Source organism: Duganella sp. Dugasp56, assembly GCF_047304105.1.
GTDB lineage: Bacteria > Pseudomonadota > Gammaproteobacteria > Burkholderiales > Burkholderiaceae_D > Rugamonas > Rugamonas hordei.
Map to the genome: position 1 here is coordinate 1 of NZ_JBGLYQ010000040.1, position 56828 is coordinate 56828.

Consider the following 56828-nt stretch of genomic DNA (forward strand, 5'->3'; position numbering starts at 1 on the left):
GGGGGGGGGGGGGGCGCCCCCCCCCAAAAACCCCCCCCCGGGGGGGGGGGGGGCCCCCCCCCGGGGGGGGGGGGGGGGGCCCCCCCCCGGCGCGCTGGCGGCCGCCAGCTTTTCCATCAACGGCGTCGATATCGGCGCCATCGGCGGCGTTACGGCCGCCGCGCGCGCGGCCAGTGCCGCCGCCGCCATCAGCAACGAGGCCGGCACCAGCGGCGTCACCGCCAGCGCCGTGGGCGGCACGCTGACGCTGAGCGCCGCCGATGGCCGCGATATCGTCATCGCCGAAGCGAACGCCGGCAGCGCCGGTTCGCTTGGGCTGGCGCTGGGCAACCACAAAGGCACGGTGACGGTGACCGAGGCACCCCGTCCCGGAGGACATGCGATGAGCATCGCCGGCGCCAACCCGGCGGCGGCGGGGCTCAGCGCGGGGGCGCAGGCATCGGTCGTGATCGGCCCGCCCGATCTGGAGGAAGTGAGCGCGTACACGTCCGGCGAGCCGCCGCTGGACCTGTCCACTTTCAGCGGCGCCACCGATGCGCTGACCTATATCGACGGCAAGATCGACGACATCGGCAGCATCCGCGCGCTGCTGGGCGCCGCCAGCAACCGGCTGTCGGCGGCCGCCGGCAATGCCGACAACGGCGCCGTCAACCTGGAAGCGGCGCGTTCGCGCATCCGCGACACCGACTACGCCAGCGAAACCGCGCAACTGACGCGCGCCAGCATCCTGCGCCAGGCCGGCGCCTCGATGGTGGCCCAGGCCAACGCGCAGCCGCGCAGCGCCTTGCTGCTGCTGCGCTGACCTTTAGCGTCAGGCCAGCCCCGGCGCCGACAGGTGGCCGATCCGGTAGCGCTGTTCATGCGGCAATGGCGGAAGTGCCGGCTCGCCGCGCCACAGCACCATCCGCACGATGCTCCAGCCGGCCGGCTCGAAGCCGATCACCACCGCCAGCGCGCCGCATTCGAGCGCATGCCTCGCATGGCCTTCCTCGCGCAGGCGCAGCGCCGCCAGGTCGCTGTAGGGCGCGATGGCCTCGACGCTGCGGGTGGCATGACGCGCCTGCCGCAGCTCGCCGCCGACGCTGGCGTGCCACGGCGTCCAGGTCTGCACCGAAGGCCAGCCGAACGCCTGCGCCACGCCGGCGAAGCCGGGGCCGTTGAGGAAGCCGTGCATGGATTCCTCGTCCCGCCACAGGTAAAACGGCGCGTAGCGGTTCTCCGCTGCGTCGACATGCCCGGCGCGGTCTGAATATAAGTAGGCCTTGAACACCAGGCCCGGCAAGTTGTCCAGCAACGGCCCCTTGGTGGCGATGCGTTCGCGCACGATGCCCATGTCGTAGTCGGCCGGCAGCGTGAAGCCATATTGCATGGCGATCATCGCTGCGCTCCCAGCAGCGAGGCGGCCGGCATGCCGCCGCTGAACGACCAGTCCTCGCCGCCGGTGCTGCTGACGACCACCATCACGTCCACCGGCCGCAGGCCGGGCGCGTCGGCCAGCAGTTCGACCAGCCGCCGGTAGAACGCCTGCTTGAGCTCCACCGTGCGCGGCTTGCCGATGGTGATCGCGATCAGCACGAAATCGTCGGAGCGCGGCCCGCCTTCGCTTTCGTAGTCGCGGTCGAAAACCAGTTCGTGCGGTTCATGCTGGTGGATGACGTGGAAGCGGTCCTTGGCGGGCACGTTGAAGGCCTCGACCATCGCCCGGTGCAGGCTGGCCGACAGCGCGGCCAGGTATTCGGGGGATTTCCCCTTCAGCAGTGAAATGCGGCTCATCGGCATGATGCGCTCCTGTTTGTGTGATTGACAGGCTCACGATACAGGTCTATTTTGATCCTGAAAATCAGGAATATTTTGACAGATGGTTCGATAAAACGGGATTGTCATGCGACGGATTACTTTCGACCTGGACGTGCTGCGCACTTTTGTCACCGGCGTCGACCTGGGCAGTTTTGCCAGGGCGGCCGACCGGCTGGGGCGTTCCACCTCGGCCGTCAGCGCGCAGCTGAAGAAGCTGGAGGAACAGGTGGGCATGCCGGTGCTGCGCAAGGAGGGACGCGGCATGGTGGTGACGCCGGCCGGCGAGTCGCTGCTGGGCTATGCGCGCCGGCTGCTGGAGCTGAACGACGAGGCGGCGACGGCCGTGCGCGGCGCCGAACTGGCGGGCAGCGTGCGGCTGGGCATGCAGGAGGACTTCGGCGAGCATCTGCTGACGGAGGTGCTGGGCCGCTTCGCCCGCGTGCATCCCAAGCTGCGCATCGAAGCCAGCGTGGCGCGCAACGCCGACCTGCTGGCGCTGCTGGCCGGCGGCCGGCTGGACCTGGCGCTGGCCTGGGACCACGCCGGCACATCGCTGTCGCAACTGCAGCCGCGCCAGACGCGGGAGGTGGCGCGCGTGCCGCTGCGCTGGATCGTGGCCAGGGACGGCGTGGCGCCGTCGCTGGCCGGCGGCGAGCCGCTGCCGCTGGTGGTGTTCGATTCCCCGTGCCTGATGCGCTCGGCCGCGATGGAGGCGCTGGACCGGGCCGGCATCGCGTGGCGGATCGCCTTCACCAGCCCCAGCCTGGGCGGCGTGTGGGCGGCGGTGGCGGCGGGGCTGGGCGTCACCGTGCGCACCGGCGTCGCCCTGCCGCCGTCGCTGCGCATGCTGGAGCAGGGCGGGTTGCCGCCGCTGCCGGTGATCGGCCTGCACCTGCACCGGGGCGAGGCGGAACTCAACGCGCCGGCGCAGCGCCTGCATGACATCGTGCTGCAAGCCCTGGCGACGCACACGGCGGGAGATATATAATTTGCAACGTGGGCGCAGCATCCGACTCCGCCACATACAGGACTACCACCATGTTGAAACGCTTGATGTTCTCGTTGTATCTCGGCGCGCTGGCCGCGCCTGCATGGTCGCAAACCGCTGAAACTGCGCCGGCCGCGCCGGTGGCGGAGGCCGCCGAAGCGGTGCCGGAACAAATCCTCGTCACCGGCCAGCGCCCCGGCCCGGGCCTGTGGAAAATATCGAAGGACGACCATGTGCTGTGGGTGTTCGGCAGCTACTCGCCGCTGCCGAAAAACATGGAATGGCGCTCGCGCCAGGTGGAATCCATCCTGGCCGGCTCGCAGGAATATCTGAAGCAGCCGATGGCCGGCGCGCACGTCGGATTCTTTCGTTCGCTGACGCTGCTGCCCTTCGTCGTCGGCTTGAAGGACAATCCGGACGGCGCGAAACTGAAGGACGTGCTGCCGGCCGATGTCTATGCGCGCTGGCAGCGGCTCAAGGACAAGTACATCGGCAAGGACAACGGCATCGAGAGCGAGCGTCCGATTTTCGTGGCCGACGAGTTGTACAGCAAAGGACTGGCGCATGCCGGACTGTCGTCGGGCGGCGAGGTGTACGCGGCGATCGACAAGATCGTCAAGAAGAACAACATCAAATCGACGTCGCCAGGCGTGGAGCTGGAAATCGACAGCCCGGTCAAGGCGCTGCGCGACTTCAAGAAATCCACCATGGACGACGTGGCATGTTTCTCGACCACGCTGGAGCGGCTGGAGACCGATCTTGACGCCATGCGCGTGCGCGCCAACGCCTGGGCGGTGGGCGATATCGAAGCGATACAAAAGCTCAGTTACGCCGACCGCGAGAGCGCATGCAAGGCCGCGCTGACCAACAGCGACTTCCTCAAGAGCCAGCCGGGTTTCAAGGACATGGATGCGCGCCTGCGTGAAGTATGGGTCACGGCGGCGGAGAAATCGCTGGCCGCCAACGCATCGACGTTCGCGGTGCTGCGCCTGAAAGACATCCTCGACCCGCAAGGCTATATCGCAGCCTTGCAGGCCAAGGGGTACAAGGTGGAGGCGCCGCAGTAAGGGGCGACCGCCTGTCTTTTGTCCAGTGACTATTGGATAGATTGTTTGGCCTGCAATCAAGTACACTTGCCTCGAAGAAAAATTGCTTCATATAAAATTTTAACTCCGGGGTAAAAATGAAAAGAAATACACTGAGCGCGCTGGCGATTGGCGCGGCAATGATCTCGGCGCTGGCAGGCTGCGCAACTGAAAGCTCGCAGGCGCTGGCTGTGCCGACCGTGGCGAGCGCCGCCCGTCCCTACGCCGGCGCCCGCACCTTGGTCGCCGTCGGCAAGTTCGATAACCGCTCCAGCTTCATGCGCGGCATTTTCTCCGACGGCGTCGACCGTCTGGGCAGCCAAGCCAAGACCATCCTGATCTCGCACATGCAGCAGACCAACCGCTTCAATGTGCTGGACCGCGACAACCTGTCTGAGACCAAGCAGGAAGCCGACTTCAAAAAGCAAAGCCAGAGCATCAAGGGTGCCGATTTCATCATCACCGGCGACGTGACCGAGTTCGGCCGCAAGGAAGTGGGTGACCACCAACTGTTCGGCATCATGGGGCGCGGTAAGACCCAGGTCGCTTACGCCAAGGTCACGCTGAACGTGGTCAACATCGCCACTTCGGAAGTGGTGTATTCCAGCCAGGGCGCGGGCGAGTACAGCCTGTCCAACCGCGAAGTGCTGGGCTTTGGCGGCACCGCCAGCTATGACGCCACGCTGAACGGCAAGGTGCTGGACCTGGCCGTGCGCGAAGCGGTCGACCACCTGGTGGCCGGCGTCGAAGCCGGCGCGATGCATACCCGCACTCAATAAGGCGCCCCATGAAACAGACAATGATCAAGCGCGCCGGCATGGTGCTGGCGCTGGCCGCCGGCGTAGCGTTGACTGGGTGCGCGAGCGCGCCCAAGACTATGTATGGCTGGGAAGGCTATCAGCCGCAGGTATACCAGCATCTGAAAGGCGAAAGCCCGGACCAGCAGATCGCCGCGATGGAGCTGGCGCTGCAGAACATCAGCTCCAAGGGACAGACCGCGCCACCGGGCTTCCATGCGCACCTCGGCATGCTGTACTCGATCGCCGGCAAGCCGGACCAGGTCGTCGCTCAGTTCGAGGACGAGAAAAAATTATTCCCGGAGTCGGCGGTCTATATGGATTTCCTGCTGGCGAAAACCAAGAAGAGTGTGAACTGATATGCTGAACCGAATCCTGAAACTGGTCGCCGTGATGGCGCCCGCCGCCCTGATCGTCGGTTGCGCGACGCCGAAGGCGCCATATGACTATACCGCCTTCAAGGCGGCCAGGCCGCGTTCGATTTTGGTGCTGCCGCCGCTGAACAATTCGCCGGACGTCAACGCTGCCAACAGCGTCTATGCGCAAGTCACCTATCCGCTGGCCGAAGCCGGTTACTATGTGTTGCCGGTGGCGTTGGTCGGCGAGACCTTCAAGCAGAACGGTTTGACCAGCGCGAGCGACATGCATGCGGTCGATACGGCGAAGCTGAAAGAGATCTTTGGCGCCGACGCCGCGATGTACGTCACCATCACCAACTACGGCGCCAGCTACACGGTGCTCAACAGCGTGGTGGTGGTGTCGGCCAATGCCAAGCTGGTGGATCTGAAGACCGGCGCGGTGCTGTGGACCGGCACCGCCAGCGCCTCCAACAACGAGGGCGGCAACAACGGCGGCGGTGGCTTGATCGGCGCGCTGGTGGCAGCTGCCGTCAAACAGATCATCAACAGCACCACCGATGCTTCACATCCGGTGGCCGGCGTGACCAGCGCCCGCCTGCTGTCGGGCGGCCTTGCCAACGGCATGTTGTACGGCCCCCGTTCGGAAAAGTACCAGCAACAGTAATGACTTCCCGGCGCACTACTTCCTGATACGCGCCCCGGCCAGCTGCGCCACGCCGGCCAGCGTGGTCTGGGCGGCGTTCAGGCCGAGCAGGAAATCCTTGTCCGAGTAGGTCGCGTACACGTCCGACGGCTGGTGCCAGTTGGGATCCCAGCCGGCGCCGATCTGCTGGCCGCGCTCATTCTCGCGCAGCGAAATCGACGGCACCAGGTCCATGAACGGCGTCGAATCGGTGTTCGTCATGTGGAAGCCGACGGCGGCCGGATAGTTGGTCGCGTACTTGTCGTTGGCGGCGCGGAAGGCCCACGCCAGTTTGGCCGAAGCCTCCGCCTGTTTCGACACCGACTGGTATTCGATGTTGACGTCGGCCTCGCGGCGCTGCTCGGGCGGCGACACGTACACCGCCTGGCCTTTCGCGTCGAGCACCGGCTTGCCGGCGGCGTCCAGTTTCGGGATCGGCATGCCGTGGTCCCACATCATCATGTCGTGCTGGATCATGCCCAGCCACTTCGGCTCCGGATACTTGCCCGAGCCCTTGGGCGACTCGATGCCCTGCAAGTCCTTGCGCTGCATGGCGTAGGCGGTGGCGCCGTTCAGGCCCGTTTCCTCGTTGTTCCACAAGGCGAAGCGGATCGAGCGGTCCGTCTCGACGCCGGGCGCGCTGAAGATGCGCGCCAGCTCCATCACCAGCGCGGTGCCGGAGCCGTCGTCGTTGGCTGCCTCGCCGAAACCGATGCCGTCCATGTGGGCGCTGACGATGTACATCTCTTCCGGATGCGTGGCGCCGACCTTGGTGCAGTAGACGTTCTCGCGCTGCGAGGTGCCGACCGGAGTCTGCTCGGCGTTCAGCGCGCGCAGCTTTTCATCCGGCTGCAGCATCGGATCGGTGTTCACGCCGGTGGGGATGCGGTTGCCGAACAGCGTGCTGCCGCCTTGGCCCGGCGGGCCGCCGGCGCCGCCGCTCGGTATGCCGGGTGCGCGCTTGGCCGGCGGCGCGTCCGGCGCCGGCTGCGTGTATTGGTACTGCAGCCGTTCGGTGTTGGTGCAGCCGTAGGACTTGAGCTGCGCCTCGATCCAGTCCAGTGCCTGGCGATTGCGTTCGGTGCCTTGTCGGCGGTCGCCGAAACGGGTCAGGCTTTTGATGGTGGCCTTGTATTTTTCCAGGTCCAGCTGGCCGACCAGCGTGGAGATCGGATCGGCCGCGGGATCGGCGGCGGCTGGCGCCTGCGCCTGGGCCAGAGGGATGGCCAGCGCTAGCGCCGCCATCAGGGCTGCTGATTTCATGTAACGTCCTTTCGACATGTCAGGCAAACCAAGAATATAAATGATTTGCCGCCTGCCGGGACGAAACAATACGTCAGGCCATCGCCAGACGCGCTACCTTGGACGCGCGCTTGGCCGGCCGGCCGGTTGCCTGGCTGGCCGCGCGCGGCGCTTGCTGCGCATCGCCGGCGAGCTTGAACACGCTGACCAGTTGTGCCAGCGAACCCGCCTGGTCCTGCAGCGATTCGGCGGCGGCCGCCGCTTCCTCCACCAGGGCGGCGTTTTGCTGGGTCACGGTGTCCATTTCGCTGATGGCCTGATTGATCTGTTCGATGCCGGAGTCTTGCTCCTGCGTGGCGGAGGCGATCTCGGCCATGATGTCGGTCACGCGCTTGACGCTGGCGACGATCTCGTCCATCGTGCTGCCGGCCTGGTTCACCAGCTGGCTGCCCAGCTCCACCTTCTCGACCGAGGCGCCGATCAGCGTCTTGATTTCCTTGGCTGCCGTGGCCGAGCGCTGCGCCAGGTTGCGCACTTCAGATGCCACCACGGCAAAGCCGCGGCCCTGCTCGCCGGCCCGCGCAGCTTCGACGGCGGCGTTCAGCGCCAGGATGTTGGTCTGGAAGGCGATGCCGTCGATCACGCCGATGATGTCGACGATCTTCCTGGCCGATTCGTTGATCGAGCCCATGGTGTCGATCACCTGGGCTACGACCGCGCCGCCCTTGACCGCCACGTCCGACGCGGAGACGGCCAGCTTGTTGGCGTGGCGCGCGTTGTTGCCGTTTTCGCGGACGGTGGCGGTGATTTCCTCCATCGACGAGGCGGTTTCCTCCAGCGAGCTGGCCTGCTGTTCGGTGCGCGCCGACAGATCGTGGTTGCCGGTGGCGATCTGGGTCGACGCGGTGGCGATGGTCTCGGTGCCGGAGCGTACCTGGCCGACGATGTTTTTCAGGCTCTCGTTCATTTCCTTCAAGGCAGTGAGCAACTGACCGGTTTCGTCCGTGGCGCAGGCGTCGAAGTGGGTGCTCAGGTCGCCGGAGGCGACGGTTTGAGCTACCTGCACCGCGCGGCGCAAGGGGAGGACGATGGAACGCGTCAGCAGGTAGCCGATGGCGGCGGCCAGCAGCGCCGCCGCCACGGCCAGCACGATCATCAGCATGTTGGCGTTGTCGGCCATATCGCTGGCCTCTGCCGCGAACTGTTCCATGCCCTTGACCTGGGTGTCGGCGAACGCTTCGATCGCAGCCAGGTAGACCGTCTGCGGTGGAAGGACTTCCTTGATCAGATAGTCGCGGCCGGCGTCAGCCTGTTTTCCCTTGATCAAGCCGATCATATGGTGTTCGCGTTCCGTGAACGTGGCGCGCGCCGCCATCAGCGCCTGCAGCGCCGCCTTGCCCTTTTCCGTATGGATGATGAGCTGGAGCTTGTCGAGCGCCCCCGCGATGATCGGTGCCGAGTCGCTGATCTTGGCCAGTTCGCGGGCGGAGACCTGGTCGTCGTTGGCGATCAGCGCGGTGCGCAGCGCGCGGGCCTGGCGGTTGACTTCGTTTTCGATAGTATGCGCGAGCGCGACCTTGGCATAGCGGTCATGGACGATGATGTCGGTGTTCGTGTCGATTGCCCGGATGCGGCTGATGCCGATTGCGGCCAACGCGGTCATCAGCACAATGATGACGGCAAAGCCTACGCTCAACCGGATGCCGATCTTGAGGTTTTTTATTGCGTTCATTTTTTTTACCCGTGATATAGATTGCCAATGAAATTGCCAATGTTTGCTACATCATTGCTGGAATCATTGGGGTCCAGCGGGGATCGGGCCGGAAGAGACGGTCAGTAGCCCCGGGGAGCGGGGGCCACTGAGACGATGAGACAAGTGTAGGACGGTAATTGCTCAACAGCAAGGGGAATTCTAACGAATAATCACGGCTGTTGTTTCTTGTATGCGCCGGCGGCTGGTGTCGTCAGCTGCTGGATCGCGGCCGACACGTAGACCAGCGGCGCGTTCCAGTTGATGGCGATTTCATTGCTGGCGTAGGAGCACACATTGTCCAGCCAGGCCTTGGCCGGCATCGCCGAAGGATAGGGCTGCCGGCAGTCCTTCTTGTCTTGCTGGCCGGGCTGGGGGCCGCCGACTATCATGCCGGGCACCGGCGCCGCAATGCCGTCCGCTTCGGAGGGACGATGGTGCGGATGCAGTGGCGACTTGATGCCGTAACCGGTGACGAAGGAAGTGTCGATGGGATTGCGCCCCAGCACATAGTCCAGGCTGGACTGGGCCGCCTGCAGGTACTCGCGCCTGCCGTTCAGCTGGTAGCCTTGCAGCAGCATCATCGCCTGGTTCAGCGCCACGGCATTGCTGCCCCAGACGAAGTCGCCGGTTTGCATGGCGACGCCGTAGGCCGATCCCTTCCACGCCGCCAGCAGCTTGCCGGCGAGCGCGTCGATCCGGCCGGCGATCAGGGCCTGGTCTGCCGCCGCGCTCAGTTGCTTGCGGTGCCGCGCCAGCGACATCCAGGCCAGGCCGTGTACATCGCCCCACGACGGCACGGTCGCTTCCAGCTTCGTCGCCTGCATCGCCTTGTAGTAGTCGTCGTTGCGGGTGGCGATATACAACTCGGCCGCGGCCCAGGCGAATTCGTCGCTCACGTCCTGGTCGGGATATTCGCCGGTGGCGATATCCTTGGGCTGCAGGTACAGCGCCTTGGGATGGGCCTGCGCCCACTGCCATGCCGCCTGCGAGGCCGCCAGCATCCGCGCCGGCATGCCGTGCAGCTGCTTGTCGTACGGAGCGAGCACCCGACTCGCGGTGGCCATGACGGCGGCGAAATCAAGCGTGGCGGCGGTGGTCTTTTGCACCACGTAGCGCGCCTGCGTGGCCTGGTCCGGCATGACCGCGATGCCGTCGAAGGCCTTGTTGGTCAGCTTGTGATACACGCCGCCGTCGTTGGGATCCTGCATCGACAGCATCCATTCCAGGTTCCACAGCGCCTCATTGAGCAGGTCGGGAATGCCGTTGCCGCTTTCCGGGATGTTCAGCTGCTGTGCCTTGAAGAACTCGGGAAAGTCTTCATAGGCCGCCAGCAGCGTGTAGGTGGTGATGCCGGAGTTGACGATGTATTTGTTGTAGTCGCCGGCGTCGTACCAGCCCTTGGGACTGGAAATGACCGTGCCCGCGGGACGGGCGGCCGACGCGGCGGAATCGTGAACGAGAACCTGGGTATCGGGATGCCCGGCGGCCCGGGCAAAGACGCCGGCGTGCCGTTCAGGCAGGGCGGTGCCGGCGCGGTTGAGATAGTAGTATTTGATCGCCGCGGCGTTGAGCGCCTGGTAGGCATCCGCCGCCACCGTGAACGGCGCCGAATCCGGCAGGCCGGCGACCCGCAACTGATAGCGCCCCGGCTGAACCAGGCCGGAGAAGTCGGCCTGCCTGACGGTCTCGCCGGATGGCGCCCACAGCGCGGCCGGTCCCAGCTCCCCGGCCATCACTTCGGCACCGCTGCCCGCCTCGACGATGGCGAACTTTTGAGCCGCCACGTTCGGCACGACGGCCAGCTTGTACGAAGCGGGCAGGAAACCGAGCTGGTTCAGTTTGATTTGTACGTCGGCAGGCGCAGCGCATGCCAGCGGCGCAGCCAGTGTGGCGATGGACAAGCCCAGCGCGCGTTGAAAGAGGGGAAGTCTCACTATATTCCTTCGCATGTCGAGAAAAGGGTGTTTGAAAACGTTTTCTCGACACCTTCGGCCAGGCCATGCGAAAAGTCAAATACTTTCCGCTGACAGCCTCAGGCTCGGCGGGTTTGCGGCGGCAGCTTGAACACTTCCAGTGCCTTGGCCACTGCCTGCGCCTGCACGTCGAGCACGCCGGTGGCGGCCGATGCCTCATCGACCATCTGCGCGTTCTGGCGGGTCACCTCGTCCAGCTGCATGATGGCGTCCTGGACCTGGTTGACGCCGCTGCTCTGCTCGCGCGTCGAGCCGCTGATGTCGCCCATGATGGAGGCGACCCGGCCGATGGCCGCGATCACCGCATCCATGTCCTGGCCGGCGGTGCCGGCGACGCCGGCGCCGATCTCGATCTTGCCGGCCGAGACGTCGATCAAGGCCTTGATCTCCTTGGCCGCCGCCGCGCTGCGCTGAGCCAGGTTGCGCACTTCGGTGGCCACCACGGCGAAGCCGCGCCCCTGTTCGCCGGCGCGCGCCGCTTCGACGGCCGCGTTGAGCGCCAGGATATTGGTCTGGAAGGCGATGCCGTCGATCAGGCTGATGATGTCGACGATCTGGCGCGAGGAGCTGCTGATGTCGTTCATGGCAGCCACCACCTGCGCCACCGCGACGCCGGTGCGTTCGGCCAGCGCGGTTGCCTCGCTTGCCACGCCGCTGGCGGTGTTGACGTTGTCGGCGGTCTGGCTGACCATGCCGGTGATCTGGCCCATGTGCGCCGAGGTCTGCTCCAGGTTGGACGCCTGCGCCTCGGTGCGCGCCGACAGGTCGACGTTGGCCGCGCGCACCAGCGTGGTGGTGCTGCGGGTCAGCGTGAAATTGCTGCGGATGTCGACCAGGATGGAGGCCAGGTTCAGGTTCAGCTGGCGCACGAACGCTTGCAGCTGGCCCAGCTCGTCGTGGCGGTCGACCGCCATGCGCGTGGTCAGGTCGCCGCCGGCCAGGATGCGGGCGGCGTTGATGCTGGCCTGGATCGGAGCGACCACGGCAAGGTGCAGGTTGCGCCAGCCGTACAGGGCCAGCGCCACCATCAGCACCGCCTGCACATGCAGGGCCGTGTCGGAATAGGGCAGCAGCGCGTGCGCGGCCATGGACAGCGCCAGCAGCGCCATGCCGCCGAAGCATGCGGCCAGGCGTTGCGCCAGCGTGATGTCGCGCAGCGCGTTGGCCAGCCTGCGCCAGCCGCGCGCGGCGGCGGCGCCGCGCACGATGCGGATGCCGTCCGGATTGCCGCCCTTGACGCTGCGGTAAAGCTGCTCGGCTTCCTGGATCTGTTCGCGCTTGGGCTTGGTGCACACCGACATGATGCCGGTGGTCTTGCCCTTTTCAATCACCGGCGTGGCGTTCGCGATGCACCAGAAGTAGCCGCCGTCCTTGCGGGCGTACTTGACCAGGCCGCGCCACGGCTCGCCCGACAGCACGGTGCGCCACATGTCGGCGTCCACCTCGGGCGGCATGTCGGAGTGGTACAGCGATTTTTGCAACTGCCCGCGCAGCTCCTCGTCGGCGTAGCCGCCGGCGTCGATGAAGGTGGAGTTGGCGTAGGTCAGGCGGCCCTGGAGGTCACTGGTGGTGACGATGGGCTTGCCGTCTTCAAGAATGGTTTCCTGGCCGGTCGCGTGAGATGTGCTGCGCATGGACGATCCTGTGCATGGGGTTGACTAAGGTGGTCAGCATACTAACAGACTTAAGTGGCAACTAATTTCTGGTTAGTATTATTTTTGCATGGATGCAACGCGGGTAAGTGTGCTTCCGCACAGATATATCCGGCCCAAGCGGGGAACCTCATGCTCATTTGAAGCGCAACGCAAGAAATGACAGGGCGTAAATATGAGCGACGCGGCACAACCGGTGAGCGAAGATGACGGCCCGCTTTCGCCCTGGTGGATACGCACGATACTGATCGTCATGGTGCTGGGCTTTGCCGGGCTGATCACGGTCACGACGCTGTCTTACCAGAATGCCCCGCCTGTCCCGACGCAGGTGGTGGACGCGCGCGGCGTCGCCGTGTTCAGCGGTGACGATATCAGCAGCGGCCAGGCGGTATTTCTCAAGTATGGCTTGATGGCCAATGGCAGCATCTGGGGCCATGGCGCCTATCTCGGGCCGGATTATTCGGCCGCGGCGCTGCATCGCATGGGCGAGCAAACTGTGGAGGCCATCGCGCAACAACGCTATCGGCAATTTTTCGCCGCGTTGCCGCGTTCGCAGCAAGCCGCGGTGCAGGGCGAAGCCACCGTGTCGCTCAAAACCAATCGCTATGACGCGGCCACCGCGACGTTGCATTTTACCGATCCGCAGGCTGCAACCTATCGTGAACAGGTGGACTTCTGGACCGCGTATTTCCGCGAGCCGTCGCGCAATGGCGGACTCAAGGCCAATCTCATCACCGATCCTGCCGAGCTGCGCCAATTTACGGCCTTCGTCATGTGGACGGCCTGGGCCTCGGTGGCCGAGCGTCCCGGCAAAGACTATTCCTATACCAACAATTTTCCCTATGATCCCGGTGTCGGCAATTTGCCCACGTCCAGTGCGTTGTTGTGGAGCGCCTCAAGCCTGATGGTTTTCCTCGCGGGGATCGCGACCGTGTTGCTGGCGTTCGGGAAGTTCGACTACCTCGGCTGGATCACGCGCGGCCATCATGTGCATCCGCAACTGGTGGCGGGACAATCCAGCCGGGGTCAAAACGCGCTGGTGAAATTCTTTGTTGTCGTCGCGCTGTTGTTCCTGGCGCAGTCGCTGGTGGGAGGCGCCGTGGCGCATTACCGCGCGGATCCCGGCAGCTTCTACGGTTTTCAGCTGGAACGCATATTTCCGAGCAACCTGGTGCGCACCTGGCATTTGCAGATGGCGATCTTCTGGATTGCCACCGCCTATGTGGCGGCAGCCTTGTTCCTCGGCCGTTCGCTGCGCGCCGACGAGCCGCGCTGGTTGGCCGGCTGCATACACGCGCTGTTCGCCGCCTTTGCATTGGTGATCGGCGGCAGCCTGCTCGGCGAGTGGCTGGGCATTTCACAACTGCTCGGCCGCTGGTGGTTTTGGTTTGGCAACCAGGGCTGGGAATACCTGGAGCTCGGCCGCTTTTGGCAGTACCTGCTGGTCGCCGGCTTGTTCGGCTGGTTTGGCTTGCTGTGGACACTGGTGCGGCCGCGCGCGCTGGCCCGGCCGGCGGTCGGACCCATCGTCCGGATGTTCCTGATCGCCGCGCTGGCCATTCCGGTCTTTTATGTTCCGGCGTTGTTTTTCGGCGCCAAGACCAACTTTACCGTGGTCGATACCTGGCGTTTCTGGATCATCCATTTGTGGGTGGAGGGCTTTTTTGAGTTCTTCGCCACGACGGTCGTGGCGCTGACCTTCTATCAACTCGGCCTGACACGCCGCAATGTCGCGCTGCGGGTCATCTATCTCGACGCGATCCTGTATTTCCTCGGCGGACTGATGGGCACCGGCCACCATTGGTATTTCAGCGGACAAACCAACGTCAATATGGCCCTGTCGGCGCTGTTCTCGGTGCTCGAGGTGGTGCCCCTGACCCTGCTGACCCTCGATGCCTGGGACTTCGTGCGCACGACGCGCGGCGACTGCGACGTGTGCGGCAAGGCGATCGCCATACCGCACAAGTGGACATTCTATTTCCTGATGGCGGTGGGTTTCTGGAATTTTGTCGGCGCCGGCATTTTCGGTTTTCTGATCAACCTGCCGATCGTCAGCTACTACGAGGTCGGCACCCAGTTGACGCCGAACCACGGCCACGCCGCCATGATGGGCGTATTCGGCATGCTGGCGATCGCGCTAATGGTGTTCGTGCTGCGCCAGACCAGTGACGACACGCGCTGGGCCGGCATCGAGAAATACATCAGGATCGCCTTCTGGGGCACCAACGTAGGCCTGGCGCTGATGGTGGTCATGAGCTTGTTCCCCAGCGGTGTGCTGCAGGTCTGGGATGTGCTGCAGCACGGATACTGGCATGCTCGCAGCCTTGACTACATCGGCAGCGAGCGGTCGCGCCTGATCGAATGGCTGCGCCTGCCCGGCGATCTGGTGTTCATCCTGTTTGGCGCGCTACCGCTGGTGATCGCGTCGATCAAAGGCTACCTGGGCATGCGCGCTGCGGAGAGGGAGCATGCCGTGCGGCGCTGACGGCTGAAATCGGCGCTCGCAGCGTTGTCAATTGCATGCAAAGCCGCGTAGAATGCGTGGCACGCGGGTGTAGCTCAATGGTAGAGCAGAAGCTTCCCAAGCCCCGCCGCCTCGTTAAAACCCACTGTTCATGCGGGTTTCAGACGCATGAATATGCGATCACACCAAAATCCCACCTTAATCAACAAGTTATCAGCCATCACATTTTCGACCCCACATCTAGTCGAAAAAGCTGACGATACAGTGTGATGGCTGTTTGAAATAAGAGCTGATTTAAAATGTCTGTTCTGGCCCCTTTCCGGATTTCGAGCTTGTTAGCCGATTTGCATAGAAATTAACATTAATCAGTTCACTCATTGTCATTTTTCCATTTTTCCGCCTTAAGCGCCAAAATATAAAGACCAACATCAAGAACGAAGGTGATAGCTGCTGCCAATAGGAACCAAACATAGTTGTTAATAGAGTAGGAAATTGATTTTTTTGCCTCTTCCAGCTGTGCTGCCGGAATAAATGTCATTGAAGTAGCTGAGGTAACACTGCCGCCAATCGAAAATCCAATACCTACAAAAAGTAATCCTACAGCAACCCATTTCAATACGGGTTTCACCAGTTCATCATATGCTTTTGGTTGCTTATATATCGCCGTAACGAGTGCACATATAACAGCAAAAATACCACTCGCAATTAATTTCAAGTCTACAGAATCCATTTAGTTATTTTCATAAAATATTACATTTGAACCTATTGCGTATTATGCTTAGTGCTGCCTCTATTGGATCAGATCTGGTCTTTCCTAGGTGAACGAAAATTACTACTGAAGATTAGAGGAATCTTAGTTGTCTCAGATGGAATTTCGCTAAATCCAATAATCTGGTTTGATCAATTGCATATTGTGCGCGGCAAGAGTTCGGTTAATCACGCCAATTACTGCTCCTCTTACTGCATTATATTCGTTCGCACGGCTGGTATCGAGATTTCCATTTTTATCATCGATTATCGCGAGTTTGCGCAGGTCTTTTACCTCTTTGAGGAGTTGAGTTCGTAGTTTCTTATTTTCTCCCAAGGGCAGTAGACTGAGTGGATATGTAGCACCGATTAAGTCTCGGCTAATCCTATCTCGCAACATTCCGGTCTGAAGAAATAGTACAGTATCTCCTAGCGCCTCAATGAAGCTGATGCAACTAACTTCTCTAGAAAAATCATCGGTAAACGCCGGGCGATCAAACCCATCAAGCAGCGCAGAAAAGTCTTTTTCCTGCTCGTCTACGCCAAAAGCCTTAGCGTATTCTTTATAGCTGTCCTGCACCAACTGATTGGAGCGATTGAGCTTATCATTGAAGTGACTCCAACTCCAGTAAGAGATTTTGAAAGGGTATACCTTGGATTTGTTCAAAGTTGTGACCGCCTTATGGATAGCGGTATCTTCCTTCAGCGTTGTCGCAATCACGAAAGTGTTCAGTGGTGGATTAAATGCAAGTGCATCATTAGCTTCTGATTTGATCAGTGCTTCGGTGAGTTGCTTATCTGACTGCATTTGCTTGCATTGTACACCCAAGTGCAATTCTCCTGGCATTTCGCCGTACACATCAACACCGTTTTGACGCTGCCCTTGTCGCCCATATTCACGGACGGTAGAGATATCACACATGTGTTCAACAAGACGCAACGTTAGAATTTGGAAGTCTTGCCAATTCGCTGGCGGCGGAAAATTGAGAATCATTAGAGTCGTGGTTGGGTTAGATTATCGATCCACATCGCGGATGTATCCGCGATGCCATTAAATGTTTTGTTAAACTCGATCAATGAGTAATGCGGTGGTGTATTATTAATTTGCAATTGTGATAATTATGAAACTCAGGGATTCTTCCTAGGGAAACGCTGATCTAATCGATTTTTCAGCCCAATACGCATTGCAAGTCCTTGATTTATCACGGAGAGGAGTTTCAGAAAACGAATAAATCAGCACTTCCCTAGATCTTTAGGTAAGCGGCCCCTTAAGCAAAGCGCCTGGTGTTGGCCAATTACTGCAAGTCCTTACCGAAGATATCCGAAAACTATCCGTGAATCTTCGTGACCAGCGTGCTCCACAGCGGCTCAGTAGATTGACTAGTTGGACACCGCCTCACGCTCATTTTGCGCTAGGCTTTGCCAATGCGATTGCTTTCTTTGCATCGCCTAGCAGCGATCGAATCTGATCGATATCTGAAAGTTTTAGGAATGCTTGCGTCTTTCCAATGCGACCACTGGAGACCGCAAAACTTATTTCACCGGCACGACCAGAAAACACGACAAATGACAAGTCTCCCTTGGTCTTATAGTGTGCCTCAAAATTACCAAACGTCGTAACGCCACGATCAATTTTGCTAATGTAGTCTAGGCCGCGCATAAGTGAGTCAATTTCGTCTTCGTCAATGAATGAAGTGCTCTCTCGTTCAAGACGCCCGGATTCCTTTACTTCGAATGCTACTCCATACTGCGCAGATTTGGGATTGCTAGCATCGCGGAATTCGCGCACATCGATAGAAACCCGCCCCATCCCGTTGACGGTACCAAGTGAGGTATATCCTTTAACGAGAACAATACCAGTACGCGCAGAAAATGCTTCTAGTTTAGTGGTGGGTGGTGTTTTCGCCCCATCGACCTGTTCTTGAGCAAAGCTAATCAATGGAAAGATTAATAGAGTAGCGAGAAGAATTTTTTTCATAATGCCCGAAGATTGGTTAAACGCCGTATCTAAATAATTCAATACCTTGTAGTGGCGAGCTGTCGACAAGCCGCTTTGGGTCGAACTCAGCCTGATGCTGGCAAGAATACCATCTTGCTGAGATGAAAAATACGCACATTCTCACATCGGCGCTCGTGTGAGGCATATTGAGGTTGCGTTGTCCGTTTGCGTTTTTCCATGGATGGTTCCCGTATTGCAATCAACGTGGAATCGACATGGATCTCTATCAGCAGAACTACCGCAAGTTGCTTCAACTTCTCCCCGACTTGCATGATATGAAAGGGCCCGCCAAGCTCACAGCGCTCGGCCACAACGATGTCAATATCGATGTGATCGAACGGCACAAGCGCCGCTTGGTTCTGCGCATGAGCCACTATCTCGAACGCCTGCACGGTGCTGCGATACCTGACCCGGACATGACCATTGAGGTGTACTTGATGGCTGAAACGGTCGGGGTATTGACGTACACCGATTGCTTCGGTTCGAGGAAAGTGTTTTGCCCAGAACTGATGGCGTTCAGCCCGCTGGCAAAGGCGGAACTGAACCATTTCCTCGACCAGTGGCTGACGAAGATGATTGCCGACGGACGCCTCCCGTCGAAGCCTGAACTGGCGGAAAAGGCCAATTAGCTCGGCCTTGTTGTGGCGCGGCCCTGTCCATGCGGGACTAGTGACTATTTTCTCCATAGGAGCGCGCTCTTCTGTTCTGTTATTGTTCTGGTATTACAAGCCAGGATGCGAAAATGGGGAAAAGCATAAGGATCTACCTGCCGAACGAAACGGTAGCCGGCATTCGCCATGCCGAAATAGCAAATTGGACTGGACAGGCGCTTGCCTGCCCGCGTTCGCTTTTCAGCGAATTGCGCGAGTGGCCGGAGGTCCAGCGCCCTGGCGTTTATATCCTGTTCGGGGTGAATGATGAGACCGGGGCCGAAATCGCATATATCGGCGAAGCTGAAGTGCTCGCTGATCGATTGCACAGCCACCTGTCTGGGAAGGAGTTCTGGTCGGAGTTGGTGAGTTTCAGCAGCAAGGACGAAAACCTTACAAAGGCTCACGTGCGCTATTTGGAGGCACGGCTGGTGTCGATGGCAGGTGAAGCAAAACGCTATCAACTTGAAAACAACGTGGCACCGGCACTTCCGTCTTTACCTAGAGCGGATCGAGATGCAATGGAGGAGTTCTTAGCTTTTGCCAAGACCCTATTGGGGGTATTGGGACATCGCCTGCTGGACCCCCTTGTCGTTCGTGAAAACGCCATGGATCCGCGAATTGCTGCCTTGGTCAAGAACCTTCCTACGCCTGCAGCCAAGGTTCTTGAGCCGTCTTCTGTTTTTCATCTTCGGGTAAGCGGTCTACACGCCCGAGCTGTCTGGACCGATGAGGGTATGGTCGTCTTTGAAGGATCAGATGCAGCCCTAACACCTGCATCGAGTCTTACGGGTGGGGCTATCGCATTGAGACAGACGCTGATTGCATCTGGAGTACTCGCAAACTCAAACGAGAAGATGATCTTCAAACGGGACCATATGTTCAAGACCGCATCGCAAGCGGCCGGAATAGTCACGGGATACTCGATCAACGGACGCGACAACTGGAAGCTCGATGATGGCATGACCTTTAAGCAGTATTTTGAAAGCGGCCTTGACCTTGCCTAGCGATTGTCTCGTCCGAAGATCTTTTGATCAACCCAGCTTCGCCTTGATCAATTGGTAGTAGGTGCTGGCACCGGCAGCGCTCAGCTTGGCTTCGGCGACGAACTGTTCGACGATCTGCTTGCGGGTTACGTCCTGTTGCTTGGACATGCGCAAGTAGATGGCGGAGGCAATTTCCATCTTCGTCGGTGCTTTCGGTTTCTTCTCGGCTTTGACCGCAGAAGAAACGCCAGCATCGCTCTTTCCTTCATTCGCTGTCGTATCCGCCGTCGGCGTCGATGAAATCGGCGTAGAGGCGTTTTTAATCGGTCCAGCTCCGCTTGGCGATGCAGGTGCAACAGCTTGCGGCGTGGTCGTCGCGGCGGCAGGTGCTGCCGATTTCTGATCGGTCGTTGCCTTGGGCAGTTCGGTTGCAGTAGTCTTAGCGTTCATGATGTAGGCTCGCTTGGTTAAGGAGCCTTTACCATCAACAGGTTTCGAAAACTAGGCAACAGCTAGTTTGAAGGTCAAGGCCAGGCCACTTCATGGTGTTGACCATCGCCGCTCCAAAGCGATTTTTCGGTGAGCAACCACCACAGTTCCCATCACATCCGCGAGGGTATCCGTTTAAGACCCGCATGAATCCAGGGTTTCTAGAGCTACGTCAGAAGCTTTGAGAGCTGGAAAGCTGAAGCCGAAAGGATTTATTAGTTTCGAAACCGGCGGTCCTATCGATTGCGCTTTATCTAGTGGCGCGGCGTATGGGCGCAACCACGATAGTGCTTCGACAACGTCGCTTCGATTCTATCGATTTGCACTTGGAGCGCTGGCATATCCAGCAGAGCTTGGGTGTATCGGCGCCGACATAAAATATCAAGAAAACAACGCTCCCAAATAAAACCAGCTCCGCTTGGTAGGAGTAGGGCTATACAATGGTATTGTAATCACAACATACCCATCAATCCCCGCGAACGATGATCCTTTATGGTGACAATATGCAAGTAGCCCATGCAGCCTTGACCATCCCTTTCCTCATTTTCATTACATCGGTAACTCACGCCGAAAATCTCAAACCTTTGATTAATGAACCTTCCAGAAAAGAACTTTTTTCTGAGCTCATAAGGAAAAAGGCTGAGAAAATCGAAACCACCGATACTGTTGAATTCAAATTACGAAGTGACTTCTATTTTCCCAAAGATGCCCTGTATGACGAGACAGCTGACGCTGGCGGTACGGAAAAAAAAGCCCGCACCGATTCAATATTCGGCATAGACCTCTCTCACTACACACCATCAAACTTTCCGATCGCGTCATTAAGTAAAAAACAAATACGATTCACCTATTTGAAGGCGACACAAGGCACTGGCTACATGGACGGGAAATTCACCATGTTTTGGAAGGAACTCGATAAGCTGCCAAAAGGACAGCAGATTCATAGGGGAGCCTATCACTTCCTTAGTGCAGAGAAAGATGCTAAGGCACAAGCTTCGACCTTTGTGGAGTTCTTGTCCCAGAACGGTGGCCTCAAGCCAACAGATATGCCTCCGGTGATGGATCTTGAGTGGGACAAGGCAAGTATGAAGGCCAAGGATCGCTGGCAAAACAAAACAGCAGACCAGATTGTCGCTGCGGCCAAAGCATGGCTGGAGGAAGTCGAAAAACAAACTGGTCGAAGGCCAATGATCTACACATCGCTGGTCTGGTGGCGCGAACGTGTCGGCTCAGATCGGCTAGCTGAGTTCAGTGCATATCCATTATGGATTGCCGATTATTCGGCATCTTCCCGAGCAGTGGAAACCCTTAATGTGCCGAAAAAAATGCCGTGGGCACTCTGGCAGTACACTGAAAACGCCAGAATGACAGCGGGGTTTGAAGGGGGATTTGATGCAAATATCTTCAAGGGTAAGGAAGCCGATTTTTATAGCAAACTTAACTTGCAGCGCTTTGAGCCATGATCAAACATATAGCCATCAGCCTTTGGCTGCTTTACGGTTCTGTGGAAGCAGCAACTTGTCCCAACGGTGCCGAGGTAGACACACTGGCGCGCTGCAAATACTTTGAACAATACACCAAGCCAACTATTGAACATGATTTAAGAATCACTGAGCGGCTTGGAGTCAAAGATGCTAAAAGCATACGTTCAATTGCCTTGATTGTTGGGATTGATACCTATAGTAATTTCCCTCCGGAGAGAAAAAATCTAGCGCCTGCTAAAGCCGATGTCGACAACTTACGTGAGTTCTTTAAGTCCGATCAAAAATTCGACGAAGTCATTGTTCTTCGCAATCAAGACGCAACGACAGAAAATATCGAATATTTCCTTGGACAATATTTACCACAGCTCGGTCTTGAAATGATAAAAAAGACGCGCCTTGTATTCGCATACTCCGGACACGGTGTAGACAGCAGCAATGCAAGAAAAGCGGTTTTTTTACTTTCAAACGCCAAAAATCCTGACGACCTTGCCAATAGTTATCGCATGAATGATTTGCGAGACCGCCTAAGTACCCTATCCATCAACTATTTTCATGTCCTAGCCCTCATCAATGCCTGTTATGGTGGCCATCTATTTGACAATGGACAAGGCAACGGTGGTGGAAGCATGAATACAACGGAACAACCCGGCGCCTATGCGATGACCGCGTCCTCGGACCTTCATACATCGGCGTCTCTAGGTCGTAAAGGCGACGGCAGTATTTTTTTTGACAACCTTATAGCTGGTATCAAGAGCGGTGCCGCCGATCGTGAATATTTGCGCATTATGGACGCAGACGGAAAACTGCAGCAGCAGGGTGGCATTGTGCGTTTGGGAGCACTTAATAGCTACCTAGATACCGAATATGAAATTCTTAATCGACGAAACAATATACACCTCGATAAAACTTGGATTGGTCCAATTCAAGATAGTCATGCGCGGGGCGGATTCTTTTTCCTATCACCCATTAGCGTAAAGCAAGGTGCTCAAGCAATACATGTATCGCCGGGGCCTCGGAGCAGCGTACCTGGTCGCCCGGACCTCAAGATCTTTTCTGCAAAAGAAGACTATCCAATCCGCGGCATTGATGTGAGTGTCCATGAAGGTCAAATTGATTGGAAGACCGTTAAGAAAAAGAACGAACTGAGATTCGCTTACATGAGGTCCAGCAGTTGGGCAGGCGAAGATATGTCGTTCAGCAAACACTGGAGTGAAGCTAAGCTAGCTGGGCTGGACAGGGGGGCCATCCATACATTTGATTACTGCCTTACGCCTCTGCAACAGGAGGAATTGGTAGCGCGCATCGTTCCCAAGGACGCATCCTCGCTCCCGATTGCATTAGTTTTGACCGAAGCGCCCGCTTCATTTAACAAACGTGAGCACGCCTGCTACTCAAAATATAGCAAAGCGCAGCTCCAAGCCTCCATTTTAGATCTTACGGCGCGGCTACATAAACGCTATGAAAAAATCCCTTTGATTTACGGCACTAGGTCATTTCTTAACGCAATATTGGACGAGCGATTTAATCGCTACATGATCTGGCTTGCAGTCTATAGAAAATCCACAGCCCCAACCGACGCCGACCTCGGTCTACGCGGCAACAATCCCTGGACCATTTGGCAACACACGGCCTCGCTCACCGTAAAGGGGATCGGCGATAATGTCGACAGCAACGTGTTCTTTGGCGGGGAGCGCGAATATCAGCGCTTCAAACTAGGTACCAACAACGAGGGGCTAGAGGCCGCTCACTGGTGATTGGTTGACACAAGCATCGATGTTCATTTACCCCTTTCGCCACATCCTCTCGAACTCTCGGGCCACCAAGTATTTTAAACGCCCCCCGAAGGGTGGCGTTTTCATTTCTTGTTGGCCGCGTTAGCCTTCTTAATCTCCTCGTTATGGGCTTCAACGCCCTTCCGGCAGGTTTCTGCCCGACCCATCAACTTCGCATAGTTCGCGCCGCACAGCTCAAGATTCTTGCGATCCTCCTGAGCGACAAGAATTAAATCCGTATAGGTTGCGTCGGCTTTTATCGTTGCTCGCGGTTGGCACGTCGAGGGAAAACCAGCCGGCGGACTACATTGGATAGACTCATCGATGACCGCGACTTGGTGACAGCACCCGGCAAACAAGCAGACTGCCATCGAGGGGAGCAATATGGATTTCATGAGAGAGTCCTTACTGGAGGGGTTTATTAAGAGTCTCTATCTCGGCGGCAGGAACCTTGGCGCTAAGGCACACCAACCCAGCTTTAGCTTCCTCTAGCTTCTTTTGCAGAAAGGCCAAATCTTTGTCCTTCATCTGAAGCGCGGCTTTCGCATCGCCTTTTGCCGTTTTCAAGTCCTCGGCGATCTTGGCACGCGCATCTTTTACCGCGCTAATCTCTGTCTCTTTCTTCTTGATCCGCTCCTCGGCTTTGGCCAAGGATGCCTCTAGTTCCTTGCGCTGTATTTCTGCATTGCGCTGAATCTCCTTGATTTTCGCCGCATGCTCGCGGTCAAGTTTAGCCAACGCTTCGTCCAGACGTTTTTGCGAATTGTCGACGAGCACTTGAAGCTGCGCCGCCTTTTTTTTGACGTCATCCAACTCTGCGCGGACTGCCCCGAGATTCTTGCTGCCAAATGTATAGCCGCCCCAGCCAGCTAGAATGGCTGTCAGCACCACTGCAATCACGCCTATGAGATTTTTCATGCGTCGCACGCTCCACGAGGAAAGAGAAACCGGGAAACGTTACGATATTGTCATTTAATTCTTAAAACAACAAGAATTATTTACTGTAATGCATGAGATACAACATCGACAGACATTAGTCGGCCAGCGCAGTCGATTCATGGCGGAATTCCTCTGAAAAATCGGGAGGAGTAATGCTTCAAGGTCTAGAATTTTAGATTAAGTGAGTCGGCGCAAAGTCGGCTAAAGGCTGCGGGGACACGCTCCACCTGAAGCACTATTCATATCATGCGTAGGAACATTACGTGACACAGACTTTACCAAACTGCTGATGCCATTTGGCAATTATCACATTTCCTACTACACGACCAGCTCGCTTACCGTCGGTAGCGCACAGACTCTACATTTGCGAGTGTAGGTCTGAAGGTGCAAACGCTTCTGACGTACGTCTTAAAATCTATCCAAATATCACATTTCCCTTGGCCTTTGAATATGACAGATTTTTTTTGCCAACAGGAAATAGCTATGCTATGTTGTGGTTACGATTTTTAAAATTTAGCAGCCAACCTAGGACGAGCATATGGCCAATGAATTAACACATACCAAAGTAATGCAGGCGTTGGATTGGGCTTATGAGAAGGCGGTAAACGGAGTCGCAGGTTTAGATTCTGCTGAAGAAATGGCGAACGAATATCTAGCCGGTAGTGGCACCCTTGAGGAAAAAATAAACTCGCTAATTAGATGGCAAAATACGAAGGCCGGAACGTCTGGTTTCTTAACCGGACTTGGTGGAATACTAACCATGCCTGTCACAATTCCTGCAAACATAGCATCAGTTATGTATGTGCAGATTAGAATGATTGCAGCTATTGCCAAGATGTGCAATCAAGATCTAAATAGCGACCGAGTCAAGACATTGGTGTATGCATGTCTAGCAGGTGACGCTGCGAAGGATATATTGAAGGATGTGGGTATTGTCGTAGGCTCAAAAATTGCGACAAATGCCATTAAAAATATATCGGGGAAAACAATAACTGCTATCAACCAAAAAGTTGGATTTAGACTCCTAACAAAATTTGGCGAAAAGGGCGTTATTAATTTAGTGAAAATTGTTCCTTTTGTCGGCGGAGTTGTAGGCGGAACAGTTGACGCTGTTGCAACCAATCTAATTGGTAATGTTGCACGAAGTACTTTTATCTCTTGCATAGAGAGAGATAGTGTTGTAAATTGAATAAATGTCTATTTTTGATTTAGCCGCTGTTAGATTCATTTTGTAAATTCTAAATATTCCATGAACCACCCTGTCGACTTTACACCCTTCAACAAGCCTCACACGCCCACTAAAGAAGCAGAGGAGTTCATATATCAAATTTACTCTTTGCTTTTTGAAGCAAAGGGTATAAATCTTCGAACTAAACAAACTACCCTTGAGACGGCTGCGGTAAATTTATACCCCTGGAAGGTGGTTTGCATCTCAGAAGCAGCGCTTCGACATATATTAACCACCGGTTTGGCCGATGGGCTCAGGCGTGGTCATCCATTCAAACGGGCTGATCGTGCTAAGCGGCTGTTCGACAGAGCAGAAGCAATGAAAATTCGCGAGTTTATAAAGTATTACTTTGAAAATGACACCGTGGCTCTTGTTATGCGTAAGGAGAATGGTAAACACGGAACAAATCACTGGAGTAGGCTTATTGACGTTCCCGAAGGGCGGTTGTCAACCGGGTCTTTCGCAGTTCGCCTTGGCCCCGGGGATCTAGATTGGGTCAAAGATACGTGCGCGGAAGAAAAAATCTATATTGTATAGCCAGCTCATTCGCGACTATAGTTTTTTAAAATTCAAATATTTTAATCCAGCTTTAAAAAACGCATATTCGCAATTAAAATGAAAGTGATGTGTGATGATATCAAGATCAAACGTCTTGCAATACATAATTGCAGAGTACTATGCCGGTGACGTCTCCCGAGCATCACATCTGTCTGGGTATAAAGTAGCGACTATAGAAAATTGGGTCTCTGGTTCCCGTACTCCACAAAAAAATACCCTTGAGTATTTTATTCAGTGTGCTTTTGTTCCAGAGTTTACTGTAATTTCTGAATTTGCTGAATTCGAGAGTCAAAAGCCTCTGCAGACCCAATTAAAAGCAATACTTGGTGTTCATTCGAATGACCCAGGAATTTATGCCTTCTATGACTCAATGGGCGGCTTGATCTATATCGGAAAAGCTAAAAAGTTGCTCGCAGAGATTTCATCTGCGATAAAACGACCTATCCATATTGCTTTCCCCAAAGGTGTAAAGAATATTCCAAAGTGCAGAACTGAGATCGTGAAATATATCTCAGCTTATGATGTGGGAGGTGCAAGATCTAGCGATTTCCCTCGGCACGTAGAATCACTTATTTTAAGAATTTCCAAACCAACGCTTAACAAAAATATAGGTTCATTGTCCAAGGCATACAAACAACCTCGTGATGCTTAAATATATAAATAACGAAATATAAAAAATATACAGAAAATGCATTTATTGGCAAAAATTGCAGATCAAATAAATAGTCTGGCGCTCCACTATAGGGTCGGCTCACTTCAAAAAGATAGGAAGAGGATCGGAAAATTATCAAGATTGCCGTCCAAGGTGTTGTTTGATCAAAGAACTGTATTTGAGGATTGGGGATGGCACTACGGTGGACGCAAGGAGTTACAGTTTAATATTGGATTGGAAGGAAATCTTATTCGATATGGCGTGGCGTTTTCGCTTGAGCTCAGCCAGTCATTGCAAAACATCGAGATACTCTTGCCTCAAATAGTACTGTTCAATGAGTACTTATCTGAGAACAGTAGTCGCTTTTCTGATCTACGAATGTCTTATCATTTCAAGAATGAAAGAGATGGGGAATGCGCACCTTCATCTATTCCAAAAGAGAAGGTTAGGGAAGGTGAATTTATTTTCCTTGGTGGAACGCAAAATAGAAATAATATTGACTATCAATTAATTTTAGAAACATTGGATCGTTTATACTCATTGTATTTGTACACTAGGAGCGATGTAATTGAGGAAAATGTATTTGATGTTAATTATGAGGAGTTCTCTTTTCGACCTGGCTGCAAAAGAAAGCCGTCTGTGACTGGTGGCAGTGTGAAAGAAAAATCACTTGATATTACGCTTCGACATAACGACATTCAATATGAGCTGCATAAGAACTTGAGTCTTTTGTATGGTTCTGAGAATGTGGGAACTGAAATTAGAGTAAATGGTTTAAGTATAGACTTAGTTGTAAGACACGACGAAGGCTACTGGTTTTATGAAATAAAAACGGCTTCTTCTGCTCGGGCGTGTATTCGTCAAGGTTTAGGGCAAATACTTGAATATTCCTATTGGCCTGGTTATCAGCGAGCAGCAAAGCTTTTTATAGTTGGTGAACCGTTACTTAGTCCTAGCGAACTAGTATACTTGAACTGCTTACGTAGCGATTTGGCGATACCATTAGATTACATGACGATAGATCTAGGCGACAAATAGCTGTTTGCGCTTCGCATGTGCAGATCGAGAAGATCAGACGGGTCGAGCAAGGCTTTGCCGTCCTTGGGCACGAGACCATGATCTGTTTGGCCGAGCTATCGCATTTCCCAATACATCCCATTGCCAACGTTTCGCAACCCAGCATGGATTGCGAGTCGCTACGGATACGTCAGAAGGTCTGATGGATTCTGACGCGACTCTGTTCCGCCTCAACCTCTGTCCCGTAGGCTTGATCAGCGCTCTTGGCGAGCGAAAGCTACTCCTAAGTCGTAAAAGCAGGGTACTTGCTGACGTTGTCAACACTATACAAAGCCGCGTAGAATGCAGCCAACGCGGGTGTAGCTCAATGGTAGAGCTTGTGCTTCCCAAGCATACGACGAGGGTTCGATTCCCTTCACCCGCTCCATCAATCAATATCAGTGCGGGCCCGAATGGCGCGCCCGTTCTGAGTCAATATCCGGCTTCTTTCTGATGGCGCAGCGCCAGGACAGTCACACTATCTCCCTCGTAGCGATACAGTGCGATGTAGCCGGAGTCACCGAAGTCGATCAGGAGTTCCCGGTAAGCCGCATCCATTTCTGGTGCTGGTCTGCCAATCTGCGGTTGTTGGCCTAGCACTTGAATGGCCTTGATGATGGTTGCTGCCGCACGCTTTGCCGCCGTCGGATTTTTCTCCCGCAGGAACTCACGTAGCCGCTCGAGATCACGCAGCGCGGCCGGAGCAAATCTTACTTGTGGCATTTGGGCGGCGCCAACTCGTTCTCATCCCCCCACGTTTCCAGCCATGCTGTCACCTCTGCCGCATCGACATGCATGCCGGTATCCTTGTATTCCGTCCACGCATTGATCGCGTCCTGGCGGAATGCTTCGCGTTTTTCTTCGCGATCAAGGTATTGCGCGATGGCTTCTTTCATTAACCAGTGAGGCGTACGTTGGCGCAAATCCGCGAGACGTTTGACGCGGTCTCGCGTTTCCTGATCGATTTTGATCGCTATGGGTTTTGTGGATGCGATTGTCACAGTGCGCCTCGGGAATCGGTTGGTATGTATTGGTATTACCTTAGCATACTTCCGGGCCTATTCGCCCTTATCCGAGCTTGCACGCTGTCTCGCCTTTTGGGGGGAATTGAAGGTCACAAATCATCCAGGCTGACCTTTATCGGCGCCAGCCCGTCATTCAATCTTTCCTCTGCAATCTTGAGGAGCTCTTTATCTTCCAGCAGATTTTGGAATTGCTCCCACGCAGCGGTGATAAAAGCGATGATGTTCATGAGGAACCCTTATCCGGTCATGCTCCAACCCGATGCTAGCACCGCTCACCCCTTGTCCGCCGTCGACTTGATCAGGTTGTCGCGCAGCGTCTTGACGGCGTTGCGCATTTGCGGGAATTCTTCCGGCGTCAGGCCGCAAGCCTGGACCAGGTCGATGTTCAGGCCGTTTTCGCGCAGTTCGCGGCCGGCCGCCGTCAGGCTGACCAGCACCTGGCGCTCGTCGCCGGGGTCGCGCTCGCGGCGCAGATAGCCCATGGCCTCAAGCTTCTTCAGGATAGGCGTCAGCGTGTTCGATTCCAGGAACAGCTTCTCGCCCAGCGCGCCGACCGTCTGGTGATCCTCTTCCCACAACGCCACGATGGCGATGTACTGCGTGTAGGTCAGGCCCAGCTTGTCGAGGATGGGGCGGTAGGCGCGGCCGAACGCCAAGTTCGTCGAGTAAATGGCGAAACACAGGAAATCGGCCAGCTTGCGCGGCTCGGCTTTGGCGGGAGTGGTCATGATGGTCCTCGTGATGAAATTATGAGCATATTATACATCGGATCCGATTTGATCGGAATTGCTTGACTTTGTTTTTGGTTGCTATATTATTCGACTTATCCGATTTCATCGGATGCGATTAAAAATATCAAAACCCGAGGAGGCCGCCATGAGCGCCGAGCTGCTGAAAGGTTCCTGCCATTGCGGGGCCGTGAAATTCGAAGTCCGTACCGCCGTCGCGCCGGCCGCGCGCTGCAACTGCAGCCTGTGCCGCCGCAAGGGCGCGCTGATGTCGCCGCCGTTCGCGGCCGCCGAACTGAAGATCGTGCAGGGCGAGGACGCGCTGACGCTGTACCAGTTCAACACGCGCGTGGCCAAGCATTATTTCTGCAAGCACTGCGGGATCTACCCGTTCCATCAAACGCGCAAGGATCCGCTGCTGTGGCGCGTCAACGTCGGCTGCCTCGAAGGCGTCGATCCTTATTCCCTGGACGCCGGCGTCAATGACGGCGCAAGTTTATCTGTCGTGGAGGATGCATGAATACCTATCGTCGCAATCTGCTGACCGGCGCTTTGGCCGCTGTCGGCCTGGCCGCCACCGAGCTGCCTTTCGTTTCGCTGGCGCGCGCCGCCGGTGTGCCGCAGGCGCTGGCGCCGATCCGGCAAATCCGCGCCGGTGAGCTGGATGTGGGCTACTACGAAGCCGGTCCCGCCAACGGCAAGCCGGTGCTGCTGCTGCATGGCTGGCCTTACGACATTCACAGCTTCGCCGACGTCGCGCCCATCCTGGCGGCACGAGGCTACCGCGTGATCGTGCCGCACCTGCGCGGCCATGGCACCACGCGCTTCCTGTCGGATGCCACTTTCCGCAACGGCCAGCAGGCGGCGGTGGCGCTGGACATCATCGCGCTGATGGACGCGCTGAAGATCGACAAGGCCATCCTGGCTGGCTACGACTGGGGCGCGCGTACCGCCAACATCATCGCGGCGCTGTGGCCGGAACGCTGCAAGGCGATGGTGTCGGTGAACGGCTATCTGATCAACAACCGCGAACGCAACAAGCTGCCGCTGTCGCCGAAGGTGGAACATGGCTGGTGGTACCAGTTCTACTTCGCCACGGATCGCGGCCAGGCGGGCTACCAGGCCAACCGCCGCGAGTTCGGCAACCTGATCTGGAAAGCCAATTCGCCGCTATGGAACTTCGACCAGGCCACCTTCGACCGCAGCGCGGCCTCGTGGGACAACCCGGACTACATCGCCATCGTGATCCACAACTACCGCTGGCGCCTGAGCATCGCGGAAGGCGATCCGAAGCTGGATGGACTGGAGCGCAAGCTGGCCGCCGGTCCGGCGATCGCGGCGCCCACCATCACGCTGGACGGCGACAGCGACGGCGTCGCGCCGGCCACGGACGGCAAGGCTTATGCCGCCCGCTTTTCCGGCAAGCGCGAACACCGCGTCATCAAGGGCGTGGGCCACAACCTGCCGCAGGAAGCGCCACAGGCGTTTGCCCAGGCCGTGATCGATGTCGACCGTCTTTAACGGACGAACAGCGCGATCAGGATGACGATAGGGAGTGGAATACCAAGTAACAGAAGCAGGATTGAGCGCATTTTTATTCTCCCTTAGTTGGTGGTGGTGCGCACGATGACGCGCGCATGGTCGCGGTTGCGGCCGCCGATGGTGGCCAGCAGCGCGGCGATGAAGGCGCCCAGCAGCAGGGCAACGAACATCCACAGCGCCGAATGGGCGGCTGCCTTGCGTGCCTCTTCGGCGGCGGCCATCGCTTTGGCCTTGGCGTCGTTGGCGGCTTGGGCGGCCTGGGCGTAGATCGCGTCGACACGTTGTTCGGCTTCCGCTGGCGCCATGCCTGTGCGCTTGGCGATCAGTTGCGCCAGGTAGCTGCGATCATCCGCGTTGATCTTGCCCGCCGCGAGGTCGGTGATCAGGATGCGGTTGATTTCGCTGCGCTGCGCGTCGGTGGCGACGTCGCCGTTCGGCGAACGCAGCAGCATGTCGGCGAAGTAGGTGTTGGAACGGCCGGCGCCATTCGGCGTGGCAGCCGCGCCGACGACCGAGGCTGCGACGGGTGCAGCTGCGGAGCCGGTGTCGATCGCGCCGCTCAGCACCGCGCGGGCGCCGCCCGCCAGTACGGCCACCGTGATCAGCGTCGCCACCGCCCAGGCCAGCAGGCCGTGCGCGGTGTCGCGGAAGTGCACTTCGTCGCCGTGGATGCTGGCCCATTTGACGCGCAGGCGGCCGGCCATATAGCCGCCGATGCCCGATGCGGCCAGCTGTACGAAGGCTATCCAGGCGATGGTCGCGGTGCCCATCGGCGCGGCGTGGTACTGATAGGGCGATACCGACGACAGGCCGAGGCCCATGCCCAGTATCAGCAGGATGAACGACAGTGCGGCCGCAGCTGCCGCGCCGGCGAACACGGCGCCCCACGAGACGCCGGATGCGTAGCCGTCGCCCGTTTCCCCGCCGGCGACTGCGACGCCGGCATGCAATGGTTGAGTAATCATTTTTTCTCCTCTGTTGTGGTGTGGATGCGAAGCCGATCATCTCCCGGCCCGGAAGGGCGGTATGTTAGTGCGCGTACATTCGGCGCGCTTTGCCCGGAATATTTGTCTATACTGTGGCCGCGCATCCCGTCCCGCTCATCCACAGAAAGTCCTACGCATGAATACCGTCGGCCCCAAACAGCGCCTGTCTACCCGTCTCGCTTTTCTCGCCGCCGGCCTGGCCATGTCGGCCTGGGCGCCGCTGGTGCCGTTCGCCAAGGCGCGGCTGGCGCTGGGCGAAGCGCAACTGGGCCTGCTGCTGTTATGCCTCGGCGCCGGCTCGCTGCTGGCGATGCCGGCGACCGGCCTGCTGGCGGCGCGCTTCGGCTGCCGCATCGTGGTGCTGGCGTCCGGCGCGCTGGTCTGCCTGGTGCTGCCGGGACTGGCCTTCGCGCCGACGCCGCTGCTGCTGGGCTGCACGCTGTTCGCCTTCGGCGCCGCCATCGGTACGCTGGACGTGGCAATGAACGTGCAGGCCGTGATCGTCGAGCGCGAGAGCGGCGGCTCGATGATGTCCGGCTTTCACGGCTTGTTCAGCGTCGGCGGTTTTATCGGCGCTGGACTGATGGCGGCGATGCTGTATGCGGGACTGGGTCCGGTGTCGGCCAGCGTGGTGGTCGCGGTGCTGGTGGCCTTGTCGCTGGCGGTGTGCGCGCCGCATCTGCTGCACGAACCGGATGCCTCCGAGCGCGATGCGCCGCTGTTCGTGGTGCCGCACGGCGCGGTGATCTTCATCGGCGTGCTGTGCTTCCTGTGCTTCCTGGCCGAAGGCGCGATCCTCGACTGGAGCGCCTTGCTGTTGACGGCTGCGCAGGGGCTCGATGCCAGCCGCGCCGGCCTGGGCTACGCGGCCTTTGCGATTGCCATGACCGCCGGCCGCCTGACCGGCGACCGCGTGGTGCGCAAGCTGGGTGGCAAGCGCGTGCTGCTGCTGGGCGGGCTATGCAGCGCCGCCGGCTTCTTCGGCGCGGTGCTGGCGCCGACGGTGCCGCTGGCGCTGGTGGGCTTTGTGTTGATCGGGCTGGGGGCGTCGAACATCGTGCCGATCCTGTTCACCGCCGCCGGCAACCAGAGCGCGATGCCGGCCAGCCTGGCGATCGGCGCCATCACCACGCTCGGTTACGCCGGCATCCTCGCCGGCCCGGCGGCGATAGGCTTCGTGGCGCATGCCCTCAGCCTGAACGTGGCCTTTGCCGGCTTGGGCGGCGCCATGCTGCTGATCGCAGCCAGCGCCCGGCTGGGCGCCGCCAGCAAGCCGGCGTAGCTGGCTCAGGCTGTCTTGCGCTGACCGCGTTCGCCGCGCTGCACCATGTGCTCGACCAGCGCGCGGTGCGTCGGCAGGTCGGCGACGGCGCGGTGCGACATCAGCTCGATCATCTGGAATTCCTTGCGCGCCTCGTCGAAGCGCGGCAGCGTCAAGGCGTTGGCGTATTGCTCGGTCGGGAACTCCATGCCGTACAGGACATACTGCCAGCTTGACGGCGGATACATCTCCAGGTCCACCACGAAGTCCATGCGGTGCGGCGGACGGCGGCGCCACATGGACAGCTTGTCGCGCAGCGATTCCGGAATGCTGGCCGGGTCGGCGTTATCGATCCAGAACTGGTTGTCCCTGCGCTGCGTCAGGCAGTAGTGCAGCTTGACGAAATCGACGATGCGCTCGTAGCGCGCCTTCATCATTTCGTTGAACGTCTTGGCCACCGGCGCCATGTCGCCGTTGTGCGGGAACAGGTAGCTGACCAGGTATGCCGCCGTTTCGATCAAGCCGATGCCGGACGATTCCAGCGGCTCCAGGAAACCTCCCGACAGCCCGACCGCCACGCAGTTCTTCACCCAGTGCTGCTCGCGGTAGCCGACGTTCAGCTTGAGCTGGCGCGGATTCAGTCCCTCGCTGGCCTTGCCGATGTAGTCGCGCAGCACCTGCTCGGCGCTGGCGTCGTCGGTGTGGCGGCTCGAATACACGTAGCCGACCCCGCGCCGCTGCTGCAGGCCGATGTCCCAGGTCCATCCCGCCTCGTGCGCGGTGGCGATGGTGTACGACGGGATCGGCGCGTCGGCCGTCTCATACGGCACCTGCATCGCCAGCGCGCGGTCGACGAACAGCGTGTCGTTGATGTTGCGGAAGGGCGTGCCCAGCGCTTCGCCGATCAGCGCGGCGCGGAAGCCGGTGCAATCGATGTACAGGTCGGCCGTCAGCGCGCCGGCTTCCTTCGTGTGCACGGCGCCGATGGCGCCTTGCTCGTCCAGCTCCACCCGATCCACCGTCGCCTGCAGATGCCGCACGCCCAGCGATTGGGCATGGGTGCTGAGCAGGGTGGCGAATTTGCCAGCGTCGAAATGGTAGGCGTAGTTTAAAGGACCCATGAAGTCGGCGTCGTTGAAGCGCTTCGGCCCGTGCGCGGCGTCGGCCACGCGCTTTTGCATGGTGGCCGCGGCGGCAAAGCCGGCGCCCGGCGCGGCCGCGCCCTGCAGCCAGTAGGGCAGCAGCTCGGGGCCGCCGGGCCGCTGGCTCGGCAGGCTGAATGGATGGAAGTAGTGGTCGTTGCCGGGCGCGCCGGGTTCGCGCACCCAGTCGGTGAACTTGATGCCCTGCTTGAAGGTGGCGTTGCATTCGCGGACGAAGCGCGCTTCCTCGATGCCGATGGCGGCCAGCGTGCCGCGGATCGAGGGGAAGGTGCCTTCGCCGACGCCGATGATGCCGATCTCCTTCGACTCCACCAGCGTGACGCGCACGCTGCCGGCGTCCGCGCCGGTGCCCAGGGTGCGGGCCAGAAAAGCGGCCGTCAGCCAGCCGGCGGCGCCGCCGCCAACGATCAGTACGTTTTTGACGCCAACATTTGGTAACGTTTTCATGGTCGCTTCCGCCTCCGTAAATAGCATTTGTTGCCCCTGGGCATTGATGAAAATGCCAATGAAACAACAACGCTACAATTTTTAAATTGACATCCGTGTTTTTAATTATGTACCATGAAAACGATTTCACAAATAATGAAAACGATTTCAGATAAAATGATAACGTTTTCAAACAACATGAAATCGTTTTCCACGATAAATGTGGCATCGCCAACACGCCGCGATCGCCAGCTTAGGAGACTTATGAATACCCACGTACCCCAGTCCGGGAAGCGCCTGCGCTCCCCTATCCAGATGGCCATCCTCGCGCTGATGGCAGGCACCAATGTCTACGCCGCCGATGCCCCGGCCACCCAGGCCGCCGAACAATCGGCCGCCGCCACCGCTGCCGCCGACAAGAACTCCACCTCCATCACCGAGGTCTACGTCACCGCGACCAAGCGCACCACCTCGCTGCAAAAGACCCCGGTCGCCGTCACCGCGCTCAATGCCGCCGCGCTGGACGACAACCACGTGCAGACCATCCAGGACGTGGTCAACCTGGTTCCGGGCTTCGCCGCCACCTCGCAGGGCGACCACGGCGTCATCACGATGACCCTGCGCGGCATCGGCAACGACAGCGCCAAGACCGAATACGCCGACCCGGAAGTGGCCAGCTTCGTCGACGGCATCTACTCGCCGCGTCCTGAAGGCGCGACCGCGCTGCTGTTCGACCTGGAAGCGATCGAAGTGCTGCGCGGACCGCAAGGCACGCTGTGGGGCCGCAACTCGTCGGTCGGCGCAGTCAACATGCAGACCGTGAAGCCGGAAATCGGCAGCAGCTCCGGCAGCTTCGAAGGCGGCTACGGCAGCTACGCGCGCTTCGGCGCCCGCGGCGCCGTCAACATCCCTATCAACGACACGATGGCGATGCGCTTTGCCGTGGTCCACGAGCAGCACGACGGCTACGTCGACTACCAGGCACCGCCGAACATCTCGCTGGCGGACCAGCACGCGGCGGCCGATCCGGTCATCGCCGCCTGGAACACGGCTCATCCGAGCAACCCGATGGCCTTCCAGCCGCTGAACCAGAACCTGTTCGTGCGCAACGGCCAGAAATACGGCGCGCAAGACCAGACCGCTGCGCGCCTGAGCTTCCTGTGGCAACCGTCGGCTGCGCTGAAATGGAACGTCGCGTACGAGCACTACGTCGACCGCGGCACGCCGAACATGAACCTGATGCAAACGCCGCGCGCGGGCCAGGAGTTCTGGTCGGCGCTGATCGACACCGCGCCTAACGTCAACCGCGATTCGAACTCGCTGCGCAGCCGCGTCGACTATGCGATCTCGCCGGACATCAGCCTGGCCTACATCGCCGGCTACTCGCGCTTCAACGGTTCGTCGACCTACGACCAGGACGGCGGCGCCGTGGTGCCGACCAGCTTCACCAGCGGCGGCAACCACCAGGAAGACAACACCGTCTGGTCCAAGTACAAGAACTACAGCCACGAACTGGAAATCCAATCGACCGGCAAGCGCGATGTCGACTGGCTGCTCGGCCTGTACTACGCCAACGAAGACAACGGCATCCGCTTCGACATCCCGATCATGAACGGTACCCAGCAGGGCAGCGTGGGCTGGCAGGGTTCCTTTATCCAGCCTAAGGAAACCGTGGATTCGAAAGCGGTGTTCGGCCAGGCGACGTGGAACGCGACCGACAGCCTGCACCTGACCGGCGGCCTGCGCTACACCTCGGACGAGCGCAAGAACATCGGCGGCACCAACAACAGCTGCTGCGCCGCGACCGCGCCGCAAGTGCCGGTGAGCCCGAGCACCAACCCGCTGGATCCATCGTCGGGCTTCTCGACCTACCAGAAGAACGACGGCGTGTTCAACGATCACAAGCTGACCGGCCTGATTCGCGTCAACTACGACATCGACAAGAGCAACATGGTCTATGCCAGCGTATCGACCGGCTACAAGTCGGGCGGCCTGCAGGACGGCGGCGTGCCTTACGGTTCCGAGACGCTGACCAACTACGAAGTCGGCTCGAAGAGCACCTTCCTGGGCGGCGCGGTACGCATGAACAACGCGGCGTACTACGAGAAGTTCAAGGGCTTCCAGTTCAGCGCACCGATCACCAATCCTGACGGCTCGCGCGGCCTGGCGACCACCAATGCGGAAGGCGCGAAGATCTGGGGCCTGGAAACCGAGATCGCCGCCAAGATCACCAAGGAAGACCGCGTGCAGTTCACCGCCGCCTACACCCACGCGGAGCTGGGCCACCTGATCGGCGGCAGCAACGACTACGTGCTGCCGGCTTGCTCGGTGCCAGGCATCAGCACCTGCCTGGACGTCACCGGCAACACCATGCCGCACTCGCCGAAGTTCAGCGCGCAAGTGATGTACCAGCACAGCTTCCAGCTGGCCGGCGGCACGCTGGTACCGCGCATCAGCGCCCACTACGAAACCGCCAGTTGGCTGAGCGTGTTCAACCTGGGTGCGCCGGACCAGCAGAAGTCGTACACCCGCACCGATCTGGGTCTGCGTTTCGATGCGGATTCGAAGTGGTATGTCGACGCCTTCGTACGCAATGCGGAAGACGCGAAGATCAAGACCAGCGCCTTGAGCGCGAACGGCGCCTGGCAGGCACAGTATCTGCCTCCACGCACCTTCGGCGTCAACGTCGGCAAGACGTTCTAAGTTAAGCAGTAAGCACGGAGTTTCATGTAAGTCCTGTGTTGTTTGTGGTCTTCAAACCCTCGTCCTCTCCCGGGCCGAGGGTTTTTTTTGCACCTAAAATCCGGGGTCAGATCCGACATTTGGACACGAGCTCTGCCGTAACGGCTGTTACGGCAGAGCTCGTGTCCAAATGTCGGATCTGACCCCGGATTTTAGGATGTAAAAAGGGCCGGCGTTTTTGGCGCCGGCCCTTTGTGATGCCTGGTTGTTTGGTTTTAGTCTTTGTGATGGAACGGTGCGAACCAGGTGACCAGGAACGATGGTATCGTCGCCGCCATCACCAGCCAGAAGTAGTGCACATAACCCAGCGCCTGCTGCAGGTGGCCGCTGACGACGCCGGTCACCATCATGCACAAGCCCATCAGGCCGGTGCCGAAGGCGTAGTGCGTGGTCGTGTATTTGCCCGGCGCCAGCTGCTGCATCAGGTAGATCATGAAACCGACCGAACCGAAACCGAAGAAGAACTTTTCAACCGCCACGCCGGCGCTGATGATCAGCAGGTCATGCGGCTGGTAGATGCTCATCAGCAGGAAGGTCACGTTCGGGATATTCACCGCGCAGCACAGGATGAACAAGGTGGCCGGCAGGCCGCGGCGGGCGACGAATATCCCGCCCAGCAAGGATCCCACCAGCACTGCGATCAAGCCGTAGGTGCCGTAGATCAGGCCCAGCATCTCGTTCGACAGTCCCAGGCCGCCTTTGGCCACCGGGTCCACCATGAAGAAGGGACCGATCTTTTCCAGCAGGCCGATACTGAGGCGGAACACGAACGCAAACGCCACCATCAGCCACACGTCGCGCTTCTGGAAGAAGGTGACGAAGGAATCCTTGAGGATGAAGGCCGCTTCGGCCACCGACGACGGCGCGTTCTCGGCCTTGGCGCCGTCCGGCATCACGCGCATGTGCCACAGCGCGGTGACGATGGTGATGGCGGCAACGATGAAGAAGATGATGCGCCACGAATCGATCCACTCCGGCCCGAACACGCCGGCCTGGTGATGGAAGTAGTGCGTGTGCAGCCAGCCGCTCAGGTACACCATGCCGCCCGAGGCGACGATGGGGCCGACGTTCCAGCTCAGGCTCTGGATGCCGCAGAACAGCGACTGCGTCTTACTGTCCAGCGAGGTGACGTAGACGCCGTCGGAGGCGATGTCCTGCGTCGCGCCGACCAGCGACAGTATCCCGAACAGGAACACCATGATGACCATGTAGTCGGGCAGCGACATCGCCAGCGCCACGCCGGCAAAGCCGACGCCGACGATCATCTGCGCGCACAGCACGAAGAACTTCTTGGTGCGGTACATTTCGACGAAGGGCGCGAACAGCGGCTTGATGGTGTAGGCCAGGATCAGGTAGCTGGCGTACTGCGCGGCCTGTCCGTTGTCCATGCCCAGGTTTTTGAACATGATGGAGGTGACGCTGGTGAGCATCATGTAGGTCAGCGCCATGGCGAAGTAGCCGCTGGGGACCCACAGCATCGGCGTGCCGCGCGCGAACATGGCGCGCAACAGCGACGGCGGTTGGCCTGGTGGTTGCGTCGATGCGGAGCCGGCTTGCTGCTCCTGCGGCACGGCGGATGGTGCGGTTTGCATGGTGTCGTCCTCGTTGTTCTCGTCAGAGTTTATAGCACCAGGCTCTGCGGCCTGTAGAAAGGAAAACGCCGGCGCGGACGCCGGCGGTGAAGATCTGCTGAACTTAAGCGGCGTGCGCGTTGCGCTGCGGACGCTGCGCGATCAGGTAGTCGCGGTACCAGTGCGCGCTGTGCTTCAGCGTGCGCTTCTGCGTCGCGTAGTCCACGTGGACGATGCCGAAGCGCTTGGCGTAGCCCGAGTTCCATTCGAAGTTGTCGAGCAAGCTCCACAGGAAGTAGCCCTGGATGTCAACGCCCTGCAGCCGCGCGTCGTTCAGCGCCTTCAGGTGGCGCTGGACGAAATCGATGCGCGCCTCGTCCGGGATCTCGCCGTCGACGATGACGTCCGGATTGGCCATGCCGTTCTCGGTGATGTAGATCGGCGGCAGGTCGTACTCGGCATTCAGCTTGAGCAGCAGCTCGGTCAGGCCGTCCGGGTAGATTTCCCAGCCCATGTCGGTCTTGCCCAGCTTGCACTCAGGCTGGCGCGGCGGCGTCTCGGTGCTGCACCAGGCGCGGAAGTAGTAGTTCACGCCGAGGAAGTCGATCTTGTGCTGGATGTCCTTGAAGTCGTTCTCGTGGATCTCCGGCGCGTTGTCGCCATGGACCTTGAGCGCCAGCTCGGGATATTTGCCCTTGAAGATGGGATCCATGAACCACTGCACCGAGCGCGCATATTCGAACTCGGCGGCGGCGATGTCGGCCGCGCTATCGGTGGCCGGGTCGGCGGTCCACTGGTTGAGCACGATTCCCAGCTGCGCCGAGCTGCCGACGGCGCGCATCGCCTGCATCGCCAGTCCGTGCGACAGCAGCAGGTGGTGCGACACCTGGATCGACTGCTTCAGGTCGGCCACGCCGGGCGCGAACTGCGCGTTGCCGTAGCCCAGGTTGGCGGTGCACCACGGCTCGTTGTGCGTTGCAATCGTTTTCAGGCGATTACCGAAACGGCGCGCCACTTCGCCTGCATATTCGGCGAAGCGGTACGCGGTCTCGCGGTTCAGCCAGCCGCCGTCTTCCTGCAGGCCCTGCGGCAGATCCCAGTGGTACAAGGTGACGTGGGCGTCGATGCCCTTGCTTTCCAGCTCGGTCAGCAGCTTGTCGTAGAAGGCGAAACCGGCTTCGTTCCAGGCGCCTTTGCCCTGCGGCTGCACGCGCGCCCAGGCCATCGAGAAGCGGTAGGCGTCCACGCCCAGGCCGGACATGATGGCCACGTCTTCCGGATAGCGGTGGTAATGGTCGCAGGCGACGTCGCCGTTGCTGCCGTCGATGACCTTGCCCGGTGTGTGGCTGAAGGTGTCCCAGATTGATGGACCCTTGCCGTCGGCGGTGGCGCCGCCTTCAATTTGGAAGGCGCTGGTGGCAACGCCCCAGGTGAACGAGGGTGGGAATTGCGTGAAATCGGTCATTTTCTTATCGTTTTAACAGGATTGACGGGGCGGGAAGGCATTGCGACGTTTGAAAACGATTTCACACCTCCATTCTCGATTAGACATCAACTAAAACGGAGTGTCAATCTTTTGCTGAAGCGGGAGCTGGCGTGGAGCGACTGCGTAGTACCGCTGTATAATGCTGCCTCAATATTCAGCCATCCCTCATCCCATGTCTTCCGATACTCCTAAAGACGGCCCAGCGCGGCCGATGCTCTACGACCCGACCGAACACCGCATCCGCAGCTTCGTCACCCGCGCCGGCCGCCTGTCGACCGCGCAAGCGCGCGCGCTGGAAGAGTTGAGCCCGAAGTTCATGATCGAGTACGCCAAGGCGCCGCTGGACTATGAAAAGACCTTCGGCCGCAAGGCGCCGGCGGTGCTGGAGATCGGCTTCGGCATGGGCGGCACGACGGCGCACATCGCCGGCGTGATGCCGGAGAAGGACTTCATCGGCGTCGAGGTGCACACGCCCGGCGTGGGCAGCCTGCTCAAGCTGATCGAAGAACAGGGCCTGACCAACCTGAAGGCCATCCAGCACGATGCGGTGGAAGTGCTGAACCAGATGATTCCGGACGGTTCGCTGCACGGCGTGCATATCTACTTCCCGGACCCGTGGCACAAGGCTCGCCACAACAAGCGCCGCCTGATCCAGGCGCCGTTCGTCAAACTGCTGGTGCAGAAGCTGGCCGTGGGCGGCTACCTGCATTGCGCCACCGACTGGGAAGACTATGCGGTGCAGATGCTGGAAGTGCTGGGCGCCGAAGAGGGCCTGCAGAACACCGCCGACGGCTATGCGCCGCAGCCGGCCTATCGTCCGCTGACCAAGTTTGAAAACCGCGGCATCAAGCTGGGCCACGGCGTATGGGACCTGGTCTTCACCAAAAAGTAATCAGCGTCGCTGTTTCAGGATGGCGGCGTTGAGCCGCCTGAACACATCGTCCGGCACCGACAGACTGCACCACAAGCGGCGCTCGTGGCCTTTGTACAGGTCCGAGAAGTAGATGCGCTGGTAGTTCGACGCCGGATAGCCGGAGGCCTTGATGGCCTCCGCCGCCTCCTCGTCCGTGATGAAGAAGTAATCGATGCTGTGCTTGCGCAGCATATCCAGCATTTGCACGGCGTCCGCCGTGGTGCTGGCCGGCTGGGTCTTGTAGCGGATCAGCGCGCGGTCTATCGTCGGGCCGTAGGAGACGCCTTGCTTCACCATCGCGCGCAGGCGCTTGTCGCCCAGCGTGTCTTTCAGCGGCTCCTCATCCTTCATGGCCGGATTGCCGGCCCAGGTCAGCGCGAACGGCCGCTTGTCTTCGTACACCACTTCCGTGAATTTTCCGATGCGCTCACGCTCCGGTGTTTGCAGCCAGCTCACCATGCAGGCCGGCGCCTCGTTCGCCTGCAGCAGCACGATCTGCTGCTTGGCCGGCGTCTGGCGGACTTCGTAGGGAATGCCGGCGGCGGCCAGCGCCGCGATGGCGGGCTTGGCGACAAAGCCGGTCAACTGGCCGCGCGAGTCGGCATACTGCAGCGGCGGGCTCTGGATATAGTGCAGCATCAGCGGCTGCCCTGTCCCCGCCGCTGCCACCGCCGCCAGTATTAGCGCCGCGGGCATCATCGCTCCAGCGGTTCCATGTCCAGCACGACCACATAGGCCAGGCGGCTGTTCTGCCACACACCGCCGCCGCGCACCTGCGCGTCGCAGGTGGTGACCTGGCCTTCGATCTCCTTGCGCTTCAGGTGTTCGCGGAAGGCCACCGACGCTTTCGGCGACAGATAGCCCGTCATGCGGCCGCCGAGGAACACCGCGACGGCGGCGCCTTCGTAGGGATTGGCGTCGTCAGGCACCAGCGTGGCGACGTACGGCACGGCCGCCGCCTGGTCGCCATGTTCGCCGGCCAGGGCCTTCAGCGCGGGCTGGTAACGCGATTCATTGACCACTTCAACCAGGAAGCGGCCGTCGTCGGACCAGTGCAGCGCGGCCGGGCCTTCAGGCAGCTTCGGCTCGTACGGCGTGGCGGGGCGCGCCGGCAGCGGCATAGGCTTGGCCGGATTGGTCTTGATGATCGCGTAGACCACCAGGCCGGTGACGGCAATGATCAGCAGGGAGATGACGAGTTCCATGGCGTGGTGTTTTATCTAAAGGCCGACATCTTACCGCATGCCCTTGGCCTGATAGACGATTTTGCCCCCCACGACAGTCTGCAGCACCTTGATGTTGGCGATGTCCTCGGCCGGGATGGTGAAGAAGTTACGATCCAGGACGATCATGTCCGCCAGCTTGCCCACCTCCAGCGATCCGGTCAGCGCTTCCTGGCGCAGCGTGTAGGCCGCGTTCAGCGTGATCGCGCGCAGCACCTCGGCGCGCGGCATGCCGGGCTGCGACGTCAGCGTGCCGGCATATTCCTTGCCGGCGTCCGGCGCGGCGGTGCGGGTCACGCCGACCTTCAGCGCGAACCATTCGTCCAGCGGATCGACCGGCCAGTCGCTGCCGTAGGCGATGCGCGCGCCGGCCTTGCGCAGCAGCTCTTGCGGCTCGACGATGGCGTAGCGCGCGGGGCCCATGTAGTCCTTCAGCGCGCCGACTGTGTCGGGCGCCGGCTTCCCCCACTGGAAGGACAGCACCGGCGTCACGTCCAGTTTGGCGAAGCGCGCGTAGTCGGACGGAGCGACGATTTCGTCGTGCGCCAGCACCGGACGGACGTTCTTGCCGGCGGGCGTGGTGCGCAGGTATTCGATGGCGTCCAGTGATTCGCGCACGGCGCGGTCGCCGTCGACGTGGATGTGCGGATCGATATGGGCGTTGGCCAATTCGGCCAGCGTGGTTTTCAGCGCCTCTTGCGGGAAGTAGCTGGCGGGGCCGGTGCTGACGCCGGGTTGCCAGTCCGGCTTCTCCGGCGTGCCTTTGTTCACGAGGTAGGGCTGCAGCATGGCGCCGGTGAAGGCGGGAGCGGAGATCACGCCATCCATGAACAGCTTGGCGTGACGCACCTGCATCGACGGCGCCACCACGGTCTGGCCTTGGTCGAACTGTTTTTGCTGCTTCAGCAGCTCGGCGACTGCGCTTTGCGGCGTGGCGCCCTTATCCAGGTCGATCAGCACGGCGAAGTGCGCGCGCGCCGTCAGCTTGCCCTGCTTGTGCAGGTCGGCGAAGGCGGTCATCGTCTCGGGATCGGTGTAGGCGTCGAGGAAGGTGGTGATGCCTTGCTTGCGCATCGCCGCCAGCGCGGCGCCGGACGCTTGCAGGTTTTCTGCCACCGTCAGCGGCGGCAGCAGGTTCATCGCCATGTCCTGGGCGGCGTCTTCGAGCAGGCCGGTGGCATCGCCCCTGGCGTCGCGGGTGATCTTGCCGCCGGCGGGATCGGCCGTGTCGCGCGTGATGCCCGCCACCTTGATGCCCCTGGAGTTCAGCAGCGACGAGTGGCCAAACGACGAGCGCACGATCACCGGACGGTCGGTCTTCAGCGCATCGAGCGTGGCGGCGGTGGTTTCCACGCCATCGGGCAGCATACCCTGCTGGAACCAGTTGACGACCACCATCCAGCTGTCGGCGCCGGCTTTCTTTTCCTTGTCCAGGCAGGCCTGGATGCGCGACTGGAATTGCGGCACCGTCAGGTTCTCGTAATTGAGACTGCATTTGAGCAGGCGGCTACCGCCCGATTGCGGATGCATGTGGCCGTCGACCAGGCCGGGCATCAGCATGCGTCCGTGCAGGTCGATCACCTTGGTGGACTTGCCGGTCAGCGCTTTGGCGCCGGCGTCGTCGCCGACGTAGACGATGCGGCCGGCGCGCACGGCCAGCGCCTGCTGCACGCTGTCCTTCGCATCGACGGTGTAGACGTAGCCGTTGCGGTAGACGGTATCGGCCGGAAGCTCCGCGGCAAAGGCCATGGTTGAAAGCGTCATCGCGAGTGCCGAGAAATAGCCGTACCTGTTCATGCAATCTCCTGTTATGCGGCCTCCATCACTTTGGCGCGCGGCGCCATGGGCAGGAAGGCCAGCAGGTTACCCGCCAGTACCAGCGCCAGTCCGGTCAGCGCCGTCGGCGTCCAGTGGTAGCCCTCGTATATCGTTGAAATGGTCAGTGCCACGATGGGGAATAATACCGTGGAATAGGCCGCGCGGTCCGGGCCGATGCGGCCCACCAGCAGCAGGTAGGCGGTGAAGCCGATCACCGAGCCGGGTATCGCCAGGTACAGCAGGGCGCCGACGTAGCGCGCGCTCGGCTCCAGCGCGAACGGCATGCCCAGCGCGAAGGCGGCGATGCCCAGCGTGGTCGAGCCGATCAGCATGGCCCAGGTGTTGGTCAGCCACGGCGTCAGGCCCAGCGACTGCATGCGGCTCGACAGCAGGTTTCCGCAGGAGAAGCACAACGTGCCGCCCAGGGTCAGCGCGAGGCCCATCATCACCTTGCTGTCGTTCCAGTGGCCGGCCATCTGCGGCGCGAACAGCAGCACGATGCCGGTCAGGCCGAGCAGGGCGCCCATCATCACCTGGCGGCGTATCGGTCGGCCGAGGAAGATGCGGCCGTTGATCGCGTTCCACAGCGGCGCGGTCGAGAACACCACCGCTTCCAGGCCGCTGGTGATCCACTGGCTGGCGTAATAAAAGCACAGGAAGTTCAGGCAGAACAGCGCGATGCCCTGGGCGAACAGGTAGCGCCAGGCCTGGCGCGGCGGCCACCACGGCTTGCGGGTGATGAGCAGGAATCCCATCAGCACGGCGGCAGCCAGCCAGAAACGGTAGGCGATCGACACCGGCGCGGGCACCACGCCGAGCTGGAAGGTGATGGCGATCCAGGTGGTACCCCAGATCAGGACGGTGAGCAGGTAGAGGAAGATATTCATGTTGCCAGCATGCCGCGTGCGCGGCGCGCGCACTTGTCTGGAACTGCGCATTTGGCCTGGATACATTTCCAATGCCAAAAAACAAATATTAAACAACGGAAAACTCGTTGTAAAATTTGCATTCAATTAAAATTTTCTCAATTCAAGGAAGACTCATGCCGATACTATCCCAGCGCGGTTTCGCCATTGTGGTTGCCAGCGCCCTGCTGGCATGGAGCGCATCCGCTGCGTCCGCCGTCTATTACGTCGACAACGCCGGCGTGGACAGCAACGACGGGTCGCTGTCCACGCCATGGAAGACGCTGTACAAGGTCTCGACTGCCGCACTGGCGCCCGGCGACACCGTGCTGTTCAAGCGCGGTGGCCAATGGCGCGACTACAATCTGGTCGCTAAAACCGGCCAGATTGGCAGCCCCATCACCTACGGCGCCTACGGTAGCGGCAACAAGCCCCGCTTGTTGGGTTCGGTCTCACTGGCCAGTGAGAGTGATTGGAAGGAAACCAGTCTGGGCAGCAGTATCTGGGTATCGCAGGTGGCCGAGCCCGGCAACCCGTCGTCAAGCAATCAACTGAGTAATCCCGATTTCGCGCTGCCCGGTACCTGGCTGACATCGATTGCTGGCGCCATGGCGGCAGTCACGCGCAGCACTGCGGAATATCTTCCGCCCGTGCCGCCGAAGACCGATACGGCCAGCATGAAGATCGATTTCACTGGCGTCACCGGTAACGAAGCCACCAGCGATATCCAGGTGTACACGCTGGTGGGCGGCATCGTTGCTGGCCGCTGCTATCACTTCTCCTTCAATGCCAAGGCCAGTGCGATTGTGGCGCTGAAGTCGGAGATCAAGCTGTTCCAGAACACCAGCCCCTATATGAGCTATGCCACGTCGTTGCGCGGCGCCTTGCCCGTCATTGGCACTAATTGGGCCAACTACGACGTGTACTTCCGTGCCACCAGTACGCAAAGCGACGGACGCCTGGACCTGATGCTGGGCAAGGCTGCCACCCTCGGTACCACGCTATACATTGACAACGTGAATTTTCGGGAGTGCAACATCGAAAAGTATATTACGGCCGATGTTGGCAATGTGATTTTCGATTCGGCCCAGGCAATCGTCGGCACCAAGGTGCTGAGCGAAGCTGAACTTAACCAGGATGGCAAGTTCTGGTACGATGCCGCGAACAACCAGCTCAAGTTGTACTCGACGGGCAACCCCGCGCTGGTGCTGGCGCACGGCGAATTGGAAGCGGCGGTGAACCGCCCAGGTCTCGACATCAAGGGCGTCACGGATGTGGCGGTCAGCGATCTCGACATCCGCAACACCGGCGGCCATGGCGCGCAGGTTACGTACGTCAAGCGCATCACGCTCGATGGCCTGGCTATTTCCTATGCCGGCGGCAGCGTGAAGTCCGACGGTCACACGCGCTACGGCAACGGCATAGAAGTCTACGAAGCGGCCCAGGCCGTGAGCGTCACGAACAGCACCTTCTCGCAAATCTATGATGTGGCCATGACTTCGCAAGGCATGCAAAACAGCATCGTTGCCGACATCACGTTCAACAACAATCTGGCACGGCAAGCGGAGCAGTGCTTCGAGTTGTGGAACCGCTATGCGGCCGGTCCGAATCCCTCGTCCACGACCAGCCTGGCGTTCACACACAACACCTGCGTCGGCTCCGGCACGGGATGGTCGCATACGCAACGTGCCACGCAAGAAGGCGCGGACGTGCTGCTGTATACCGCAACGGGCGGAATGAGCGGGATCCGGATCACTGATAACATCTTCTACAATGCGACCACGGCGGTAGTTCGGCTCGGTCTGCCATGGACCGATTACATGCAGATCGATTTCGGCAACAACTGCTACATGCCCATGGCCAACAGCGCCAACAACCTTGGGCTATTGCTGAAAGAAACCGGCGGCCCGTCCAATCTGTTCCTGAAGACCAGTTCCCAGTTCAATACGGCGTTCGGCACGAATACAGCCAGCTCGCAGTTTGTTGATCCGCAGTTGTCCATCGACCTGATGCCGACGGCCGCGGCATGCAGCGGGAAAGGGTACGCGTCGCCATCGTCGATTTGATCGCGATGCCACCTTGGCGGCCACTTGTCTGGAATTGCGCATTTCCGCGGGCTGCCAGCGGAGGAGGGCGGCTCCATGTTAGACTTTATGCATCATGCCAGCCCGTCCCGATTCCAGCCCTGCCACCCTGTCCCGCGCGCCGGAAGGGCTGATTTCGCACGCCGTGTTCCGCACCATGTCGAAAACCGATGCGCAGCTGGAGCGCTTTGCCTGGCTGGGCGACGACCTGGCGCTGGCCATCTGGCGCCGCGACACCGAGGTGGCCGAGACCAGCTACAGCAAGCCCGGTCACCACACGCTGTCCTACTACATGGGCGGCGGCTATCGCACCGAGCGCGACGAGCTGCCCGGTTTGTACGGCGCGCCGAAGCGGCTTTGCACCCTGCCGGACTGGCACGAATCCAGCTGGACGGTGCGCGGGCCGCTGCGCTTCCTGCACGTCTACTTCCTGCCCGAGCATTTCACGCGCCGCGCCGTGGTGGAGCTGGACCGCGAACCGCGCGAGGTGACGCTGGCGGACCGCACCTACTTTGAACACGATCGTATCGGCCCGCTGTGCGCCGCGCTGGCGGCCATGCCGTGGGACGGCCCGGATGCGCAGTTGCGCGCCAACGAGGTGACGCACGAGACGCTGAGCCATCTGCTGCTGTCGCAGTCGATGCCGCAGCACCAGCAGCGCGTGCGCGGCGGATTGGCGCCGGTGGTGCGCCGGCGCCTGGCCGATTACATCGAGGCGCACCTGGCGCAGAATATCTCGCTGGGCATGCTGGCGCAGCTGGCGTGCATGTCGGAATACCATCTGGCGCGGATGTTCAGGATTTCGTTCGGCATGCCGCCATCGGCATGGATCGCGGCGCGGCGCGTGGAGCATGCGCGCGTGCTGTTGAAGACCACCGACCAGCCCTTGCAGCAGATCGCCGATGCCTGCGGCTACGCGGACCTGAGCCACTTCAGCCACCGCTTCCGCGACAGCGTCGGCGCGCCGCCCAGCCGCTACCGCAGCGTCGTTCAACCCGGTACCAACTTCCACAGATGAAAAATTCGTTAAGAATGTTATATTTTCAATATAGAATCAACATTCTTATCAATTATTAACTGCTGGGAATTCCATGAAGAATTGCTATAGGACAGTGCTGGCGCTCGCTATTGCCGCCGGCTTGGCTGCTTACGGCGGTGCCACCCAGGCTGCCAATGTGTATCACTTGGACAGTATCAATGGTTCGGACAGCAATGACGGGTTGACGGAGGCGACGGCTTGGCAGAACCTGTACAAGCTCAATCTGAAGACTTTGGCACCCGGCGATTCGGTTCTCTTCAAACGCGGCGGTCAATGGCGGGGATCGCTGCAAATGCAAGGCGGCACCCTTACTGGCGGCGTGGTGACTTATGGCGCCTATGGCGTAGGCAACAAGCCGCGGCTGCTGGGGTCGGCGCCGCTCAACGCCTTGGCCGATTGGGTGCAAACGAGTACTGGCAGCCAGATTTGGGCTTCTCAGCTGGTCACCATCTCAAGTGAGAAACTGAGCAACACCGATTTCTCCACCAACGTGTCAGGCTGGTCCGTTTATAGCCCGCACGGCATCATCACTTCTGTCGCCCGCGACCTAGCGACTTACTTCCCGCAGGAGGCGCCGCCGAGCGCCACCACCGCCAGCGCAAAAGTCACATTCAATAGTTTCCAGGGCACGGACCAGACCAGCGACGCGATGCTGTATGCGGGCGTCGGGCAGGTAACAGCCGGGAAGTGCTACAAATTCTCTTTCCACGCAATGGCCAGCGCGCCGTTTGCTCCAAAGGCCGCGATCGCCATCCTGGTGCAAAACACCAGTCCCGGTACGACCGTCGGCATTCTGAAGAACGCACCGGCGATGTGGACAATCGGTACAACGTGGGATAACTATGACGTTCTGTTTCAGGCAATCACCACCGTACCCGACGGACGGGTCGCATTCGCCTTGGGCGGAGCAGGCGCAGCAGGTTCGACGCTCAATATCGACGGCCTCAGCTTCAAGGAGTTCGATTGTGACCGGGCGCTGACCGCGGACGTCGGCAATTTGATCTTTGACGGCGAAGCGTCGGTCGGCGTGAAGGTGCTGAATGAAGCCGATCTCGATCAAGATGGCAAGTTCTGGTTCGATCCGAAGAAAATGCAGGTGAAGTTGCGCTCCTATCAAAATCCTGCGACGCTGCATAGTCAGATCGAGGCGGCTCAGGGCAATACCATCGTTTCTATCAAAAAGAATGCGAGCAACACCGATTTGCTGGTGCAGGATCTGGATCTGCGTTACGGCGGCGCGCATGGTGTCGGTCTTGGCGGCGTAAAACGGATCACGTTTGACCGTCTGGACCTTTCATATATTGGCGGCAGCCTGCTGGATCCCCTCACACGCTACGGCAACGGCATCCAGTTCTGGCTGGCGGCGGACACCGTCACTGTGCGGAACAGCCGCCTTTCGCAGATTTACGATTCGGCCCTGACCGCTCAAGGCCAGGGCGTCAGCATCGTTAACGGCGTGACCTTTGCCAACAACTATGTGTTGAACGCCGAGCAGTGCTTCGAATTGTGGAACCAAGGAGGAAGCGTTGGCTCCAGTACCACGGGCGTGACGTTCTCGCACAATACTTGTGTCGGGTCTGGTCGTGGCTGGAGCCACGCACAGAGGAAGAACAAAGAGGGGGCCGACGTGTTGATGTACGCGGCTACGTCACCAATGCGCAATATCGCGATCACCGACAATGTGTTCTTCAATCCGATCAATTCGCTTGTACGCATCGACCTGCCTTGGGATGGATACCGCAGTATCGATTTCAGCCGCAACTGTTTCTATCCGGACCCGAATCCACTGCCGGATGCAGGATGGCTTCTGAAGGAAACTGGAAATATTGATGGGATTGCGCATCCCTTGACGACCACGAGCCCCAGCGTTTTTGTCAGCGAATTCAGCACAGCCGCGACACCAGCATCGTACTATGGTGATCCACAGTTGCTGCCGTCGCCGAGCGGTGAGCTTGTCCCTGCGGCCGGTGGCGCTTGCGAGGGCAAAGGGTATGTGCCGGTTGCGGGCAATTAATCGCTGAGCAGATTTTATCGCGCTGGCTGCTCGAACGAGAAGCCAGGCGCGTACAGGTGGTAGCCGTCGAAGTCCTGCTTGCCGATGGCCGCGCCCTGGCTGCGCGCGATGGCATACACCATGCTGAAGTGGAAGTAGAAGTTCGGCAGGATGTACAGGTTCAGGTATTCGTCGCCAGGCAGCGCGATGTCGGCAAAGCCGGCGCGGTCGCGGCACAGGCGTTCGGCGGAGCCGTCAAAGCGCTCCGGCGGAATCGCGGCGATATGGTCCATCGTATCGTCGATCTGCCTGGCCAGCGCGGCGAAGGATGGTTCGCCGCCATCGAAGCTCACCGTATCGAGTCCCGCCAGCGCGCAGCAGCCGCGCAGCGCGAAGTTGGTGGTGGCACGCACATGCGAGGCAAACGGCAGCATGTCCTCGTGCAGGCGGGCGGCCAGTACGTCGCCGCTGCTGGCCTCTATCTTTTGCAGCATGCCGCGCAATTGCGTCAGCGAATGGTTGAAAATGGCCGCCGGCTGCATGCTTATTCCATCTCGCTGATCATGGCCACGATCTCGTCGCCATAGGACGCCAGCTTCTTCTCGCCGACGCCGGAAATGCCGCGCAGGTCGGACAGCGTGGTCGGCCGCGCCTTGGCGATCTCGCGCAGCGTGGCGTCGTTGAAGATGATGTAGGCCGCGACGTCGTGCGCGCGCGCCGTCTCCACCCGCCACCAGCGCAGCTTGTCGAAGATGGCCTGCTCACGCGGCGACAGATCGCTCTCCACATAGCCCTTCGCCGCCCGGCTCGGGCTCTTTTGCTTGACCGGCTTCTGGTACTGTCGCAGCTGCACCTTCTGCCCACCCTTCAACACCGGGCGCGCGGCGTCGGTCAGCTTGAGCGAGCTGTATTGTTCATGGTCGACCGTCACCAGCCCGAGCGCGATCACCTGGCGCAGGATCGCGCGCCATTCGGCTTCGGTGCGGTCGGCGCCGATGCCGAATACCGACAGCGAATCGTGATGCCAGGTCTTGATGCGGTCCGTCTCGACGCCGCGCAGCACCTCGATCACATGGCCGGCCGCGAAGCGCTGGTCGACGCGGTACACCGCCGACAGCAGCTTCTGCACCGGCACCGTGCCGTCGAAGGACACCGGCGGGATCAGACAGGTGTCGCAATTGCCGCAAGGACCGGAGCTTTCTCCGAAGTAGTCCAGCAGGCGCACGCGCCGGCAGCTCAACGTTTCGCACAGGCCCAGCATCGCGTCGAGCTTGTTGCCCAGCACGCGCTTGAAGGTTTCGTCGGCCTCCGATTCGTCGATCATCCGGCGCTGCAGCACCACGTCCTGCAGGCCGTAGGCCATCCACGCGCTGGACGGATCGCCGTCGCGGCCCGCGCGGCCGGTCTCCTGGTAGTAGCCCTCGATGCTCTTGGGCAGGTCCAGGTGGCAGACGAAGCGCACGTTGGGTTTGTCGATGCCCATGCCGAAGGCGATGGTGGCGCACATGACGATGTTCTCTTCGCGCAGGAATTTGGCTTGGTTGGCGGCGCGCTTGGCGTGGTCCATGCCGGCGTGGTAGGCCATCGCGCGCACGCCGTTCTCATTCAAGAACTCGGCGGTCTCCTCGACCTTCTTGCGCGACAGGCAGTAGACGATGCCGCAGTCGCCGCCATGCTCGGTGGTGATGAAGTCCAGCAGCTGCTTGCGGCCGTTGGCCTTCTCGACGATCTGGTAACGGATGTTGGGGCGGTCGAACGAGGACACGAACTGCATCGCGTCGCCCAGCTGCAGGCGGTGGACGATTTCGGCGCGGGTCTGCGGATCGGCGGTGGCGGTCAGCGCGATGCGCGGCACGTTGGGGAACTGCTCGTGCAGCACCGACAGCTTGATGTATTCCGGCCGGAAGTCGTGACCCCATTGCGATACGCAGTGCGCCTCGTCGATGGCGAACAGCGCGATCTTCGACGCCTGGAACAGGTTCAGGCAGCGCTCCGTCATCAGCCGCTCGGGCGCCACGTAGACCAGGTCGATCTCGCCGGTGCGCACCAGCCGCTCGATGCGGCTCGCTTCCTCGTAGGTCTGGGTCGAGTTCAGGAAGGCCGCGCGCACGCCCACCTCGGCCAGCGCGTCGACCTGGTCCTGCATCAGCGCGATCAGCGGCGAGATGACGACGCCGACGCCGTCGCGCACCAGCGCCGGGATCTGGTAGCACAGCGACTTGCCGCCGCCGGTGGGCATCAGGACCAGCGCGTCGCCGCCACCGCTGACGTGGCCGACGATCTCCGCCTGGTGGCCGCGGAAGGCTGGGTAGCCGAACACGGTCTGCAGCAGGTGAAGGGCGCGCTCGTTATTTTCCTGATGACTCATTTCTACTACTCGCTTCTACTGCAAAGGTGTTAGTCGGCCCAGACGATGACGCCGGTGTAGCCGGTGACCAGTACCATCAGGCCGAAGGCGATGCGGTACCAGGCAAACGCGGTGAAGGTGTGCGAGCTGATATAGCGCAGCAGCCAGCGCACGCACAGGAAGGCCGAGATGAACGCGGCCACGGTGCCGATCGAGAACAGCGGCAGGTCGGAGGCCGACAGCAGCGCGCGTTCCTTGTACAGCGAATACACGGTGGCGCCCAGCAGCGTCGGAATCGCCAGGAAGAACGAGAACTCGGTGGCCACCTTGCGCGACAGGCCGAAGATCATGCTGCCCATGATGGTGGCGCCGGAGCGGCTGGTGCCCGGGATCAGCGCGAACGCCTGGGCGATGCCGATCTTGATGGCGTCCATCGGCGTGATGTCGTCGACCGAATTGATGCGGGCCATGGCCGGATTGGCCTTTTCGCGCTTTTCCACCCACAGGATGACGAAGCCGCCGACGATGAAGGCCAGCGCCACCGGCACCGGCGCGAACAGCACGGCCTTGATGGCCTTGTTGAACAGCACGCCCAGCACGGCGGCCGGCAGGAAGGCGATCAGCACGTTGAGCGCGAAGCGCTGCTGTTTCGGGTCGCCCAGGCCGGTCAGCACGGCGGCGATGCGGGCGCGGTATTCCCAGCAGACGGCGAAAATGGCGCCGGCCTGGATGACGATCTCGAACACTTTCATCTTTTCTTCCATGCCGTGGAAGCCCAGCAGGTGCTCCGCCAGGATCAGGTGGCCGGTGGAGGAAATCGGCAGAAATTCCGTGAAGCCTTCTACCAGGCCCATGATCAGGGCTTTGAGTGCGAGAACGATATCCATGAATTAAGTATTTACGCGTGGAAGTTGACGGGAGTGATGCTGCCGCAGGGGCGCCGGGGTCGAAGCTTACCATGTTCGCGGCGTCCGATTCTGAATCTGACTCAAGCGTAATGCGGTTTTATGCGCCGAGGCAAAAAAAACGCCCCGGGAAGGGGCGTTGTGAGGAGCTATTTGTTGCAGGGGATGCCGGCGCTTACCAGTTGGCCAGCAGCGTGTACTTGCCGTTGGTGGCGCCGGTGCCGCCGCTGTAGTAGATCACCTTGGCGTACAGCGTGCCTGCCGTGCCGTAGCTGACGCTGTCGGCCTGGCCCGCGCCCTTGACGCTGGACGCCACCTTGGTGCCGCTGCTGTTGTACAGCTCCAGGTCGTAGTCCGAGCTGGCGTTCGGGGTCATGGTCACGGTCAGTGTTTTACCGGCCGGCAGCACGACCTTGTAGTAGTCCACATCGGTCGAGGCGCTGAGCGTGCCGTTGACCGTGGTGCCGGCCGTGGTCAGCGCTTGCGCGGTGGCGGTGGTGTTATTGCTTTCCACTTCGGCGATGGTCGGGCCGCCGGGTACCGACGACAGGATGTTCTGCGCTTCAAACTTGGCCTGGAAGGTGTTGGCGTAGCTCAGGTCCGAAGGGAACAGCGTCTTGGCCGCGTTGACGATGGCGGTGGCCATGGCCGGCATCTTGACGTTGCTGCCCAGGCCGAAGTGCGCTTCCAGGATGATCTGGTCGATGTTCGAGCGCGGCTTGCCGGCGGCGATCAGCGCCACCATGGCCTGGTACAGCGGCGCCGACCACAATTCGTCCGACTGGAACGTCACGCCGCCTTCGGTCACCGACTGGTGCGCGGCGTAGGTCTTGCTGGCGTTGTACTTGGCGTCGGTGCGGTTCAGCATGCGGCCGGCCCAGCAGGCGCCGTGGCCGTCCCAGCTGAATGCCCATTCCGGATGGTAGATCTTGCCGTTGGGGGTGCTGTAGGAGTACGACGCGGCCCAGTAGTCGCCGAAGCCTTCGCCCATGGCGCCGGTGTCGCCGCCGGTCCAGCTGGAGTCGATGTTGGCCTGGATGCCGTGGCCGTATTCGTGCAGGATCACGTCGGCGTCTTCGCTGTCGTTCACGCAGCCGTGGCCGAAGGCCAGGTAGTCCGAGCCGGCCGCGCCGCCGCTGTAGTGCGAGTTGTCGTCGCCGTTGACGCCGTCGGTGTCGACGTCCAGCGGACGGTTGATGATGGACTTGGTGCCGGTGAAGCCGAGCGACTGGATGTAGCGCTGGCTCTGGTCCAGGTGGAAGTAGACGTTGGTGTCGTCAAACGCGTTGTTGCCGCGCTTGGCCGTCCATACGCCGTTGGTGGTGGTGCTCGGCGCGGTGGCCGGCGCTTCGATGTTCTTGATGTTGACGAACGGGCCGCTCAGCTTGTAGACGCCGGAGGTCACCGTCAGGTCGCGCAGCGTCTTGGTCGAGTAGGCGGCGTCGAAGGCGGAAGCGGCCGAAGTGTCGGTCAGCGCGTCGGTGTTCAGCACCGTGCGCGGATCCGGATCGAAGGCATAGCCGGAACCGTTGATGCCGGAGGCCACGGTTTGCGCGGCCGCCGCGGTGTGCCCGCCCTGGCGGCTCACGGAGCGGGTGGCGGCGCTGCGGTCGAGCACAGGGCCGCCGACGTTGGCGCGCGCGGCCAGCGAGCGCTCGCCCTTGCGCGGCAGCGAGGTGGTGTAGGAATCGATGACGGTGCCGTCATGCGCGTTCAGGTACTGGACGAAGCCGCCGGTCGGCATCTGCGCCTCGATGGTCACCTTGCGCGCCAGTTGCACGCCATCCTTGGTCGGTACCCACACCAGCTCGGTGCCCGGCGCGGCCACCAGCGGATGCTGCACCTTCATGTTGTTCCAGCCCAGGTCCAGTGCCTGCTCTTCGCTGATCTGCGACTTGTTGTACAGCTGGTTGACGGCGTTGGCGTCGACCTTGTCGGAGATGTAGCGGGTTTCATTGAAAATCTTTTGCAGCTGGCCGTTCTTGCCGATGGAGACGATGATCTCGGCGCGGTCGACCGGCAGGCCGCGCAGCATCTGCTGATAGTGGTAGTGCTTGCCGGTGATGGATTCCTGCACCTTGACCAAGGTCAGGTTGTTCAGCGAGGCTGGCAGGCCGAAGCGCTCGGCGTTCTGGCGCAGCACGTCGTCGGGCGAGGTGGCGGCGGTGGCCGAGAACAGGGTGAGGTTGTCGACCGAGTAGCTGCCGGCGTGCGCGGTGCCCGCGTAAGCCAGGACGATCAGGGATGCAAGTAATGGGCGGGCGAATTGGCGCATGCTGCAGGGACTCCTATCAATATTGGTTTATTCGGTATGCGAGCCGATGTCCGGCTGGTGCTGAGCGACTGGTGCCCGACGAGTATAGCCATGCCTTTTTGCCATTTGTAAAATCAGGCCTTTTTAGACATTTTGCGGCGTTCTGTTAAAAATGAGACATGGCGGCCGCCCGCGCGCGGCGCTAAGATGGGGCGTAAAAATCTCACGAAAGGCGTGTATGTACCGATTGATTTCCCTCCTTCCAGTGGTTGCGTTGGCCTCTGGCTGCGCCATGGCGCAAGCGCCCAAGCCCATCGAGGACGTGGAACCGGAGGTGACCAGGGAGGTGGCCGCGGCTATCGCGAAGCAAGCCGCCGGTCCGGAGGCCGACGGCGCCGCGCTGGTGCGCGCCTGCCCGGCCGCGCCGCCGCTGGAACTGCTGAAGCGCAGCGTCGACGGCGAGGAGCGCACCTATGTCTACCGCGCCCGCTGCGGCAGCGCGCTGCTGGTCACCGCCACCTACGGCAAGAACCGCGCGATCAAGCGCCTGCAGGTGACGCCGGAAAAATAAAAAAAAGCCCCCTGGCCGCGCATAGGGGAGGCGGACAGGGGGCGAAAAACCGGTGGCTGCTGTGCGGCCGCAAGCCGGTAAGAGGGAGATGCGAGGTGATGCCTGTGCTACTAAACTCTTAGAACGTCATGTCCAGGCGGGCGCCGAAGTAGCGCTGGAAGTCGCGCGGCGGCAGCCACTCGGTGGTATTGACCACCAGCGGCGTGTTGGGCGCCTTGCTGCTCCAGTTGCTGTTGGCATAGCCGTTGTTCAGGCCTGCCGCGTAGCGCTTGTCGAACAGGTTGTTGACCAGGAAGGTGAACTTGTAGCGGTCCTGCTTGTCCTTCACGCCGACGCTCAGGTTGGTGATGCTGTAGGCCCCCTGGACCGTCATCGGATCCTGGCTCAGCGAGAACTGCGTGCGGCTCTGGTAGCGCGTGGTGGCCGCGACGAAGCCGTTGAAGCTCTGCGACGGCAGCACCACGTCATACTGGCCGCCCAGGTTGACCTTGATC

Annotated in this window: 53 protein-coding genes and 1 tRNA gene (1 of these 54 running past the window's edge); 25 read left to right on the forward strand and 29 right to left on the reverse strand. The window is 59.9% G+C overall.

The window, feature by feature from the left end; all coding sequences use genetic code 11:
* The coding region (locus ACCD07_RS24315; protein WP_413448823.1) for a flagellin at positions 1-802 on the forward strand (802 nt) is incomplete at its 5' end.
* A 9-nt stretch (positions 803-811) separates the two neighbouring features.
* Here ACCD07_RS24315 and ACCD07_RS24320 read toward each other — a convergent pair.
* Both ACCD07_RS24320 and ACCD07_RS24325 read right to left on the reverse strand, forming a co-directional pair.
* Positions 812-1378: a DUF4865 family protein gene (locus tag ACCD07_RS24320; protein WP_413448824.1), complete on the reverse strand. Its 567-nt coding sequence runs from the start codon at positions 1376-1378 to the stop codon at positions 812-814.
* Positions 1375-1779 (reverse strand): tautomerase family protein, encoded by a 405-nt coding sequence (locus tag ACCD07_RS24325; protein WP_413448825.1) that lies wholly within the window; start codon positions 1777-1779, stop codon positions 1375-1377. Before ACCD07_RS24325 ends, ACCD07_RS24320 begins: the two co-directional genes overlap by 4 nt.
* A 103-nt stretch (positions 1780-1882) precedes the next feature.
* Here ACCD07_RS24325 and ACCD07_RS24330 point away from each other — a divergent pair, with 103 nt between their 5' ends.
* The 5 genes from ACCD07_RS24330 to ACCD07_RS24350 all read left to right on the forward strand — a co-directional run bounded on the left by ACCD07_RS24330 (position 1883) and on the right by ACCD07_RS24350 (position 5690).
* Positions 1883-2785 carry a LysR substrate-binding domain-containing protein gene (locus ACCD07_RS24330; RefSeq protein ID WP_176655694.1) on the forward strand — a complete coding sequence of 301 codons (903 nt, stop codon included), beginning with the start codon at positions 1883-1885 and terminating at the stop codon, positions 2783-2785.
* A 50-nt stretch (positions 2786-2835) separates the two neighbouring features.
* A complete protein-coding gene (locus tag ACCD07_RS24335) occupies positions 2836-3852 on the forward strand; it encodes a TraB/GumN family protein (protein WP_413448826.1) in 1017 nt (338 codons plus the stop codon).
* Positions 3853-3968: 116 nt separating this feature from the next.
* Entirely contained in the window at positions 3969-4649 is a 681-nt protein-coding gene (locus tag ACCD07_RS24340; RefSeq protein ID WP_413448827.1) for a CsgG/HfaB family protein, read from the forward strand.
* A gap of 8 nt (positions 4650-4657) precedes the next feature.
* Entirely contained in the window at positions 4658-5026 is a 369-nt protein-coding gene (locus ACCD07_RS24345) for a DUF4810 domain-containing protein (protein WP_413448828.1), read from the forward strand.
* Between the two features lies 1 nt (position 5027).
* The gene (locus tag ACCD07_RS24350; protein WP_413448829.1) at positions 5028-5690 is read left to right on the forward strand and encodes a DUF799 domain-containing protein; all 663 of its coding nucleotides are present in this window, start codon (positions 5028-5030) and stop codon (positions 5688-5690) included.
* A 15-nt stretch (positions 5691-5705) separates the two neighbouring features.
* On the opposite strand, the gene ACCD07_RS24355 is transcribed toward ACCD07_RS24350, so the two are convergent.
* The 4 genes from ACCD07_RS24355 to ACCD07_RS24370 all read right to left on the reverse strand — a co-directional run bounded on the left by ACCD07_RS24355 (position 5706) and on the right by ACCD07_RS24370 (position 12310).
* Positions 5706-6971 (reverse strand): M28 family peptidase, encoded by a 1266-nt coding sequence (locus ACCD07_RS24355; protein WP_413448830.1) that lies wholly within the window; start codon positions 6969-6971, stop codon positions 5706-5708.
* 73 nt (positions 6972-7044) lie between these two features.
* Positions 7045-8682, reverse strand: coding sequence for a methyl-accepting chemotaxis protein (locus ACCD07_RS24360; protein ID WP_413448831.1), 1638 nt, complete (start codon positions 8680-8682; stop codon positions 7045-7047).
* Between the two features lie 191 nt (positions 8683-8873).
* On the reverse strand, positions 8874-10637 hold the full coding sequence (locus ACCD07_RS24365) for a glycoside hydrolase family 9 protein (protein ID WP_413448832.1): 1764 nt from the start codon (positions 10635-10637) through the stop codon (positions 8874-8876).
* A 98-nt stretch (positions 10638-10735) separates the two neighbouring features.
* On the reverse strand, positions 10736-12310 hold the full coding sequence (locus tag ACCD07_RS24370; RefSeq protein WP_413448833.1) for a methyl-accepting chemotaxis protein: 1575 nt from the start codon (positions 12308-12310) through the stop codon (positions 10736-10738).
* 193 nt (positions 12311-12503) lie between these two features.
* Here ACCD07_RS24370 and ACCD07_RS24375 point away from each other — a divergent pair, with 193 nt between their 5' ends.
* Positions 12504-14813: a nitric-oxide reductase large subunit gene (locus ACCD07_RS24375; protein ID WP_413448834.1), complete on the forward strand. Its 2310-nt coding sequence runs from the start codon at positions 12504-12506 to the stop codon at positions 14811-14813.
* Positions 14814-15162: 349 nt separating this feature from the next.
* On the opposite strand, the gene ACCD07_RS24380 is transcribed toward ACCD07_RS24375, so the two are convergent.
* The 3 genes from ACCD07_RS24380 to ACCD07_RS24390 all read right to left on the reverse strand — a co-directional run bounded on the left by ACCD07_RS24380 (position 15163) and on the right by ACCD07_RS24390 (position 17586).
* A complete protein-coding gene (locus ACCD07_RS24380; protein WP_413448835.1) occupies positions 15163-15522 on the reverse strand; it encodes a hypothetical protein in 360 nt (119 codons plus the stop codon).
* Between the two features lie 147 nt (positions 15523-15669).
* Complete coding sequence (locus tag ACCD07_RS24385; RefSeq protein ID WP_413448836.1) at positions 15670-16533, reverse strand: hypothetical protein; 864 nt, start codon at positions 16531-16533, stop codon at positions 15670-15672.
* A gap of 408 nt (positions 16534-16941) precedes the next feature.
* Entirely contained in the window at positions 16942-17586 is a 645-nt protein-coding gene (locus ACCD07_RS24390) for a hypothetical protein (protein ID WP_413448837.1), read from the reverse strand.
* Positions 17587-17753: 167 nt separating this feature from the next.
* Here ACCD07_RS24390 and ACCD07_RS24395 point away from each other — a divergent pair, with 167 nt between their 5' ends.
* Positions 17754-18167 (forward strand): DUF1249 domain-containing protein, encoded by a 414-nt coding sequence (locus ACCD07_RS24395; RefSeq protein ID WP_413448838.1) that lies wholly within the window; start codon positions 17754-17756, stop codon positions 18165-18167.
* A gap of 113 nt (positions 18168-18280) precedes the next feature.
* Complete coding sequence (locus ACCD07_RS24400; protein WP_413448839.1) at positions 18281-19195, forward strand: GIY-YIG nuclease family protein; 915 nt, start codon at positions 18281-18283, stop codon at positions 19193-19195.
* A gap of 27 nt (positions 19196-19222) precedes the next feature.
* Here ACCD07_RS24400 and ACCD07_RS24405 read toward each other — a convergent pair whose 3' ends face one another.
* The gene (locus ACCD07_RS24405) at positions 19223-19624 is read right to left on the reverse strand and encodes a hypothetical protein (RefSeq protein WP_413448840.1); all 402 of its coding nucleotides are present in this window, start codon (positions 19622-19624) and stop codon (positions 19223-19225) included.
* A 542-nt stretch (positions 19625-20166) separates the two neighbouring features.
* Here ACCD07_RS24405 and ACCD07_RS24410 point away from each other — a divergent pair.
* A complete protein-coding gene (locus ACCD07_RS24410; RefSeq protein ID WP_413448841.1) occupies positions 20167-21126 on the forward strand; it encodes a GH25 family lysozyme in 960 nt (319 codons plus the stop codon).
* Complete coding sequence (locus ACCD07_RS24415; protein WP_413448842.1) at positions 21123-22901, forward strand: GH25 family lysozyme; 1779 nt, start codon at positions 21123-21125, stop codon at positions 22899-22901. The genes ACCD07_RS24410 and ACCD07_RS24415 overlap by 4 nt, the downstream gene beginning before the upstream one ends.
* 101 nt (positions 22902-23002) lie before the next feature.
* Here ACCD07_RS24415 and ACCD07_RS24420 read toward each other — a convergent pair whose 3' ends face one another.
* Both ACCD07_RS24420 and ACCD07_RS24425 read right to left on the reverse strand, forming a co-directional pair.
* Entirely contained in the window at positions 23003-23314 is a 312-nt protein-coding gene (locus ACCD07_RS24420; RefSeq protein WP_413448843.1) for a hypothetical protein, read from the reverse strand.
* 10 nt (positions 23315-23324) lie between these two features.
* A complete protein-coding gene (locus tag ACCD07_RS24425; protein ID WP_413448844.1) occupies positions 23325-23837 on the reverse strand; it encodes a hypothetical protein in 513 nt (170 codons plus the stop codon).
* 559 nt (positions 23838-24396) lie between these two features.
* On the opposite strand from ACCD07_RS24425, the gene ACCD07_RS24430 reads away from it, so the two are divergent.
* From ACCD07_RS24430 to ACCD07_RS24450, 5 genes are all read left to right on the forward strand, one after another.
* A complete protein-coding gene (locus tag ACCD07_RS24430) occupies positions 24397-25047 on the forward strand; it encodes an EcsC family protein (protein WP_413448845.1) in 651 nt (216 codons plus the stop codon).
* A 60-nt stretch (positions 25048-25107) separates the two neighbouring features.
* Positions 25108-25623, forward strand: a complete 516-nt coding sequence (locus ACCD07_RS24435; protein WP_413448846.1) for a hypothetical protein — start codon at positions 25108-25110, stop codon at positions 25621-25623.
* A gap of 115 nt (positions 25624-25738) precedes the next feature.
* Positions 25739-26296, forward strand: coding sequence for a hypothetical protein (locus tag ACCD07_RS24440; RefSeq protein ID WP_413448847.1), 558 nt, complete (start codon positions 25739-25741; stop codon positions 26294-26296).
* Between the two features lie 45 nt (positions 26297-26341).
* Entirely contained in the window at positions 26342-27334 is a 993-nt protein-coding gene (locus tag ACCD07_RS24445) for a hypothetical protein (protein WP_413448848.1), read from the forward strand.
* A gap of 332 nt (positions 27335-27666) precedes the next feature.
* Positions 27667-27740, forward strand: a tRNA-Gly gene (locus tag ACCD07_RS24450).
* A gap of 44 nt (positions 27741-27784) precedes the next feature.
* Here ACCD07_RS24450 and ACCD07_RS24455 read toward each other — a convergent pair.
* The 4 genes from ACCD07_RS24455 to ACCD07_RS24470 all read right to left on the reverse strand — a co-directional run bounded on the left by ACCD07_RS24455 (position 27785) and on the right by ACCD07_RS24470 (position 29105).
* Positions 27785-28075 carry a type II toxin-antitoxin system RelE/ParE family toxin gene (locus tag ACCD07_RS24455; protein ID WP_413448849.1) on the reverse strand — a complete coding sequence of 97 codons (291 nt, stop codon included), beginning with the start codon at positions 28073-28075 and terminating at the stop codon, positions 27785-27787.
* The gene (locus ACCD07_RS24460; RefSeq protein ID WP_353404331.1) at positions 28063-28353 is read right to left on the reverse strand and encodes a CopG family ribbon-helix-helix protein; all 291 of its coding nucleotides are present in this window, start codon (positions 28351-28353) and stop codon (positions 28063-28065) included. The genes ACCD07_RS24455 and ACCD07_RS24460 overlap by 13 nt, the downstream gene beginning before the upstream one ends.
* Positions 28354-28466: 113 nt before the next feature.
* Positions 28467-28604: a hypothetical protein gene (locus tag ACCD07_RS24465; protein ID WP_413448850.1), complete on the reverse strand. Its 138-nt coding sequence runs from the start codon at positions 28602-28604 to the stop codon at positions 28467-28469.
* 45 nt (positions 28605-28649) lie between these two features.
* Complete coding sequence (locus ACCD07_RS24470; protein ID WP_176655687.1) at positions 28650-29105, reverse strand: MarR family winged helix-turn-helix transcriptional regulator; 456 nt, start codon at positions 29103-29105, stop codon at positions 28650-28652.
* A gap of 148 nt (positions 29106-29253) precedes the next feature.
* Between ACCD07_RS24470 and ACCD07_RS24475 the strand changes: the two genes are divergently transcribed.
* The gene (locus ACCD07_RS24475; RefSeq protein WP_176655686.1) at positions 29254-29625 is read left to right on the forward strand and encodes a GFA family protein; all 372 of its coding nucleotides are present in this window, start codon (positions 29254-29256) and stop codon (positions 29623-29625) included.
* Positions 29622-30626 (forward strand): alpha/beta fold hydrolase, encoded by a 1005-nt coding sequence (locus ACCD07_RS24480; protein ID WP_413448851.1) that lies wholly within the window; start codon positions 29622-29624, stop codon positions 30624-30626. Before ACCD07_RS24475 ends, ACCD07_RS24480 begins: the two co-directional genes overlap by 4 nt.
* An 83-nt stretch (positions 30627-30709) precedes the next feature.
* On the opposite strand, the gene ACCD07_RS24485 is transcribed toward ACCD07_RS24480, so the two are convergent.
* A complete protein-coding gene (locus ACCD07_RS24485; RefSeq protein WP_413448852.1) occupies positions 30710-31612 on the reverse strand; it encodes a hypothetical protein in 903 nt (300 codons plus the stop codon).
* Between the two features lie 157 nt (positions 31613-31769).
* Between ACCD07_RS24485 and ACCD07_RS24490 the strand changes: the two genes are divergently transcribed.
* Complete coding sequence (locus tag ACCD07_RS24490) at positions 31770-32915, forward strand: MFS transporter (RefSeq protein WP_413448853.1); 1146 nt, start codon at positions 31770-31772, stop codon at positions 32913-32915.
* A 5-nt stretch (positions 32916-32920) separates the two neighbouring features.
* On the opposite strand, the gene ACCD07_RS24495 is transcribed toward ACCD07_RS24490, so the two are convergent.
* Positions 32921-34504: a tryptophan halogenase family protein gene (locus tag ACCD07_RS24495; RefSeq protein WP_413448854.1), complete on the reverse strand. Its 1584-nt coding sequence runs from the start codon at positions 34502-34504 to the stop codon at positions 32921-32923.
* Between the two features lie 243 nt (positions 34505-34747).
* On the opposite strand from ACCD07_RS24495, the gene ACCD07_RS24500 reads away from it, so the two are divergent.
* The gene (locus ACCD07_RS24500) at positions 34748-37186 is read left to right on the forward strand and encodes a TonB-dependent receptor (protein WP_413448855.1); all 2439 of its coding nucleotides are present in this window, start codon (positions 34748-34750) and stop codon (positions 37184-37186) included.
* Positions 37187-37440: 254 nt separating this feature from the next.
* On the opposite strand, the gene ACCD07_RS24505 is transcribed toward ACCD07_RS24500, so the two are convergent.
* Both ACCD07_RS24505 and ACCD07_RS24510 read right to left on the reverse strand, forming a co-directional pair.
* Entirely contained in the window at positions 37441-38817 is a 1377-nt protein-coding gene (locus ACCD07_RS24505) for an MFS transporter (protein ID WP_218088041.1), read from the reverse strand.
* 103 nt (positions 38818-38920) lie between these two features.
* Positions 38921-40261, reverse strand: coding sequence for a GH1 family beta-glucosidase (locus ACCD07_RS24510; RefSeq protein ID WP_413448856.1), 1341 nt, complete (start codon positions 40259-40261; stop codon positions 38921-38923).
* A gap of 232 nt (positions 40262-40493) precedes the next feature.
* Between ACCD07_RS24510 and trmB the strand changes: the two genes are divergently transcribed.
* A complete protein-coding gene (trmB, locus tag ACCD07_RS24515) occupies positions 40494-41174 on the forward strand; it encodes a tRNA (guanosine(46)-N7)-methyltransferase TrmB (RefSeq protein WP_413448870.1) in 681 nt (226 codons plus the stop codon).
* Here trmB and ACCD07_RS24520 read toward each other — a convergent pair whose 3' ends face one another.
* From ACCD07_RS24520 to ACCD07_RS24535, 4 genes are read right to left on the reverse strand one after another with little or no spacing between them, the layout of a single operon-like run.
* On the reverse strand, positions 41175-41891 hold the full coding sequence (locus tag ACCD07_RS24520; RefSeq protein WP_413448857.1) for a transporter substrate-binding domain-containing protein: 717 nt from the start codon (positions 41889-41891) through the stop codon (positions 41175-41177).
* Entirely contained in the window at positions 41891-42400 is a 510-nt protein-coding gene (locus tag ACCD07_RS24525; RefSeq protein ID WP_176656062.1) for a hypothetical protein, read from the reverse strand. Before ACCD07_RS24525 ends, ACCD07_RS24520 begins: the two co-directional genes overlap by 1 nt.
* 30 nt (positions 42401-42430) lie before the next feature.
* Positions 42431-44215 (reverse strand): amidohydrolase, encoded by a 1785-nt coding sequence (locus tag ACCD07_RS24530; RefSeq protein ID WP_413448858.1) that lies wholly within the window; start codon positions 44213-44215, stop codon positions 42431-42433.
* An 11-nt stretch (positions 44216-44226) separates the two neighbouring features.
* Positions 44227-45123 carry a DMT family transporter gene (locus ACCD07_RS24535; protein ID WP_413448871.1) on the reverse strand — a complete coding sequence of 299 codons (897 nt, stop codon included), beginning with the start codon at positions 45121-45123 and terminating at the stop codon, positions 44227-44229.
* Positions 45124-45278: 155 nt separating this feature from the next.
* On the opposite strand from ACCD07_RS24535, the gene ACCD07_RS24540 reads away from it, so the two are divergent.
* From ACCD07_RS24540 to ACCD07_RS24550, 3 genes are all read left to right on the forward strand, one after another.
* Positions 45279-47207 (forward strand): hypothetical protein, encoded by a 1929-nt coding sequence (locus ACCD07_RS24540; RefSeq protein ID WP_413448859.1) that lies wholly within the window; start codon positions 45279-45281, stop codon positions 47205-47207.
* Positions 47208-47301: 94 nt separating this feature from the next.
* Entirely contained in the window at positions 47302-48243 is a 942-nt protein-coding gene (locus ACCD07_RS24545) for a helix-turn-helix domain-containing protein (RefSeq protein ID WP_413448860.1), read from the forward strand.
* Between the two features lie 73 nt (positions 48244-48316).
* Complete coding sequence (locus tag ACCD07_RS24550; protein ID WP_413448861.1) at positions 48317-50278, forward strand: hypothetical protein; 1962 nt, start codon at positions 48317-48319, stop codon at positions 50276-50278.
* 14 nt (positions 50279-50292) lie between these two features.
* On the opposite strand, the gene ACCD07_RS24555 is transcribed toward ACCD07_RS24550, so the two are convergent.
* The 4 genes from ACCD07_RS24555 to ACCD07_RS24570 all read right to left on the reverse strand — a co-directional run bounded on the left by ACCD07_RS24555 (position 50293) and on the right by ACCD07_RS24570 (position 55784).
* Positions 50293-50799: a DUF1993 domain-containing protein gene (locus tag ACCD07_RS24555; protein WP_413448862.1), complete on the reverse strand. Its 507-nt coding sequence runs from the start codon at positions 50797-50799 to the stop codon at positions 50293-50295.
* Between the two features lie 2 nt (positions 50800-50801).
* A complete protein-coding gene (gene recQ / locus ACCD07_RS24560) occupies positions 50802-52625 on the reverse strand; it encodes a DNA helicase RecQ (protein ID WP_176652167.1) in 1824 nt (607 codons plus the stop codon).
* 29 nt (positions 52626-52654) lie between these two features.
* Complete coding sequence (locus tag ACCD07_RS24565) at positions 52655-53491, reverse strand: undecaprenyl-diphosphate phosphatase (protein ID WP_176652168.1); 837 nt, start codon at positions 53489-53491, stop codon at positions 52655-52657.
* 193 nt (positions 53492-53684) lie between these two features.
* Entirely contained in the window at positions 53685-55784 is a 2100-nt protein-coding gene (locus ACCD07_RS24570) for a hypothetical protein (RefSeq protein ID WP_413448863.1), read from the reverse strand.
* 271 nt (positions 55785-56055) lie between these two features.
* On the opposite strand from ACCD07_RS24570, the gene ACCD07_RS24575 reads away from it, so the two are divergent.
* The gene (locus ACCD07_RS24575) at positions 56056-56334 is read left to right on the forward strand and encodes a hypothetical protein (protein WP_413448864.1); all 279 of its coding nucleotides are present in this window, start codon (positions 56056-56058) and stop codon (positions 56332-56334) included.
* Between the two features lie 118 nt (positions 56335-56452).
* On the opposite strand, the gene ACCD07_RS24580 is transcribed toward ACCD07_RS24575, so the two are convergent.
* Positions 56453-56828, reverse strand: partial view of a TonB-dependent receptor gene (locus ACCD07_RS24580; RefSeq protein WP_176652171.1) — the 3' end only. The gene runs 2027 nt beyond the window's last position; 376 of the gene's 2403 nt are visible here — the last part of the coding sequence; its start codon lies beyond the right edge, outside the window — the gene reads right to left on this strand; the stop codon is at positions 56453-56455.

Excerpts from the sequence above, each read along its gene's own strand:
- ACCD07_RS24495 (WP_413448854.1), bottom strand. The coding sequence starts at position 34,504 with ATGAAAACGTTACCAAATGTTGGCGTCAAAAACGTACTGATCGTTGGC.
- ACCD07_RS24500 (WP_413448855.1), top strand. The coding sequence starts at position 34,748 with ATGAATACCCACGTACCCCAGTCCGGGAAGCGCCTGCGCTCCCCTATC.
- ACCD07_RS24525 (WP_176656062.1), bottom strand. The coding sequence starts at position 42,400 with ATGGAACTCGTCATCTCCCTGCTGATCATTGCCGTCACCGGCCTGGTG.
- ACCD07_RS24400 (WP_413448839.1), top strand. The coding sequence starts at position 18,281 with ATGGGGAAAAGCATAAGGATCTACCTGCCGAACGAAACGGTAGCCGGC.
- ACCD07_RS24545 (WP_413448860.1), top strand. The coding sequence starts at position 47,302 with ATGCCAGCCCGTCCCGATTCCAGCCCTGCCACCCTGTCCCGCGCGCCG.
- ACCD07_RS24360 (WP_413448831.1), bottom strand. The coding sequence starts at position 8,682 with ATGAACGCAATAAAAAACCTCAAGATCGGCATCCGGTTGAGCGTAGGC.
- ACCD07_RS24395 (WP_413448838.1), top strand. The coding sequence starts at position 17,754 with ATGGATCTCTATCAGCAGAACTACCGCAAGTTGCTTCAACTTCTCCCC.
- ACCD07_RS24555 (WP_413448862.1), bottom strand. The coding sequence starts at position 50,799 with ATGCAGCCGGCGGCCATTTTCAACCATTCGCTGACGCAATTGCGCGGC.
- ACCD07_RS24415 (WP_413448842.1), top strand. The coding sequence starts at position 21,123 with ATGATCAAACATATAGCCATCAGCCTTTGGCTGCTTTACGGTTCTGTG.
- ACCD07_RS24355 (WP_413448830.1), bottom strand. The coding sequence starts at position 6,971 with ATGAAATCAGCAGCCCTGATGGCGGCGCTAGCGCTGGCCATCCCTCTG.
- recQ (WP_176652167.1), bottom strand. The coding sequence starts at position 52,625 with ATGAGTCATCAGGAAAATAACGAGCGCGCCCTTCACCTGCTGCAGACC.
- ACCD07_RS24325 (WP_413448825.1), bottom strand. The coding sequence starts at position 1,779 with ATGCCGATGAGCCGCATTTCACTGCTGAAGGGGAAATCCCCCGAATAC.
- ACCD07_RS24455 (WP_413448849.1), bottom strand. The coding sequence starts at position 28,075 with ATGCCACAAGTAAGATTTGCTCCGGCCGCGCTGCGTGATCTCGAGCGG.
- trmB (WP_413448870.1), top strand. The coding sequence starts at position 40,494 with ATGCTCTACGACCCGACCGAACACCGCATCCGCAGCTTCGTCACCCGC.
- ACCD07_RS24465 (WP_413448850.1), bottom strand. The coding sequence starts at position 28,604 with ATGAACATCATCGCTTTTATCACCGCTGCGTGGGAGCAATTCCAAAAT.
- ACCD07_RS24370 (WP_413448833.1), bottom strand. The coding sequence starts at position 12,310 with ATGCGCAGCACATCTCACGCGACCGGCCAGGAAACCATTCTTGAAGAC.
- ACCD07_RS24535 (WP_413448871.1), bottom strand. The coding sequence starts at position 45,123 with ATGAATATCTTCCTCTACCTGCTCACCGTCCTGATCTGGGGTACCACC.
- ACCD07_RS24430 (WP_413448845.1), top strand. The coding sequence starts at position 24,397 with ATGGCCAATGAATTAACACATACCAAAGTAATGCAGGCGTTGGATTGG.
- ACCD07_RS24570 (WP_413448863.1), bottom strand. The coding sequence starts at position 55,784 with ATGCGCCAATTCGCCCGCCCATTACTTGCATCCCTGATCGTCCTGGCT.
- ACCD07_RS24435 (WP_413448846.1), top strand. The coding sequence starts at position 25,108 with ATGAACCACCCTGTCGACTTTACACCCTTCAACAAGCCTCACACGCCC.
- ACCD07_RS24420 (WP_413448843.1), bottom strand. The coding sequence starts at position 23,314 with ATGAAATCCATATTGCTCCCCTCGATGGCAGTCTGCTTGTTTGCCGGG.
- ACCD07_RS24490 (WP_413448853.1), top strand. The coding sequence starts at position 31,770 with ATGAATACCGTCGGCCCCAAACAGCGCCTGTCTACCCGTCTCGCTTTT.
- ACCD07_RS24480 (WP_413448851.1), top strand. The coding sequence starts at position 29,622 with ATGAATACCTATCGTCGCAATCTGCTGACCGGCGCTTTGGCCGCTGTC.
- ACCD07_RS24380 (WP_413448835.1), bottom strand. The coding sequence starts at position 15,522 with ATGGATTCTGTAGACTTGAAATTAATTGCGAGTGGTATTTTTGCTGTT.
- ACCD07_RS24565 (WP_176652168.1), bottom strand. The coding sequence starts at position 53,491 with ATGGATATCGTTCTCGCACTCAAAGCCCTGATCATGGGCCTGGTAGAA.
- ACCD07_RS24385 (WP_413448836.1), bottom strand. The coding sequence starts at position 16,533 with ATGATTCTCAATTTTCCGCCGCCAGCGAATTGGCAAGACTTCCAAATT.
- ACCD07_RS24485 (WP_413448852.1), bottom strand. The coding sequence starts at position 31,612 with ATGATTACTCAACCATTGCATGCCGGCGTCGCAGTCGCCGGCGGGGAA.
- ACCD07_RS24575 (WP_413448864.1), top strand. The coding sequence starts at position 56,056 with ATGGCGCAAGCGCCCAAGCCCATCGAGGACGTGGAACCGGAGGTGACC.
- ACCD07_RS24505 (WP_218088041.1), bottom strand. The coding sequence starts at position 38,817 with ATGCAAACCGCACCATCCGCCGTGCCGCAGGAGCAGCAAGCCGGCTCC.
- ACCD07_RS24350 (WP_413448829.1), top strand. The coding sequence starts at position 5,028 with ATGCTGAACCGAATCCTGAAACTGGTCGCCGTGATGGCGCCCGCCGCC.
- ACCD07_RS24550 (WP_413448861.1), top strand. The coding sequence starts at position 48,317 with ATGAAGAATTGCTATAGGACAGTGCTGGCGCTCGCTATTGCCGCCGGC.
- ACCD07_RS24510 (WP_413448856.1), bottom strand. The coding sequence starts at position 40,261 with ATGACCGATTTCACGCAATTCCCACCCTCGTTCACCTGGGGCGTTGCC.
- ACCD07_RS24520 (WP_413448857.1), bottom strand. The coding sequence starts at position 41,891 with ATGCCCGCGGCGCTAATACTGGCGGCGGTGGCAGCGGCGGGGACAGGG.
- ACCD07_RS24540 (WP_413448859.1), top strand. The coding sequence starts at position 45,279 with ATGCCGATACTATCCCAGCGCGGTTTCGCCATTGTGGTTGCCAGCGCC.
- ACCD07_RS24530 (WP_413448858.1), bottom strand. The coding sequence starts at position 44,215 with ATGAACAGGTACGGCTATTTCTCGGCACTCGCGATGACGCTTTCAACC.
- ACCD07_RS24410 (WP_413448841.1), top strand. The coding sequence starts at position 20,167 with ATGCAAGTAGCCCATGCAGCCTTGACCATCCCTTTCCTCATTTTCATT.
- ACCD07_RS24375 (WP_413448834.1), top strand. The coding sequence starts at position 12,504 with ATGAGCGACGCGGCACAACCGGTGAGCGAAGATGACGGCCCGCTTTCG.
- ACCD07_RS24405 (WP_413448840.1), bottom strand. The coding sequence starts at position 19,624 with ATGAACGCTAAGACTACTGCAACCGAACTGCCCAAGGCAACGACCGAT.
- ACCD07_RS24470 (WP_176655687.1), bottom strand. The coding sequence starts at position 29,105 with ATGACCACTCCCGCCAAAGCCGAGCCGCGCAAGCTGGCCGATTTCCTG.
- ACCD07_RS24330 (WP_176655694.1), top strand. The coding sequence starts at position 1,883 with ATGCGACGGATTACTTTCGACCTGGACGTGCTGCGCACTTTTGTCACC.
- ACCD07_RS24335 (WP_413448826.1), top strand. The coding sequence starts at position 2,836 with ATGTTGAAACGCTTGATGTTCTCGTTGTATCTCGGCGCGCTGGCCGCG.
- ACCD07_RS24340 (WP_413448827.1), top strand. The coding sequence starts at position 3,969 with ATGAAAAGAAATACACTGAGCGCGCTGGCGATTGGCGCGGCAATGATC.
- ACCD07_RS24425 (WP_413448844.1), bottom strand. The coding sequence starts at position 23,837 with ATGAAAAATCTCATAGGCGTGATTGCAGTGGTGCTGACAGCCATTCTA.
- ACCD07_RS24345 (WP_413448828.1), top strand. The coding sequence starts at position 4,658 with ATGAAACAGACAATGATCAAGCGCGCCGGCATGGTGCTGGCGCTGGCC.
- ACCD07_RS24320 (WP_413448824.1), bottom strand. The coding sequence starts at position 1,378 with ATGATCGCCATGCAATATGGCTTCACGCTGCCGGCCGACTACGACATG.
- ACCD07_RS24475 (WP_176655686.1), top strand. The coding sequence starts at position 29,254 with ATGAGCGCCGAGCTGCTGAAAGGTTCCTGCCATTGCGGGGCCGTGAAA.